Genomic DNA, 56,270 nt, shown 5'->3' on the forward strand with positions numbered 1-56,270 from the left:
GCCTCGAATTAGGCTAAGTCCTCGAAACCATTGAATTCAGCGAGGTGGATCGGCGCGTGCTTTCGAAGGGGCCGTCGCCAGCGAGCGACGCAACAGCAGACCACAAAGAGAAACGACCATGACCAAGATCACCAGCAAGCGCACCACCATCCTCCGGACCCTCGCCACAAGCTTCGCCCTCGCCATGACCCTGCTCGCGGGTGCCTCGGCCTCGGCCTCGCTCCCCGAGGGCGCCGGCGCGCTCGAGGACGTCGTCGAGAACGTCATCGAGAACATCGACGAGGCTCAGCCCGAGGGCGTCGCCGTCACCCTCGACGGGACCATCAACATCAACGAGGCCAGCGCCGCGGAGCTCGAGCTGCTCCCGGGCGTGGGTCCGGCCATCGCCCAGCGCATCGTCGACTACCGCGCCGACCGCCCCTTCAAGCAGCTCAACCACCTGATGCGCGTCAAGGGTGTGGGCAAGAAGACCTACCTCAAGGTCAAGCCCTACATCGCCATCGAGGGCGACACGACCCTGCGCATCGCCGGCTGAGCACGAGCGGAGCAGACCCCAGCCCCAACAAAGGGCGCCCCCGAGGTGACGGTTTCGGGGGCGTCCGTCTATTTTGGATTAGTCGGTGTAGACCACGGTCACGGGCACGTCGTCGAGGGTCAGGATCATGGCCGGCGCCGGGCCAAAGCGCTCGCGCAGCTCGACGGTGTCGCGGACCATGTGGCGCTCGGGGAAGAGCAGAGCCGCCTTGGCCTGGCTGACGCCGCTGCGCTTCCACCCGGGCCACCGACCTTCGCGGCGGTACTGCTCGATCGCCAGGGCGTGGACGTCGTGGACGTAGACCGGCCCCGGCGGCAGGGTCTCGCCTTCGTCGAGCAAGGGGACGACGGCGTGGCCCCAGTAGCCGCGGTTGAGGCCGAGCTGGGCCGCCCCGCGGGCGCCTCCGGCGAGGGGGGCGTACTGCGAGAGGTTGAAGGGGTGGCCGTGGACGCTGGCCCACGCGCTGGGGCCGAGGACGAGCAGCAGCGAGAGCGCGGGGGCGAGGGCGCGCCAGCGCTTGGGCGGGTCGGCTTCGTCGGCCTCGTCCGGGCTCGGCATCACGGCGGACCACAGCCACGACCACGCGCTCGCGGTGAGCAGGGCGAAGAAGGGGTAGGCCGTGAGCCAGTGCTTGGTGCCGCCGAAGATGGGGATGTTCGGCAGGCTGATGAGCACGAGGGGGAAGGCGGCCAGGCCCACGAACAAAAGGCCGGCCTCGCTCGAGTCGAGGGCGCCGCCGGTCGGTAGGGGCCGCAGCCAGCTGGGGGTCGTCTCGGGCTCCCGCAGGTCTGGTTCGTGGGTGAAGGCGCGGCGCAGCACCACGCCAGCGCCGATCGCCGTCAGCACCAAGAGCACGCTCGGCACGGTCGCCCAGGTCATCACCCAGGGGTAGGCGACCGGCAGGGGCGGGCGGTTGTAGTTCCGCCCGAAGAACTCCATGTTGTAGTAGCTGTGCTCGCTGTGGAAGGCGAAGTACTCGGCGACGCGCGCGAAGGTGTCGTGCCACAGCCACGGCCACAGCGCGACGGCGACGAGCGGCCCGATCACGGCCATGGCCCACAGCGGCAGCGGGGCGATCTGAGCCAGGCGCGGGCGCTCCCCGGTCTTCCACCAGCGCAGGCCCAGGCACAGCCACAGGTGCGCGGCGAGCAGCGGGCCGAGGAACAGGGCGTTGTGCTTGACGGCGATCGCTACGCCCAGGAGCGGACCCAGGGCCAGGCCCCAGCGCCAGTCCCTCAGCGCGCGCAGCCAGGCCAGGGCGACGACGAGGGTCATGGTCGCGATGGGCACGTCGAAGGCGTGCAAGCTGGCGTGGAACAGCACCCGGGGCAAGAGCGCGAAGGCGCCAGCGGCGAGCAGGCCGGCGCTCGTGCCCCCGAGGCGATGACCGCCCAGATAGAGCAGGGCGACGGCCAGGGCCGCCATCAGCATGGCCGGCAGGCGCATGGCCGCGCCTTCGCGAAGTATGGGGATGCGCCCGCCCTCGACGGCCGCGAGCTCGCGCTTCCAGGCGACCTTGCGCCGAGCTTTCTTGCTCTTTCCGGCGGCCGCGAGCTCGCGCTCGAGGGCCTCGGCGATGGCTGGATCCGGCGGCTTGGCCAGCAGCCGCGCCGAGGCGCCGCCGGCCAGCTTCATGAGCGCCGGGTGCTCGTGGTTGATCGCAAAGTAGCGGTCGCGGACCTTGGCCTCGTTGGCCTTCCCAGGCTCGCGCGCCGCCCGGGCCAGCCACGCGCCGTAGTGCCGCGAGGCCTCGAAGTAGATGCCCTCGTCGCGGACGTAGCCCACGTTCGCCTCGCTGCCGAGCAGGGTCATCAAGGTCAGCACGGCCAGCAGCGCCGCGACCAGGGCGGGGCTGCGCAACACGGCTCGGGCCGGTGCGCGGGCGCGGGACTCCTCGGCGGCCTCGCTCATTGGGTCGCCTCCATGAGCCCGCGGACCTCGACGCAGATCGCATTGGTCGGGCTGTTGCGGTGCCCGTCGCGCTGCCAGGTCCCGGCGGCGCTCAAGCGCACGCGCAGCTCGAGCGCGTGGGTCCCGGGCTCGGTCGCGAGGGCGAGGGCGGCCCAGCCCTGGTCGTCGGTGAACAGCCAGCGGGCCGCGAGGGCGCCGTCGATCCACAGCTCGAGCTCGGCCGCGCCGTCGTTGCGCAGGCGGGCGTTGAAGTCGCCAAAGCCAAGGTGCCCGCGGAGGCGATCGCCGAGCTCGACGGCGCCCAGAGACACCTTCGCCTGCACCCCGCTGTCGAGCTCCACGGCCAGGCAGCGCCGCGGCCGGTAGTCGACCTCGACCTCGCGGACCCGCAGCCCGCCCTCCTTGCAGCGCCAGCTCAGCCCGGACTGGCTGCGGCACTTCCCCGAGGGGCTGGCCACGGCCGCGTCGGGCAGGGCGTCGAGCAGGTCGAAGGTCTCCGCGCCCGCGCTGGGGTTGGCGAAGGCGTGCAGGCGAAGGGCGCCGAAGCGGTGGACGGCCTCGGCCTCGGGCGCGGCCATGCCCTCGAGCTCGGGGTGGGTGCGCGCGGTCCAGGGGCTGCGGCGGCCGGGGGCGAGGATCCAAAAGCGCTGCTGGCCGCGCAGATCGGGGAGCCCCTCGAGCGCGCGGGCGGCCTCGGCCGGGAGCTCCATGGCCGCGCGCGCGGCCAGCCAGTCCTCGGACACGAGCACGGCCTCTCCGGGGTGCTCGGCCACGAACGCCGCGGCGGCCTCCCAGTCCTCGTCGGACACGCGCTCGCGGTAGACCAAGGCGCTCGCGACCAGCTCGACGAGGCCCAGGGTCAGGACCGCGAGGAGCAAGACGAGGGGCAGGCGCTTCGCGTTCACGGCGAGGCCTCCGCTGCGGCCGCGGGATCGAGCTCGAGGTTGAGGCCCAGCCGGGGGCGTCGCTTGCCGTCGAGGGTGTCGGTGATGCGCAGCACCGCGGCCTGCCCGGCGAGGGCGCCGGTGTCGAGGGTCAGCGGGACCTGCTGGGGCCGAACGGGCACGTTGATCGTGGCGAGGGTGGTCCAGGCCTCGGGCGCGTCGGCGGGCCGAGCCTCGATGACCAGGGTGTGGCGCGCGTAGCCGCGGCGCTGCTTGGCCTGGTCGTCGTCGAGGCCGTACCAGCCGCGCAAGCTCGCCGGCATGGTCTCGAGCTCGAGCTCGAGCTGCGCGGGGGCGTCGACGCGGGGGCGCATGAGCACGGCCGGGCGGATCAGCATGGCGGTCTTGACCGGCCCCGCCTCGACGCGGGTCGCCTCGCGGATCGTCCCCGCCTCGAGCCGACCCAGGGCCGTGCTGGCCTCGCGCCCGCGGGCCTCGAACCAGCGCTGCCCGGCGAGGCCGAGGACCGTGGCGAGGGCGAGGGCGACCACGGCCGGGTGGGCGAGGGCCTCGACCAGCTGCTCGGGGGGTTCTCGGAGGGAGGTGGCGCGCTCGGGCCAGGCGAGGGCCCCGAGGGCGATCAGCAAGGTCAGCGCGGACAGCAGCTCGGCGATGGCCTCGACGCGGTCGCGGCCCTGGTAGCGCAGCTCGAGGGTCGCGCCGTCGGGGGTGTTGGCGGGCACGCGCGCGGCGATCAGGGTGGGCTCGCTGCCGTCGTCGCCCCCGGCCTTGCCGCCGCGCAGGGCCCCGGCGCGGCGCTCTCGTGGTGTCGCCGAGGGCCCGTCGCCGCGCACCGGGAGCTCGAACCACTCGAGGGGCTCGCCGTCGAGGCTCAGCTGCCAGCGCGGGTAGCCGGCGATGGCGAACACGAGCAGGCGATCGTCGAGGTCTTCGCCGCGCAGCTGCGCCCGGACCAAGCCCGCGCGCAGATCGGCCTCGAGCAGCTCGACGCTGTCTGCGTTCACACCCTCGCCGCGCAGTTGCACGAGGGGCCAGGGCGCGGCCCGAGCTCGCTCGCGCACGCTGATGGCCCCGAAGCGGGCGAGCTCCCCCCGGCGGGGGCGCGCCTCCTGCCCAGGCTGCGGCCGCGCCTTGCGACGCACCAGGTAGCGGACCCCGAGGGCGTCGAGGAGCTCGCGCTGGCTGCTCTCGGGCTTGTGCACGAAGTTGTCCCCGGGCGTGAAGCCAAACTTGTACTGCGGCGTGCCCGTCCACACCGGCGCGTCCATGGCCCAGTGGCTGTTGCGCGGGGCGTCGACGGCGATGCGGTAGTCGGCCTCGCGCTCGGCCCAACGCTCGGCGGCCCAGGCCGTGAAGGCCTCGTAGTCCGCGTCGAGCTCGGGGTCTCGGGGGTCGCGCTGGACCTGGACCTGCCCGACCTCGAACTCGGCGAGGGCGGCCCGGCTGTGGCTCAGCGCGTAGCCGCCCGCGACCAGCCCACTGATTCCGGCGGCCAGACCGGCGAGGGCCAGGCCGGCGCGCTTCCACGTGGGCAAGGCGTCGTCGCGGGCCCGGTCGATCCAGGCCCAGGCCCAGGCCACCGCCGCGCTGATCGCCAGGCCCGCGCACAGGTAGAGGCCCGGCTTGGCGCCGATCAAAAAGCGCTGGTACTGGATGTGGGTGAAGCCCTCGCTCAGGCGATCGAGGCGCAGCTCCCAGAACACGTCGCTGCTGGCGAGCAGCCACTGGCCCACGGAGAACAGGGCGACGAAGCGGCCGACCTTGCCGACGCCGAGGCAGGCCAGGGCGATGCCGGCGATGGCCGCGTAGCCGACGGCGGCGGGCATGCGCTGGGCGAACTGGCCGTCGCGGAGCCAGCCGGTCATGGCCTCGAAGGAGGCGAACAACCACCCGTAGCTGGCCATCCACGCCCGATTTTGGAGCATCGGCACCCACCACCAGGCGGCGATCAGCGCGGCCGCGAGGCCCACGAGGGCGCAGCGGCCCAGGCCCTCGCGCCAGTGCGCCGGCGCTCGGGGCAGGGCGGTCACGAGCAGCGCGCCCACGCCGAGCAGCAAGGTGGGCAGGGCGATGGGGTGGGCGAGCAAGGCCGCGCCCACGGTCAGGGCCGCGAGCGCCGTGCTGCGGGTGATCACGGCGCTCGGCGGGCTGATCTCGTCGCCGTCTGGGTTGGCGGCAGACTCCCCAAAGCCGAGGGCGCGGAGCAGCTCGCCCAGGCCCAGCCACGCCAGGCTCGTCGCCAGCGCCTGGGGCCACACGCCAAAGTAGACCGTGTACATCCACCCGCCCTCGCGGGTGAAGCCGGGGTCGGCGAGGATCAGCGCCGCCGCGATCAGCCCGGGCCACGGGCCCAGGCCAAACAGCCGACCCACGCGCAAGAGCACGAGGCCCTGGGCGGCGAACACCACCGTGAAGCCGAGGGCGTAGGCGGCGGGCCAGTCGAGCAGGCCGAGGCTCAGGTGGTGGACGGCGATGATCAGCAGGTCGCCCAGCTGCGGGTAGAGGTCGCCCAGGGGGAAGCCAAAGAACCACGTCGGCTCCCAGCCCGAGAGCGAGGCCGAGCTGCCCAGGCGCTGGGCGGTGAGCACGATCCGGGTCAGGTGCACGGTGTGGTCGGCCGACAGCGGCATGGAGCCCGCGGGCACGGGCCACAGCAGCCACATGGCGAAGCCGAGCACGGCGAGCACGGGCGCGGCTCGAGCCAGCCGGGCCAGCCAGCGCGCGCGCGCGGAGTCCTCGGCGCCCGGGCCGTCGGCCTGTGGGCGCGCGGGCGGGGCGTCGCGATCAGCGGCGGGGCTCACCCAGGATCACCGTCCAGGGCAAGGGCTTGCGCATGGCCGCGATGCGCAGGTGCCGGCTGGCCAGGGCCTCGAGGTCGCGGCGCGAGAAGTGCTGGATGTGGCCCGGGGTGTTGCCGAGGTCGCGCAGGTACTTGCCCCGGGCGACGTTCATGGCCCGCCACACGGGCTCCCAGGGCGTCGACAGCAGCACCTTGCCCCGGGCCACGCGTGCGACCTCGGCGAGCGCCGCCGAGGGGTCGTCGACGTGCTCGAGGACCTCGCAGCAGACCACGACGTCGAAGCTGTCGGTGGCGTAGGGCAGGTCGAAGATCGAGGCCTGGGCGGTCTCGATGCGCGGGTCGAGGCCCGGGCTGATGGTGTCGAGGGACAGGTCCGTGGCCACGTAGCGCGCGGGCGCGGGGGCGTTGGTCACGAGGTGGTTGGCGAGCTTGCCCTCGCCGCAGCCGACCTCGAGGACCTGCTTGCCGCCGGGGTGGGCGAGGACGAAGAGCTCGTTGACGGCGTCGAGGAAGCCCGACACCAGCGCGCGCGCGATGGGGTTGTTCGACGCGTACTTGTCCTCGAAATTGCCGACGACGTTCTCGGTGGTCACGCGGGCGCCTCCTTCGCTTTTGCTTCGTTGGAGGAGTCCGCAGCCGTCCAGCTCGCCGCCCCCGTCGAGCGCACGCCCTCGACGGGCTCGCCCCGGTCGTGGGCGGCCCGGGCCAGGTCCGCGTCGAGCCGGCGGACCCGCGAGAGCAGCTCCTCGTTGAGCCGGCGGTTGGTCGCCAGCAGGTCCCCGAGCAGCGCCATCAACCCGACGATGAACGCGAGCACGACCGCGCCCACGCCGACTTGCAGGCTCTGGATGTGCCCGGACACGTCGGGGTCTTGGAAGTAGAAGAACAAGAAGCGGCCGCCCAGGCTCAGGCCAAAGAGCATCAGGACGATCGCCATGAAGCCGAAGGTCTGCACCGGCCAGTACATCCCGTAGGCGCGGAAGATCACCGGGCCGTTGCGGCGCAGGTACTCGGGGATCGACGAGAACAGCCGCGACTCCCGGGTCTTGGGGTTGGTGAGGATCTTGACGTTCTCGACGACCAGCCCGGCGTTGCCTGCCTGGATCATGGTCTCGAGGGTGTAGGTGAAGTTGTTGTGGACAAAGAGGGTCGACAGGGCCTTGCGGTTCATCGCCCGAAAGCCCGAGGTCGAGTCGGTCACGGCCGTGCCCGAGGCGCGCCGGACCAGGGCCGAGCCCCAGCGCTGGAGCACGCGCTTGACCCACGAAAAGTGGGCGATGGTGTCGGTCTGGCGATCGCCGACGGTGATGTCGGCCCGCCCGGCGAGCACGGGCTCGACCAGGCCGGCGATGTCGCTGCCCTTGTACTGGTTGTCGGCGTCGGTGTTGACGACGACGTCGGCGCCCAGGCGCAGGCAGGCGTCGAGGCCGGCCATGTGCGCCGCGGCCAGGCCCCGGTTGCGAGGGAAGCGGACGATGTGGTGCACGCCGATCTCGGCCGCGACCTCGGAGGTCCCGTCGCGGCTGCCGTCGTCGATGATCAGCACCTCGATGCTGCCCACCCCGGGGATCGAGCGCGGCAGATCGTCAAAGGTCCCGGGCAGGTGCTCGCGCTCGTTGAGGCACGGGATCTGGATGATCAGCTTGGGCCCGCGGGGCTCGGCGGGCCGCTCTCGGGTCGGCGGGGTCATGCGCGGGTGCGTGCAGATCACTAACACTTTTGCGCCCAGGACGCTCGCGCTCCCCCGCGCCCCGCGGCGTACTACCATGCACGGCCCATGGCGGACGCCGAGCGAGCGCGGGAGGACCGGAGTCGGCGACGGTGGACGTCGCGGCGGCCCCCGTGGACCGCGCTGGCGCTGCTGGGTGTCCTCGCCCTCGCTTACCTGCTGCACCTGCGCGAGTGGCTGTTTTTGTGCGACGACGCCTTCATCAGCTTCCGCTACGCCCGCAACCTCGGCGAGCAGGGGGCGCTGGTCTACAACCTCGAGCCCCTCGAGCGGGTCGAGGGCTATACGAATTTGCTGTGGGTGCTGATCCTGGCCGCGGGCGTGGTCGTGGGCCTGAGCCCCGAGCAGCTCGCGCCCGCGCTCACGGGCCTGGCCGGGGTCGTCAGCCTGGTACTCGTCGCCTGCATCGGGGCGCAGCTGCGTCGGCGAGAGACTGGGGGCTCGGAGGAGCAGCCGCTGTTCGAGGTCGTCGATCTGCTCGCGCCGGCGCTGCTGGTGACGCTGCCCGAGTTCGTGGTCTGGGGCAGCAGCGGGCTCGAGACCGGCTTCGCGGTCGCCCTGGGGCTGGCGGCGGTGTGGGCCTGGCTCGACGGGCGGATCGTCGGCGCGGCCGCCTTCGCTGCCCTCGCGGGGCTGACCCGGCCCGACGCGCTGGTGTGGATCGGCGCCTTTGGTTTGGGCTGGTTGGTGGTCGAGCTCGCGGGCTGGATCCTCGATCGCCCCGAGCCCTTCGCCGAGCGCCTGCGCGGCCTCCCGTGGGCGCGCGTGGGCGTGGGCGCGCTGGTCTTCGTCGCGCTGCTCGGGGCGCAGCTTTGGTTTCGGCGCAGCTACTACGGCGAGTGGCTGCCCAACACCTGGGCCGTCAAGCACCACGGCGCGCTGCTGCGCGATCACTTTGGCCGGGGCTACGTGGCGTTTTGGACGGCGCGCACGGGCGTGAAGGCGGCGGTGTTGCTGGTCCCGCTGGTGCTCTTGCAGCCCAAGCTCGAGCTGCGCGCGGTGGCCCGGGCCCTCGGGACGCTGGTGCTCGTCGCTGTACCGGTGGTTGCGATGGTGGGCTACGTGTGGTCGGTGGGCGGCGACTTCATGGCGCACGGGCGCTTTTTGCTCCCGGCCACGGTCCTGAGCGCGCTGGTGCCCGGGCTGCTGCTCGCGCGGGTGTGGAGCTTCGCGCTCGAGCGCAGCGCGGGCCCGGGGCTGGCCGCGGGGGCGTGGGCCGTGGCCGCCGCGCTGCTCGTGGGCCTGAGCGCCAGCCGGATCCCTGGGCGGATCGCCGAAGACCGGGACCACGCCCACCTGCACATCGCCTACGACGCGGACGGTCGGCCCTTGCCAGACACGCCGGGCTTCGAGGGCGTGCAGGCCATGGATCGCTTCGCGGCCGTGCGCCTGGCGGCTGGGGCTGAGCTGGCCGAGCGCGTGCCGGCGGACACCTGGATCAGCGTGGGCGCTGCCGGGGCGCTGCCCTACGCCTCGCGCTTGCCAGCGTTCGACGCCTACGGCCTCGTCGATCCGGGCGTGCTCGAGGTCGCCGAGCCGGCCACGGGCAAGCGCGCGCGGCCGGGCCACCAGCTCCACGCGCCGCTCTCGTACATGCGCAGCCGCGAGCCCGAGCTGATGTGCCACATCGGCTGGGAGGCTCCCCGGCCGCCGACGCTGCGCGACGCTCGACGCCGGGCGCGGGGGCCCTTCGCGTGGGCCTGCGTCGAGACTGGGCCGATCGCCGATCGCCGGGCCGAGGGCGGGACCCTCGAGTCGCGCTACTACTGCTGCCTGCGCGAGCGCGGCGGCGATCCGGCCCTCGAGGCCCTCGATCCGGCCAAGCGAGGGCGGCCGTGAGCGAGGCGAGCCCGGCCCTGGTCTGGGCCCGGCGGATCACCGCGGCCATCGCTGGCCTGTGGCTGGTGCTCTCCCTCGTCGCCTTCGCGCTGCGCCTGACCTTCCCCCTCGAGCTCGAGTGGATGGAGGGCGGCACGCTCCACCAGGCCCACCGTGTGCGGGCGGGCCTGCCGGTCTACGGCCCGCCCTCGGCGGACTTCGTGCCCTTCCTCTACACGCCGCTCTACCCGTGGCTGCTGGCCAAGCTCGGGTCGGTCCTGCCCCTGAACTACGCCCTGGCCCGGGCCGTGTCCGTGGCCGCCGTGATCGCGATCTGGGCCGGGCTGTGGCGCCTGGTCCGGGACGAGGGCAAGGCCCCGAGCCACGCGGCCGCGGCCGTGGGCCTGTTCGCGGCGGGCTACGTGTTTGGCTTTCGCTGGCTCGACGTGGGCCGGGGCGACGCGCTGTTCCTCGCGCTGTGCCTGTGGGGTCTCGTGCTCTTGCGCCACAGCGACGAGGACCGCGACGCCGAGCGCCCCGGCGTACGCAAGGCCTTGCGTGGCTGGCTGTGCGCCGTGGGGGGAGGGGTCCTGGTCGCCCTCGCCTTTTGGACCAAGCAGACCGCCGCGATCTTCGTGCTCGCCAGCGGTGTGGCCGGCCTGCTCGTCAGTCCCCGCCGGGTCTGGGCCTACGCCGGGACCATCGCGCTCATTGATGGCGGCGGCGTGCTGCTCGGCCAGGCCCTGACCGAGGGCTGGCTGTGGACGTGGATCTACGAGACCCACCAGACCCACGCCTTCAACGCCGAGCGCTTCGAGAAGAAGACCTGGGGGATGTTCGCCCACTCGGCGCCGGCGCTCGTGGTCTACGCGTTGGTCCTCGCCAGCGCGGGCGTGGGCGGGGCGTGGGCGCGCGGGCGCGAGCTGTGGCGAGAGCGCTCGGAGGGTCCGCTGCGTCGGGCTTGGCTGCTGCTGCGCGAGGCTCGGGCCACGCTCTATTGGGGTCTGTTCGCGGCGGCTGGTTTGCTCGTGAGCGCCCTGGGCTACTCGACGCAGTTCGCCGAGCCCAACGCCTTCATCCCGGGGGTCTGCTTCGTCGCCGCCTTGCTCGGCGTGACCTTGCCGGAGGGCGGAGGCGCGTGGCGCAGCCGCCTCGAGCTCCTCGGCCTGGGTACCTTCGGCGTGCAGATGCTGTTCGCCCTCGCCGTCGAGCCGATGTACCAGCCGATCCAGAGCCACGGCCTGCGCGAGGGCCTGGCCGACAGCTACGCCTGGCAAGACCCGCAGCGCACCGTGCCCACGCGGGCGCAGCGGGATCGGGCCCGGGCCCTGCGCGAGCGCGTCGAGAGCCTGGACGAGGGCGAGCTGCTCGCGCTGAGCCGGCCGTGGTGGTCGACGCTCGCCGGCGGCCCGGGGCACGTCGGCACCATGGGTATCAACGACGTGGACCCCGAGGCCCGCAAGGCGCTGCAGGGACAGCTGCGCCAGGACCTTCGCGAGGGTCGCTTCTCGGCGGTGTGGATCGAAGGTCGCGTGCCGGGGTGGCTGGCCAACGCGCTGCGCGGCTGGAGCGTGGCCGAGCGCCGGCACGGCGACGCCCGGGTCCGGCCGATGACCGGCTACATGTCCGAGGCCGGCATGGTCTCGCCGTGGCGCGGCGAGCAGCTGCTCTTGGTCCGTGAGCCCGTCGAGCCAGACCCGCCTCCGGAGGGCGCGGTCGTCCTCGCCGACTTCGAGTCCGGTCGCCTCGAGGGCGTGCGCGTCGAGTCGGGCCTCGCCTTTGGGCGTCGAGCTGCGCGCGGCTACACGCCGGGGCTGCCGCCGGTCGGGCCCCACGGCGGCCGCTACCTGCTGTCGAGCGGCCACTCGCGCGGGCGCCTCGAGGCCGAGGGCGTCGTCGTGACCGAGCCCTTCACGCTGAGCGCGGGCTCCGTCGTCGAGCTGGCCGTGGGGACCAGCGGCGCTCGAAAGGGCCTGGCGGTCGAGCTTCACCGGGTCGACGCCGCAAAGGGCGAGGCGCCCGTGCACCGCTTCGAGCTGCCCCGGACCCACTACGATCTCCAGCCCGTGCGCTGGACCGTGCCCGAGGCGCTCGACGGCGAGGGCGCGCAACTGCGCCTGGTCGACGGGTCCGGCGAGGCCGCGCTGTTCGTCGACGACATCCGCCTGTTGGTCCCCTGAGCTCTCGGAGACCCCTTCAGGCGGGTTTCCGAAGCGATCGCAAAGTTTTTTGCCGTCGCTGTAAGGCTGATTTTTGAGCTCGCGTTCCCGGCCCCGAATCACGGAGCCCACTGATGCGACGCTACTCGATGCCCCTCACCTGCCTGTTCGCCCTCCTCCCCGTGCTCGGTCTCGGGTGCAGCAAGATGGAAGCGGCCGCGCCGGACTACGCCGGTGGTGATTACTACTCCGACTCCGAGTACGCCGAGGCGCCCGCCTACGAGGAGGCGGCGAAGTCCGCGGACCCGAGCCCCGGCTACGCGATGGCCGACGAGGCGGCTCCGGCCCCGACCGCGACCGCGAGCGCGGCACCCGTCGACGTCGGCGAGGGCGTCGGTGGCATGGCCGACATGGACGCTGACGGCGCGATGATGATGGAGGCCGAGGCGGAGCCGGCCCCGGCTCCCGCCCCCGCTGGCGGCCGCAAGGGCGGCCGGGCCAAGGCCAAGATGGCCAAGAAGGCCGAGAGCAAGGCGTCGAGCCGGCGCGAGGCCAAGGAGGCGGCCAAGATCGCCCGGGAGCGCGACCGCGTCGCCGCCAACATCCAGTCGGGCACGCTGACCGCCGGCAGCTTCGACGACAACCTCAACCCCTGGGTCTTCGACCGCTTCGTCGACCAGGCCATGGCCCAGCCCGGGCTCAGCAGCCTCGCCGCCGCCTTCGCCGGCCCCCGCACGGTGCTCCGCGTCCAGGACGAGCGCGGCCGCCCCCTCGGCAACGCGAAGGTCACCATCGACGGCAAGCACATGACCACCCGCAGCGACGGCCGCGTGGTCTGGGTCGGCGGCTGGGACAGCGGCAGCCAGGGCCAGGGCAAGGCCACCATCTCCCACGGCAACAGCCGCAAGACCGTGCAGATCGCCGACCAGGTCGAGCAGATGGTCACCCTCGACGGCGCCCAGGCCAGCCTGCCCAGCCGCCTCGACGTCGCCCTGGTCATCGACGCCACCGGCTCCATGGGCGACGAGCTCGAGTACCTCAAGGTCGAGATCCGCGACATCGCCGAGGCCATCAACCACCACTTCCCGGGTGTCGAGCAGCGCTTCGCCCTCGTCGTCTACCGCGACAAAGGCGACTCCTACGTGACCCGCAGCTTCGACTTCACCACCAACCTCGACAGCTTCCAGCGCGACCTGAGCGAGCAGTCGGCGGGCGGCGGCGGGGACTACCCCGAGGCCATGGACGCCGCGATGGCCAAGGCCGCGAAGCTCAGCTGGTCCAAGCAGGACGCCGCCCGCGTGACCTTCCTGGTCGCCGACGCGCCGCCCCACCAGGACAAGGCCGACGACACCCTCGCGGCCGTCGACAAGCTCCGCGCCAAGGGCGTGGCCGTGTATCCGGTGGCCAGCTCGGGGGTGGCCGGCGAGGCCGAGTTCGTGATGCGCTCCGCCGCCTTGCTGACCGGCGCCCAGTACCTCTTCCTCACCGACGACTCGGGCGTCGGCAACCCCCACGCCGAGCCGCACATCCCCTGCTACACCGTCGAGCAGCTGGCCCCGCTGATGGTCCGCGCCGTCCGCTCGGAGCTGTCCGGGCGCCGCGTCGAGACCGAGCCGGAGTTCGCCGTCCGGACCGTCGGCCAGGGCCAGGGCGGCGTGTGTGCCAAGCCGCGCAAGAGCAAGAAGATGGCGCGCTGAGCCTCGCCTCGCGCCCAAATGAAAGCGGGATCGCGTCTTCGGACGCGGTCCCGTTTTTCGTGCGCGCGGAGCCCTGGCCAGGCGCGGGCTCAGGCCTTCAGCAAGACCTTGCCGAAGTTCTTGCGGTCCTGAATGTACTGGTGGGCGTCCGCGGCCTGCTCGAGGGGGAACACGCGATCGACCACGGGCGCGAAGGTGCCCGCGCCGACCTCGGCCATGATCGCCCCGAACATCGCCTGCATGCGCTCGTTCTCGTGCCACAGGTGGCCGAGGTTGACCCCGAACACCCCGCGGTTGAGGTCGAGGAGCTGCAGCGAGGAGAAGCGCGGCATCTGGGCCAGGGCCTTGAGCGCGGGCAGCAGCCGGCGGCGCTTGCCGGGGACCACGCTCGAGGCTCCGAACATGAACAGCCGGCCGTTGTGGCGGAGGCAGCGGTAGCTCTTTTTGAACGAGGCCCCGCCCACGGCGTCGAGGACGATGTCGACCCCGCGGCCCTCGGTGATTCGCATGACCTCGGCCTCGAAGTCCTGGTTGCGGTAGTCGATGCAGTGGCTGACCCCGCGCTCGCGCAGGCGCTCGTGCTTGCCCGCGCTCGCGGTCCCGAACACGGTCGCGCCCTTCCACGCGCAGATCTGCAGGGCGGCCTGGCCGACCCCGCCGCCCGCGGCGTGCACGAGCACGTCGTGGCCCGCGTGCACGTTGCCGAGCTCGACGAGCATGAGCCAGGCGGTGAGGTAGTTGACCGGCACGGCCGCGGCCGCCTCGAGGGTGGTCGACGCGGGCACGGGCACGACCTGCAGGCGCGGCACGCAGATCGTGTCGGTGTAGCCGCCGAAGCGGCACAGGCACACGACCTCGTCGCCCACGGCGACGTCCTCGACCCCTTCGCCGAGGGCGTCGATGACCCCCGAGACCTCGTAGCCGACCACGCAGGGGATCGGCGGGGCGTCGGGGTAGGCACCCATGCGCGCCATGATGTCCGCGAAGTTGATGCCGGCGTAGGCGACCCGGATCCGGACCTCGCCGGCGGCGGGCGTCGGGTCCGCCGCCTCGCGGAGCTCGAGCACGTTGGGGGGGCCGGCGCGGCTGATCCAGACTTGCCTCATCGCGCCAGGGACCGTGAATGAATTCACGGCCCCTGTCTAGTTCGCCGTCGCGGACGACGCCACGCCCTCCCTGCCCCCCGATCAGTTCAAGAGCGGCTCGTCGTCTTCCTCGTCTTCGTCGTCCTCGAGCTCCTCGACCTCGTGGCCCGGGACCAGAAATTCGAGGTGCCCGGAGCTGTAGTAGGTCCCGAAGGTGTGGACCAGGGAGGCGACCTGGCTCAGCGCCGAGTGGGCCAGGTCGAGGTCCAGGGACGACAGCGGGTGGACGAAGGCCGCGAACAACAGGCCGTTGGAGCTGCCGTAGCGCGCGTCGAGGGCCGAGTGGAAGTTGGCCTCGAGCACGGCGTCCTTGGTCGCCTCGTCGAGGTTCTCGAGCTCGGTGATCGGCGCGACGAAGCGCATGCGGTCGTGTTCGCGGTCGAACAGGCAGGCCATGGGGATGCCGCCGTGGACGAACTGCCAGTGCGTCTCGCTGCGCTGGAAGTCGTCACAGGTCCGCGCGATGAGCTCGGCGAGCGCCTCGAGGAGCATGGCGCGACAGTACCAAGGACCTCGGCTCGGCTTAGCGATTGCGTACGACCACGGTCTGGGCGAGCAGATCGTGCAGGGTCTGGCGCTTGGGGGTGAAGGCCGCGAGGGCGTAGCCCAGACCGAGGGCGAGGCTGGACAGGCCGCGACCGAGCCAGCGCAAGCTCGCCTGGCCGAAGCTCAGCTGGCGCCCGCGGAGGTCCTGCACGCTCAGGCCGACGGCCCGCTTGCCGAGGGTCGCCATCCACCCGCTCGACTCTTGCCCGGCGAAGTACACCCACGACAAGGCCGCGGCGATCCACCCGTGGCTGTCGATGCCGAGCACGCGCGCGAGCGCGGTCGTGAGCGCGCCGAGGATCAGCAGATCGATGAACAGGGCGATCGCCCGGGCTCCGAGCCCGGCGAGGGAGTCGGCGTTGTCGGCGTCCATGCTCACTGGGGGTCGGGGGCCTGGTGGGGCGGGCCGCTCGGCGGCGCGGCGCTGTCGGGCTGGGGATCGCGGACGACCTTGCGCGTCGGCAGGAGTCCGCCGGGCCGGATCTCGTGGGCCGGCTTTGGCTTGATGGAGGTCTCGCTCTTGGTCCGCTGTGCCGCCTCGCAGCGGCGCAGGTAGGTCTTGCCGTGGCGGTTGGTCGCCATGCCGCGCTCTTTGTCGCTGGCGATCCACGCCTGAATCTCGACGCTCTGACCCGCGCCGCCGGCCCGAGGTTGCACGCGCAGGAAGTAGACGCCGCGGTTGGCCTTGAACTCGATCATCTCCTCGTTGCCCCGGCGGATGCGGCGCTTGCCGACCTTGGCGCCGCCGATGGGCTGAAGACGGGTCAGATCGATGCTGCAGGTCGGGCAGTCGCGGTAGTCGATGTCGAGGGTCACCCGCCCGCGCGTGGGCACGGACACGGCCAGGCGCGGGCTGTCGGGGGCGTCGGTCCCGGCGGCGTAGGTGCGCGGCTCGCCGGGCTCGATGAACTCCACGGGGATGTCCCAGCAGCGCCCGCGCTCGGCCTTGGCGATCCTGGGTCGGCCTTTGACGCAGTGGCCCTTGACGCAGCGCGCGGGGCCGAGGGGCTTGCGCTTGCGGGCCTTGCAGTCCGTCGCCTCGGGACACTGCTCGACCAGGGCCTGCTCCCACGAGAAGATCCGCGTGGTCTGGCCAAAGCGGCCGATGTAGGTCGGCTCGAGCGGGCAGACCAGCGACTCGAGCTCGGAGCAGTCGTCGTCCTTGCTGCAGCGGTTGAGGCCGTCGCGGAACTGGGCGTAGCTGGCCATCGACGCCTCGCAGTCCTCGATCGGCGGGATCTCGGGGAGGGGCGGCGGCTCCAGGCGCAGGGGCTCGCGGGGCTCGGGCTCGGCCTCGACCTCCGGCTTGGCCTCGTCCTCCTCTTCGCCCCCCTCGGTGCCCGTGTCTTCCTCTTCCCGCTCGCTGCGGTTGTTGTGCGCGCGCAGCTGCGTGGCCGTGGGCGCGGGGACGCAGGCGCCGAGCCCCACGGCGAGGGACACCCCCACCAAGAGCGAGCCGCGCAGGCGCCGAACAAACATCGCCGGATGCTAGTTCACGGCGCGGCGCGAACCAAGACGAGAGCCCCCGCCGTCAGACAGGGGCTCGATGGTGCGGCTCGCATCCGGAGACCGGACAAAGCGAGCGGCGCTTGGATGGGCCGAGGTCTCAGTAGGCCAGCTGGACCACGGAGCGCTCGATGAGCACCTTGTCGTGCCCCGAGCAGGGGTAGGCGACCTCGAGCTCGACGTAGGTGCCGGCCGAGCCGCGGATGTGCCGGGTCCAGTCGGCGATGTTCTCGGGGGACTCGCCGTCGACGCTCAGCAGCACCGCGCCGGGGTAGAGCATGCCGTCCGCCGGGGTGCCCGGGAACACGCGGCTGACCACGAAATCGTTGCCATCTTGGGTGAGCTCCACGCCAATGCCCGAGTAGGTGTAGTAGTTGATGGTCTGGGCGGCAGTGGCCTGGCAGGGGTGTTGCGCCATCCGCTGGCTGACGGCCGCGGCCGTGCTCATGGTGCCGGCGACCACGATCGCGGCGAGGGTGACGCGACGAGCGATTCGCCAGGTAGTGATGACGGAAGCGTCGATCTTGGACATTGGGTGAGTCTCCTCCGTGACTTCAGCTAGTGTTTCACAAGCTCGCTCGGCGATCCAGTGGCGCAAGACGCGGATGTGAACTCGATTCTTGCCTCTAGAGCATCACTGAGGGGTGTTCTGCGCCATTTTGTCGCAATCGGAACGTCGACTTGGGGAGGCTCGGAATGATCCGGGGGGTTGGCGGCGTCGGTGCAAAGTCGCCCGAAGGCGGGTCCATCTGCGCCATTTTTTGCAGGTCATTTCACCGTGCGATCGAAGCGAGCTAGCGTCCAGCCCATGATCACGAGTCCGATCGCGCGCCGTCTTGCGCTCGTCACGCTGTTGAGCCCACTGCTCGCTTGTTCCGAAGCGTCGACGGGGAGCTCGAGCGAAGTGGACGCGCCCGCGTCGGCCGAAGTTGACGCCAAGCCTTCGGACTCGGAGCCCGCCCCCGAGGCGGGTCAGGACGCCGAGGTCGAGGCGGACGGCGGCGCGGTGTTGGCCAACGGCGCCGCGAACCCGACGGAGGGCAAGGCCGAGGCGGCCGAGCCGGAGGAGCCCAAGGTCGTCCTGCCCGAGGAGCCCTACCGCGTGCTCTTGCTCGGCGACTCGATGATCGCCACAGGCTTCGGCGCCCTGCTCGAGGACAAGCTCGACGCCCACCCCCACGTGGTCTGCTACCGCAAGGCCAAGAGCGCCACGGGCCTGGCCCGCCCCGACTTCTACGACTGGTTCGACCAGGCCCCGCGCCAGATCGAGTTTCGCAAGCCCGACCTCGTGGTCGTCATCATGGGCGGCAACGACGGTCAGGACATCCCGCCGTGGAAGGGCAGCAAGCGCGTGCACTGGGAGACCGAGGCGTGGGACGGCGCCTACCGGGCGCGCATGGACGACTTCCTCGGGCGGCTGCGAGAGCCCGTCGAGGGGGAGGACGGCGCCCGCGTGCTGTGGCTGGGCCTGCCGGCCATGGGCATGCGCAGCCTCGAGAAAAAATTGGTGCTGATCCGCGGGATCCAAAAGGAGGCCGTCGACGCCATCGGCGAGGGCGGCATCTACCTCGACACCGCGCCCTTCCTCGCTGGCGAGGACGGCAAGCCGCTGAAGCAGGCCGAGGTCGAGGGCAAGGTCCGAGAGCTCCGCGCCGAAGACGGCATCCACTTCACCATGTCCGGCGCCGAGTACTTCGCCGACAAGGTCTACCCCGAGGTCCTCGGCGTCCTCGAGCTCCCCGACGTCGACGTCATCGAGGCCATGAAGAAGGCCGAAGAGGAAGCCGAGGCCGAGGCCGCCGAGGCGGAGCCAACGCCCTCCGAGTGACTCGATCGTCCACCCCCCGCGTCTGACTCATCCATGTCCCATCGCCGCGCCCCCAGCTCCCTCCACCTGCGCTCGCCCTCGCTCCGTCGGCGTCGCACGGGGACATGGCGCGCGCGCTTGGTCGTCGCGCTGGGTCTGGGCCTGGGCGCGACCGCGAGCCCGGGGATGGCGGGCGCTGGACCTCTGCCCAGCCCCGAGGGGCAGGGCATCGCGCCGCAGGGGGATGCGAGCGAGGGAGAGGGCCGGCGCGGCGCGCTGGCTGGGCTGCCCTCGCCCGACGAGCTCGAGCGCGTCGCCAAGGTCGTCGAGGCTGCCCCGCCCGAGGCCGCGAGCGTGCCCGAGACCGGGGGCGAGGAGACCACGACCGACACCGCAGGCGACGAGCCCGACACCGGCGAGAGCGACGCGGTGGTTGAGAAGGACGGCGAGCCCGAGGCCGCGCCCGCGGCCAAGCCCGACCCGGCCTACGCCGTCCAGACCCTCAAAAAGCCCAAGTGGATCAAGCACGTGATCATCCCCGGCGAGCGCCTGGACGAGATCGCGGAGCGCTACCAGGTCCGCAAGGCCTCGCTGATCCGCTGGAACAAGCTCGACCCCAAGAAGCCGCGGATCTACGCCGGGCGCAAGCTCGCCATCTACACCAAGCACATCCCGCCGCCGCAGCAGAAGATCCAGTACACGGTCAAGCGCGGCGACACCTGGGCCAAGATCGCGGCCGCGCACCACGTCGACGCCGACCACCTGCGCCTGCGCTGGAACGCCAAGGTCCCGCGCCGGTTCAAGGCCGGGCAGGAGCTGGTGATCTGGCTCGATCCGATGAACGACCCGGCCATGGTCCAGTCGGCCCTCGGCCCGACCAGCGTGGCCGCCAGCGCCGGGACCTCGGCGGCCGTCGCTGCCCGCCCGGCCCTGCCCCTGGTCAACATTCGTCGCGGCGCCATCTCCTCGGGCAAGCCCAACCGCGGCAAGATCGTCAACGGCCTGCAGCTGCCCGAGAACCCCAAGCTCTACACCATCCGCAAGCCCGAAGAGTCCTACGGCAGCACCCACACCCTGCACAACCTGCAGCTGGCCATCGCCAACTTCCGCCAGGACACGGGCTACACCGGCGCGATCGTGATCGGGGCGATCAGCAAAAAGGGCGGCGGACGCCTGCGCCCGCACAGCTCGCACCAAAGCGGCCGCGACGTGGACATTCGTCTGCCGGTCAAGGCCGGGATCAAGGGCACCCTCGCCCAGGACAGCAGCGAGGTCGACTGGGACGCGACCTGGGGCCTGATCCGGGCGCTCGTCGCCACGGGCGAGATCCAGTACATCTTCCTGAGCACCAGCCGGCAAAAGCACCTGCTCAAGGCGGCCAAGCGCGCAGGGGCGAGCAAGGACATGCTCGAGCGGGTGATTCAGCATCCGCGCAAGGCGGGGACGAACCACGGGATCGTGCGCCACGCGAAGGGGCACACCTCCCACTTCCACATCCGCTTCACCTGCGCCAGCAACGAGTCGCACTGCGAGAGCTATTAGGTCCCGGTCCCCAGGCCCAGGAGGCCGAACAGGCACCAGCAGACCACGCCAGCGACGGCGAAGATCTGCCCGCGCAGCTGGGTGTGGTGGCGCAGGCCCCAGACGATCGTCACGGCCGAGGCGGCCAGCCCTCCGATCAAGGTCAGCTTGGTGAGCAGCGGGAAGGGGTAGAGCAGCCCCATCGGGACGCCGATGGTGGCGCCGAGCAGGGGCACCAACGCCAGCCACAGGGTCCCCTGGGTCACCAGGGACACCGCGGCGAGGGCCGCGAGCAGGGCGACGAGGGCCAGGGCGATCCGCTTCATCGCAGCACAGCTTAGCCGAGCGGTCCGGGTGTGCACCTCGAGTTCACGCGACACCCGGGGCCGCGGGCGTTCAGAGGATCGGCCAGAACAAGTCCTGTCCGCCCCTCTGTCTACTTTAGCCGTCGTGGACGACGCCACGCCCTCACGCCCTCCCTGCCCCACGTCCACGACTCAGAGACTGTCAACGAATCCACGCCCCCGCTTAGGGGGGCGACCACCAGCCCCCTCAAGGGCACGAACCCCATTGCCCATCAAGCCAAAGCGGAGGAGCGGAGCGACGAAGCGCCCCCGCTCCCAGGCGGCTGTGGGGGCAAAGTAGAGTTCAGGGAGTCAGCGCGCGCAGGGGGCCGAGCAGGCGCTCGTCGTCGACGCCGTGAAGCGTCCGAAGATCGAGCCACAGCCGCTCGTCGTGGACGCGCGCGATGATGGGCGGATTGCCCCGTCGTAGGGTCGCGGCGGCGCGGTGAGCCTTGGCGACCGGCGGCACGAGGGCGAAGCTGTCGAGGTCCTCGCCGGGGAGCGAGCCCCCACCAATGGTCGCGCGGCTGGGCTGGAGGGCGGACTCGGGCCAACCGAGGGCGGCGCACAGCTCGAGGCCGCGGGCCCGCAAGGCCTCGGCGGGAACCATGGCCTGGGTGTGCAGCGGAAGGTCCGGCACGTCGGGCTTCCCCGCCTCGGGAGCCCGGGCGTGGGCGAGCGCGGTCGCGTGAATCGCCGCGAGCGCGGTCTTCCCCGGCCGCAGCGCTCGCGCCAGCGGATGGCGACGGCAGCGAGCGATCGCCGCGGCATCCCCCGCGAGGATCCCCGCCTGCGGCCCCCCGAGGAGCTTGTCCCCCGAGAAGGTCACCAGCGTGGCCCCAGCCTGAATGTGGCTGGCAACCGTGGGCTCGCCAGGGGGCAGCCCGTGCCCGAGCGAGCCGCTGCCGAGGTCGGCGATCAACGGCAAGCCGCGCTCGCGGGCGAGCTTGGCGAGGGCGGGGAGCTCGACCTCGCGGACGAAGCCCGACTGCACGAAGTTGCTGGGGTGGACCCAGAGCAGGGCGGAGACCTCGGCCTGGGCGTAGTCGCGGAGGTGGGTGCGGTTGGTGCTGCCGATCGCGACCAGCGGCACGCCCCCGGCGGCGGCCATGTCGGCGACGCGGAAGCTGTCGCCGATCTCGACGTGCTGGCCCCGGGACAGGGCGACGCCGGTCGGGTGCTGCTTGGTCGGCGAGACGCCCAGGGCGGAGCAGGCGAGCAGCAAGGCGGCGGCGCCGTTGTTGACGACGTGCACGTCCTCGGCCTCGAACAGGGCGGCGAGCAGGGGGCGCAGGTAGGCGAAGCGGCTGCCGCGGGCGCCGGTGCGCAGATCGATCTCGAGGTCGCAGGTCCCGGCGGCGGCGGCCATGGCCGCGATCGCGGCGGCGCCGAGGGGGGCCCGGCCGATGTTGGTGTGCAGCAGCACGCCGGTCGCGTTGATCACTGGGCGCGGGTGGGGCTGGGCGAGGGCCTCGAGGCGCTCGCGGACCCGGGCGGCGAGGGCGTCGGCGTCGGCGACCTCGACGGCCTTGGCAGGCTTGGCCTCGAGCACGCGCGCGCGCTCGCTGGCGATGGCGTCGACGACGAAGCGGTGGACGAGGCGGCGTCGCCAGGGCAGCGCGGCGAGCTCGGGGTGGTCGAGGACGCGATCGACCTTGGGCAGGTGGCGCAGCGCGGCGAGGGCAGAGGCGGGTCGGGTCATGGCAAGAGCAGCGAGGCGACGACGAGGAGGGCGAAGGCGGCCGCGAAGGTGAGGGGCAGGGCCAGCGAGGGCTGGCGAGGCGCCGGGCCGGCGGCGGTCGAGGGGTCCGCGGCCTCGGCCGGCTGGGCGCGCGGGCGTCGGAGGGTGACCTCGCCCTCGCGCTCGAGCAGCGCGGCGACGCGTTCGCCGGGGTGGTGCAGGGTCAGCGAGAGCTCGCCCAGCTCGACGCGCGAGCCGTCGCGCAAGCGGGCGCGGGTGCAGGCTCGGCCGTCGACGCGCAGCCCGTTCTTGCTGTCGAGGTCGACCAGCTCCGCGCCGTCTTCGAACACCTCGAGCCGGGCGTGGCGGCGGGACACGTCGGGGTGTTCGATGCGCAGGTCGGCGTCCGGATCGCGGCCCAGGACGTAGCGACCGACGCCGAGGGCGTGGGCCCGCGACGGGTCCTCGCCTTCGAGCAGTCGCGCCAGGGGCTTCGCCATGGGCGGCAGCTTAGCCTCGCGGCGGCGCCCCACAAAAGAAGGCGCCGGGTCAGTCGATGGCGATCCAGCGCCCCTCGAGCCGACACCAGCGCTCGGTGCCGCGGGCGAGCACCCACGCTCGGCCGTGTCCGCCCTGTCGCCACCGACACGCGCGCAGGGCCGCGCGGACCTCGGCCCGGGCGGGGGCGGGGCATCGTTGCGGGTCCGTCGTTGGATATGCGGAGACCCCGAACTCGGCCTCGCGCAGCGCAACGACCAGGGCTCGGCTGCGCGGGTCCAGGGTTGGAACGGTCGCGGGTTCGGCAGCGGTCGGCGGCAGCCGGGGCGAGACGTGCACGAGTCGGTCGACGCCGTGACGCTCGAGCAGCTCGACCCAAGCCCGGCCCGACGCGATCGGCCGAAACAGGCAGGCCGCGCCAGGCTCGTCGGGCGCGGCGACGAGCAGCGCGCGCGAGGACACGGAGCCCACGGCGACCCAGTCGAAGGTCCGCGCGAGGGGGTCGGGTTCGGCCTCGTCTGAGCCACCGCGCGGGACCAGCACGAGGGCGAGGGCGGCGACGCAGGCGAGCTTGGGCGGGAGCCAGCGCGACGGGGACGGGACGGGCTCGGGGCTTCGAGCGCGGCGCAGCCGGTGCCCGAGCAGGGCGAGGGCGGCGAGCCCCGCGAGGGCGCCGGGTCCGGCCGAGGGGACCTCCGCGAGGACTTCGGCGAAGCTGAGGATCGGCGCTGCGAGGGCGCGGGCGGGCTCGACGGTCTGCCAGCCGAGCACCGGCGCGGCGAGGACCCCCGCGAGGGCGGCGGGCATCAGCAGGGCGAACACCGGGAGCGCGAGGGCGTTGGCGACGAGGCCGTGGAGCGGCGCGTGGCCAAAGTGCGCCACGCTGACCGGCGCGGTCGCCCAGCTGATCCGCCAGCTCAGCGCCAGCACGTCTGCGGGGGAGCGCTCCGCGGGCGCGGTGACGATCGCGGCCATCGCGGTGAGCGAGAGCTGAAAGCCCGGATCGAACAGCCAGCGCGGGCACAGCAGGAGCATCCCCGCGGCGACGCAGGCCAGCAATGTGGGCGGGTGCGTCGGCCGACCCACGATCACCCCGAGGTCGAGGGCGACGAGCATGGCCGCCGCGCGCAGGGCCGAAGGCGGCGCGCCGGTCAGCCCCAGGTAGGCCGCGAGCGGGATCCAGGTCAGCGCCACCGTGGCCCGCGGGGACCAGGCGAGCAGACCTCCGAGGCGCCGGGCGAGCTGCTGCAGCCACAGGGCCGCGAGGGTCACGTGCAGCCCGGACACGGCGATCAGGTGACCCAGGCCCGCGCGCCGCAGCTGATCGCGTCGCTCGGGGCGGAGCGCGGCGGCCATGCCCAGGGCCGTGGCGACGACCAGCCCGCCCCGGTCGTCACCCCGGGTCTGCGCCCAAGCGCGCTGCCGCCCCTGGGCGACCCAGCGCCAGTAGGGGCTGGAGGCTGGCTCGCCGCGCTCCCAGATGCCGAGCTCTGGCCCGAGATCCACGGCGCCGTCGAAGGGCGAGGCGAGCTCGTCCATGCCCGTTGGGCGGAAAGCGCGCGCCTCGATCGCCACGCGTTGACCGTGCCAGCGCGGGCAGACCTCGGCCGGCGCGGACACGAGGACCGTCGGTGCAGCCAGCTCGGCCAGCTCGCTCAGGGGGGAGGGGAGGCTGGGTCGCTCGGGGTCGCGGAGCCGGATTCGGCAGCGGGGCCCCGGACGGCTCGCGCCGACGACTGTATACTCGCGCAGTTGTGTCGGACCGTGGCGCTGGGCCGATCGCAGCGTCGCGTCGGGCGGATGGCTCAACCCGCGGACCGCGGCCAGGCAACTCAGGGCCGCAGCGAGGGCGATCGCTCGGTCGAGCTGCGGCGCGGCGTGGGGCGGTCGGGCATCCGTGAGCCAGGTGGCGAGGGCGAAGGCGGCAGCGGCAGCGAGGGCAGCCAGGATGGCCGCGAGCAGGCCTTGGCCCGGGTCGAGGGCGGTCCAGCGGGCGATCGCAGCACCCAGGGCGACGCCGAGGATGGAGGTCAGGGCGAGCAGCGTGGTCCTCACGACTCGTCGTCGGCCCGCGGCCCCCGGCCTTGCACCAAGGATTTGTTCCACTTCGCCCGCCGAACGACCTACACTCGCAGGCGGCCGTGCTCTTCACGAAGATATGGACCGCCGTTCTTGCCGTCTTGGCCACCGCTTGCCTGGCCGGCATGTACCTGCTCTCGACCGGCTCGTCCGGCGGCTTTGACGAGGCTGACGAAGCCGCCGTCCGGGCGATCACCGAGGCCGGCATGGCCGCCCTCGCGTCGGACATCAACGCCTCCCCGGTGTCCCTCGGCCCCTCGGTGCTCGGTGACACCCGGCTCAAGGAAGCCCTCGAGCGTCCGGCCGTCGGCGACGAAGAGGAGGGATCCCTCGTCGAGATCTTCGACACCGTCGCCTACGAGTCCCTGCTCAATCAGAACCCGCTGATGAGCATGGCGGTGGTCGACAAGAGCGGGAACATCCTCGCCCGCGCCGGCTTCGACAAGGAGCTCTTCGACCAGGCCGTGAAGGCCCCGGGCGTGTCCGACAGCCTGACCTTCGACGAGGACGGGCTGATCTCGGCGAGCCTCGGCGGCAAGCTCCACGCGGTCAAGGTCTCGCGCCCCCTCGCCCAAAATCGCAGGCTGGTCACCATCCAGGCCGTCGAGCTGGGCGGCGGCTCCTTCTTCCGGCGCGTGGTCGGCACGGAGAACCCGGCGGGCCTCGTGCAAGACGGCGCCATCTTCGGCGAGGCGATCGGCTCGGCCAAGACCGAGGAGCTCACCGGCTGGCTCGGCGAACACCTCAACGACGTGCCCCCCGAGGGCGCCAGCCAGGCCTTTCAGCTCGGCAAGGGTCCCAACGCGCGCCTCGGCGCGGCCGCGCGCGTGCCAGGTCCTGCGGGCAAGGGCAAGGCCGGCCTGGTCTTCGTGGTGCTGTCGGGCAAGACCCTGAGCTCGACCAAGACCGACATGCAGACGGCGCTCAAGGTGGCGCTGGCCAAGGGAGGCCTCGGCCCGACGGGCTGGGGCCTGGTCGCGGGCCTGCTCATCATCAGCTTGGTGCTGACCTTCTACCTGCCCTTCCTCGAGTACAACACGCCCCTGCGCCGGCTCATGAGCGAGTTCAACGGCATCACCGAGGGCAAGCAGCACGAGATCAACCACGACCGCTACGGCGGCGAGGTCGGCCGCGTGGGCAAGGCGGCGCAGCTGGCCATGGAAGCCCTGCGCGTGTCCTGGGAAGAGGAGATGTCCGACATCGACCCGAGCAGCTCGGGCGTCCGCTCGCGGACCCACAGCACCCGGAGCTTGCGCGGCGTGGGCCGTCGGCGCGGCAGCACGCGGAGCAACAAGCGGGTCACCGGCTCGCAGGACGCCGTGCGCGAGGAGCCCCAGAGCTCGTCGATGCACGAGGACGAGGACGACGTCGCGGCGATCGATCTGCCCGGCGCCTCGCCCTCCCCCGTCGAGCGTCACGCCTCGGCCGAGGGACCGGCGCGCAAGAAGAAGGCGGCTGCCCGGCCGGCCCCGAGCCTGTCCGACCCCGAGCCGGCGGCCGCGCCTGCGTTCAACGACGAGGTCTCCGCCGGGCCGATCGGCTTCGACGACGACGACTCGATCAGCCTCGCCGACGCGGGCCAGGACCGGGAGTCCTACTACAAGTCGATCTACAAGGAATTCGTCGAGACCAAGCAGGCCTGCGGCGAGAACGTCGACAGCTTCCCCTACGAGAAATTCGCCAAGAAGCTGCGCAAGCAGAGCGACTCGTTGCTGGCCAAGCCGGAGGTCAAGGACGTGGAGTTCAGCGTCTACGTCAAGGACGGCAAGGCAGCGCTCAAGGCCAAGATCATCAAGGTCTAGGCTGACGCGGCGGTGGCTCTTGGGACGAGTTGTCTCGAGCCCAACGCTTCGATAAATCCAAAGTGCGCCGTGGTCGCGGGCTGCTACAATCGCAGCTCATGGCCACCATACGTGCCATCGCCCGTGTCGGCGCCCCGGTGCTGCGTCAGGTCGCTCGGGAGGTGTCTCCCGAGGAGCTGGCGACGCCTGAAATTCAGGGCTTCATCGACGATTTGGTCGCCACCATGCGCCACGCCAACGGCGCTGGCCTGGCGGCCAATCAGGTCTTCGAGCCCATCCAGATCTGCGCCCTCGAGGTGCAGTCGAACCCGCGCTACCCCTACAAGCCCAACATCCCGCTGACGGTGCTGGTCAACCCCAAGCTGACGCCGCTGGGTGACGACAGCTTCGCCAACTACGAGGGTTGTCTGTCCGTGCCCGACCTGCGCGGGGTGGTCCGCCGCCACGCCCGGCTGCGCGTCCAGGCCCTCGACCGCGAGGGCAACAGCCTCGACTTCGAGACCGCCGGCGTGACCGCCGGGACCTACCAGCACGAGGTCGATCACCTGCGCGGCAAGCTGTTCCTCGATCGGGTCGAGGACCCGGCCACGCTGTGCACCTGGGACAACTTCAAGCGCCACCACGAGGATGACTTCCGTCGCCACGTGGAGGCCCTCGTCGAACGTTGGGGGAGCTGAGCGCGTGCGCCTCGACCTGCTCCAGCGCTTCTCGGATCTGGTCGGGCCCCCGAACGCCGCCGTGCCGCTGTTCGACGCGGCCATGCTCTACTCGGCGGCGCTCCAAGACGGCGACATCTGGGCCGAGGCGCTGCAGGTCCGGGTCGAGCTCGAGCAGGCCTGCGCCGAGGCTTGCCAGGGCTTCGAGGGCAGCGCGGCGATCGTCGAGGGCGTGCTCGCCTTCCTCCGCCGCCACCACTTCACCGGCAACGTGTCCCACTACGAGGACCCCCGCAACAGCCTCATGGACCGGGTGCTCGAGCGCCGCCTGGGCCTGCCGATCACCCTCAGCGTGCTGACCATGCACCTGTGCGAGCGCTGCGGCGCCGAGCTCCACGGGCTGAGCTTCCCGGGCCACTTCCTCGTCGGCAGCGACCTCGAGGGCGAGGACCCGCTGATCTGGGATCCCTTCCGCGGGGGCCGGCGCCTGCTCCTCGACGAGCTCGCCGCGCTCTATACCGGCGTCGTCGGCCACCACGTCGAGCCGCACTCGGCCCAGCTGCGCGCCCACCTCGACCCCAGCCCCTCGCGGATGATCCTCAGCCGGATGATCGAGAACCTGCGCCGGCACTTCACCTTGGCGGGCCAGCGCGCGCGGGTCACCGACACCCTCGAGCTGCTCGCGGTGCTGCACCCGGACGTGCCGCGGATCCGCGAGCTGCTCGCCGAGGCGCCCAAGCGGCACCACTTGTTAAATTAGGGAGCTTCAGTCGCCCGTGTAGGGCGGGTCGCCGGGGGAGCGGTAGGCGTGCATGGGGCTGCGGACCGCGTCGCTGCCGTAGTACCAGCCGTTGCCTTCGAGCGCGCCGAACAGCAGGTGCAAGCTCGCCGTCGCGCCCTCGTGGGGGGTCTTCATGCCCATCTGTGCGGGCGTCTTGCCTTGCGCGGCGCCGGGCGGAACGGTCAGATCCGTGGCGATGTAGCCGGGGGTGCAGGCGTTGATCGCCAGCTTCGGGCGCTGGCGCGCGAGCATCAGCACGTAGGTGTTCACGCAGGCCTTGGACAGGCCGTAGGCGCTGGTCGAGCCCATGCCCAGCTCGGCGAAGGCGGCCTCGCTCGGGTCGGCGAGGCAGCGCTGCATGAAGGCGTCGAGGGTTTGCCAGTCGTGGGCGCCGCTGAGGAAGAAGGCCTGGCGGGCCGCGTCGCAGCCGCTCACGAACATGGGGCCGGAGGCGGAGCTGACCACGACGACGCGGCCGGCCTCGGGATCGAGCAGCGGCAGGAAGGCCTCGACCACCCGGCGCACGCCGTAGGTATTGACCGCGAGGACCTGGGCCATGCTCGTGCTGCCCAGGCCGATGCCGGCGTTGTTGACCACGGCGTAGAGGGGCGCGGGCTCGCCGGCGAAGCGCTCGGCCAGGGAGGCCGCCGCGGCGGACACGGAGGCGTCGTCGCTGACGTCGAGCTCGACGAGCTCGACGCGCTCGGCCCAGTCGGGGTGCTCGGCCAGCAGACCCTCGCGCGCTGCCTCGCCGCGTCCGCGGTCCCGCGCGCCCAGGAACACCATCGTGCCCTCGTGCTCGGCGAGGATGCGCTCGACCGTGGCGAGGCCGATACCCTTGTTTGCGCCCGTGACCAGAATCCGCTGCATGTCGCGGGATGCTAGCAGCGCAGCATGGCTGGCCTGTCCCGCTCCCCCCTGCATCGGCGGCTGCCCCTTTTTGGGGTTGCTTCCGCTCGCCGGGGTTTTTACGGACCGGCAGCATCGACGTCGAGGCCGAGGGGGACTCCCTGCACGGAGAGTTCGTCGCCCGGCTGTGCGGGTCGATGGTCGCGCTGTGTCCTTGAGCTCAGCTCAGCGCGCTTCGGCGATCATCGCGGCCATGCGCTCGAGGCCCGTGCGCAGCTGCTCGATGTCGGGCCCGAAGCTCAGCCGCACGAAGCCCGACAGGCGCGAGGCGATGTGCTCGCGGCGGTTGCCGGGGTCGATGTCGAAGAACACCCCGGGCACGCAGATGACCTGGCGCTCGAGGGCGGCGCGGAAGAAGGCCATGCCGTCGTTGAGCGGGGCCGGGAGCTCGCGCAGGTCGGCGAAGCAGTAAAAGGCGCCCTCGGGCCCGCCGTCTTCGTCGCCGGCGACGCGGATGCCCATGGCGCTCAGCTGCTCGAGCATCATGGCGCGCTTGGCCGAGAAGGTGGCCTGGATCGCGGCGGCCTCGCGGTCGGCGAGCTCGGGCTCGAGCAGGGGGATGGCGGCTTGCTGGAGGCAGTGGGGGGCGCCGCCGTCGAGGAAGGAGCCGGCCGAGCTGACCCGATCGATGACCGCCTTGGGGCCCACGGTCCAGCTGATGCGCAGGCCGGGGTAGCGCCAGTTCTTGGTCAGCCCGTCGACCACGACCACGGGATCTTCGTTGACGTCCTCGACCCACTTGCAGGCGCTGACGCTGCGCGGCAGCTCGCCCTGGTGGCGCAGGCTCGGCGGGCCGTAGATGTAGTGGCTGTAGAACTCGTCGAGGATCAGCGCGCAGCCGTGCTTGCGCGCGATGGACACGTAGCGGCGCAGGTCCTCGCCGGCGATCAGGCGGCCGGTCGGGTTGCAGGGGTTCGAGGCCAGCACCGCCCCGAGGCCGCTGCCGACGATCACCTCGCGCAGGGTCTCGGGCGCGAGCCGAAAGCCCTCGCGCTCGCGCAGCACGATCGGGATGGGCACGAAGGCCCGGAACACGTCGAGGAGCTCTTCGTAGGCGGTGTAGTCCGGGAGCAGGTGGCCGAGGTTGACCCGGCCCAGGGCGGTCGCCAGGCGGGTCAGCGCGACCCGTCCGCCCGCCGCGATGGCGACGTTCTCGGGTCCGTACTGGCTGGCCTTGCCGCGGCGGTAGCGGTGGTTGTAGAGGCGCGCGACGGCCTCGCGCAGCTCCCACAGGCCGGGGACGGGGGCGTACTCCGAGCTCTGGGCGTCGAGGCCGATGGTCGCCAGGCGCTCCTCGCTGCCCGGCAGCGGGCCGGTCTGCGGCGCGCCCTGGCCGAGGTTGCACCACTCGGGGTGGCCGTAGTGAAAGCCGCGCTGGCTCGCCTCGGTCATCACGTAGATGACCCCGGTGCGCGGGACGGGACGGAACATCGAAGCGGCGCCGCTCATCGGGCCCCCCTACCGCTCCTGCGACGCGCGCGCAAGACCCCGGCTGGGATCTGGTCGCGCTCGATTTGTGATCGCCCTGGGCTGAACTCGCGCCTGGCTGGATCAGCCGGGCGTGCCGAAGTTCGACTGCAGGAAGAGCACGAGGCCGATGAGCGAGACGAACAGGAACAACGCGAAGTAAGCCATGGCGGTGAGGCCAGGCGCCTGGGGCTGATCGTCTTTGTTCTGCTCGGCCATGGTCATTCCCGACGCGGAATTACACCACATCCGGGGCCTTCGCTAGACCATTGCGCCGCGAAAAAATTCGCGCTCGCAGTCGGCGCAGGACCCTGCGCGAGCCAGCTCACGCTTGCGCCTTCAGGCCGCGTCTTCGTCTTCATCCGTCGTCGGCCCCGCCGCTCCCGCGGGGACGAGCGCAGACGAGCCCACGGGGGTCTCGGGCAGCATGCGCCGGAACATGCCGCCGCCCTCTTGGCCCTCGACCAGGGCCATGCGCCGGGACTTGGCCTCGCTCGCCAGGCGCGTGCCGGGGAAGGCCTTGGTCGCGCGCTCGTACTGCTCGGCGGCGAGCTGGCGCTGTCCGGACAGCTCGTAGGCCTGGCCGAGGTGGAACAGGTAGACGACCCGGGCGGGGTTGTAGGCCAACGAGCGTAGCCCCTGCTCGAGGAGTGGGACGGCCTCGCGGGCGCGGCCCATGCGGACCAGGCACAGGCCCTCGAGGGCCTGCCAGGCGTCGGCGACGAGCTGGCGGTGGCGGGCGGGCACGTGGCGCAGGCAGTCGTCGCGGTCGGCGTGGATCGCCTCGAGCCGGGCCTGGTCCGGGGTGCTCGTGAGCAGCGCGAGCTCGTGGCGGCCGAAGGAGGCCAGGGCCTGGAGGTGCGAGGACAGCCCGGTGTCCTCGGCCTCGTAGATCTCGCGGGCTTCGTCCAGGCGCCACTCGGCGACGAGCAGGCCGCCCAGCTGCGCGCGCGCGAGCCACTGGCGCTCGACGCTGACCGCCTCGCCCGCGGCCGCGAGCGCCAGCTGCTTGCGCAGGCTCATCTCGATCTCCCGCTGCTGCCCGGTGGCGATGGCGTGGCGCAGGTTCTCGGCGGCGTAGAGCGCCCGGTTTTGGCGGTCGCGCCCGACCATCCACGCGCCCATGGCCGTGCCGAAGGCGAGGGAGAACAGCGCCGCGAGCTCGCCCTCGCAGCCGGGCAAGACCGCGAGGGAGGCGATGGCCAACAGGCCGGGCCAGTCGGCCCAAAGGCGCGAGCGTGGGCGAGCGGACACCGGGGACAGTGTAACCCTTGGCCAGGCCGCGAAAACCCGCCGGTGCCGGCAGGGCGTGCGCCAGATCGTGGCGGATCCGGTGTCTCCCTGGAGCCGGGCGGTCCGTATCATTCGCCCCATGACGCACCCCGACCTCGCGATCACCTACTTCGACGTCGACGGCGGCCGCGGAGAGGCGGCGCGCCTGGCTCTGTTCATCGGCGGGATTCCCTTCAAAGACGACCGCCTCGCCTTCCCGGAGTTCGGCGCGCGCAAGTCCAGCTTCCCCTACGGCAAGATCCCCACGCTGACCGTCGACGGCGTCGAGATCGCAGAGTCCGTCGGCATCAACCGCTACGTCGCAACCCTCGCCGGCCTCTACCCCGCCGACCCCATCGAGGGCCTGCGCTGCGACGAGATCCTCAGCGTCGCCGAGGACATGTCCAACCTCATCGGCCCGAGCATGCGCATGCCCGACGGCGAGGCCAAGCAGGCCGCGCGCGAGGCCCTCGTGGCCAACGACTACCCCCGGGTCTTCGCCCAGCTGGCCCGGCGCCTCGGCGACAACCAGTGGTTCGTCGGCGAGACGATGACCATCGCCGACATCCGCGTGTTCGTGTTCCTGCGCGCCTTCGCCTTCGGGGCCTTCGACCACATCCCCACGGACCTCGTCCCGCGCCTGGCCCCGACCCTCGCGGCCCACAGCGAGCGCGTGCTGGCGCACCCGAAGATCCGCGAGTACTACGCCGCCCGGGCGGCCGCGCGTCACAGCTGAGCCTGCCGAGTGGCTCGGGCTAGGCGCTGGGCCGGCGGCCGAGGATGGTCTTGCCCAGCGCCGACTCGATCAGCCACACCGCGAGCTTGCCGGTCTGGTTGCGCAGGTCGAGGGTGGGGTTGAGCTCGACCATCTCCATGCCCACGACCCTGCCCGTGGCCGCGAGGGCCTCGCACAGAAAGTGAGACTCGCGCAGGGTCAGGCCGCCGGGCACGGGGGTGCCGACGCCGGGGGCCTCGCGGGGGTCGACGCCGTCGAGGTCGAAGGACAGGTGGACCCCGGCGGTGTGCCGAGACACGCGCTCGACGAGCTCGGCCACGCACACCGGGAAGCTGCGGGCGTCGAGCTCGGACATGGGGTAGACGCCGACGCCGGTCTGGCGGACCAGGGGGATCTCCGAAGGGTCGACGTCGCGGACCCCGATGATCGCCACGTCCTCGGGGCGCAGGGCGGGCTCGTCTCCGGCGATCGCGACGAGCTCCGCGGGCCCGTGGCCGAGCAGGACCGCCAGGGGCATGCCGTGGATGTTGCCCGAGGGGCTCGTCTGTGGCGTGTTCATGTCGGTGTGGGCGTCGACCCAGACCACGCCGAGCCGCTCGCCGCGGCGCTTGTAGTAGCGGGACATGCCGGCGATGGTGCCGATCGCCTGGGCGTGGTCGCCCCCGAGCACCAGGGGGAAGCGCCCGGCCTCGCAGCTCGCCTCGACCTCGTCGGCGAGGGCCCGGCACAGGCGCGCGATGGCCGGGAGGTAGCGTGCCGTGGGCTCGCCGAGGTCGGGCTCTTGCTCGCCCACGGCGCTGAGGCTCGAGACCCGGTTGACGCGGCAGCCGAGGCCCTCGAGCTTGGCCGACAGCCCCGCGACGTGCATCGCCCCCGGGCCCATGTCCGTGCCTCGTCGGCCCGCGCCGAGGTCGAGGTGGACGTTGGTGATGTCGACGTCCATCAGCTCAGCACTTCGACGAGGGCGTCGCGGAGCTGGGTGCGGTGGTAGGGCTTGGACAGGAAGGCCGCGAGGCCCTCGCGCTCGAGGATGCGCAGGTCGTCGCCGGGGGCGTAGCCCGAGCACACGATGATCGGCACCCCGGGGTTGATCTCCTTCATCTTCATGAAGGCCTGGGCGCCGCTCATGCGCGGCATGACCATGTCGAGGAGCACGGCGGCGATGGTCTCGTGGTGCTCTTGGAAGCGCTCGACCCCTTCGAGGCCGTCCTCGGCGACCACGCAGGAGTAGCCGAGGGTCTCGAGGATGAGCTTGACCGTGCGCCGGACGGAGCGCTCGTCGTCGATGAGCAAGATCAAGGGGCGCTCGTCCGCGGAGGCGTCCGTGCTCGCTTTCCCGCTCGCGGCGGGGCTGGCCTTGGGTGAGCTCATGGAGGCGTGGGTTCGGTCCACGGGCGCTCGTGGCAGGACCCTGGGTCCGCTAGAGTACCGCGGACTCGGGCGTCGCCCAGCCCCTGTTTTGCGTCAGGGTGATCATTCGCTTCGAAGGGCTCTGAGCGCAAAATGGGGGCACTTCTCTGAGGATGCGGCGAATCGACGCGCCCTCGCCGAGGGTTGAGCGCGGCGTGCACGTCGAGATCCCCTCCGACCGCGCGTTGTCGCCCGATGGCGCGGCCGTGTCGACGGGGGAAGGGCGCAGGTGCGAGATGCGCGATCTCGCCTCCACAGCCAATCCGCCGGCTTCGGCCAGGACCGGGCTCTCGGTCACCGTTTTCGTCGGCGGCTGGCGGCGCGACTGCGGCTCTTCCGCCCCGTCCGAGGGACCGGGCCGTCGTCGGCCTCGGGTTCGGGCTCTGGAGCGCCGGGGCGAGGGGGGAGCTCGAGGCCCTCCGGGGGTTCGCGCATGCGTTCGGCTCGGCGCGCTTGCAAGGTCGCGATCACGGCCTGCAAGCCCGGGTCGGACCACGGCCGCGGATCTTGGCGCACGCCCTTGCCCTGGTTGCAGCGGGCGCAGGCGATGGCGAGGTTCTCGACGGCGTCCGTGCCCCCGTGGGTCCGCGGCACGATGTGCTCGACGGTCTCGTGGCTCAGCGCGTTGCCCTCGAGGTCGACGGCGAGCTTGCGCTTGCAGTGGATGCACTTGCCGGCGAGCACCGTGCGGTCGCGCTGGCGGGCGAGCGCGAAGGTCGAGTCCGTGGCCGCGCACCACAGCAGCAGGCGTCGGGTCCGGTTGCGCATGTCGCCATTCTAACCGCCGGCCTGATAGGGTGCGTGGTCATGGCCGGGCTGACCCTGTCCTTCGACTGTTACGGCACGCTGATCGACTGGGAGTCGGGGATCTTGGTCGCGATGCAGCCGGTGCTGCGCCGCCACGAGGTGGTGTGCAGCGCCGGGGAGCTGCTGCGGGCCTACGCCCGGGCCGAGTCGGCCGTGGAGGCCGGGGACTACCGGCCCTACCGCGAGGTCCTGCGCCGGAGCTTCGCGGCCATGGCCAAGGACCTGGGCTTCGCCCCGCAGGCCGACGAGCTCGAGACCTTCGTCGAGAGCCTGCCGCGCTGGCAGCCCTTCCCCGACACCCGCGCGAGCCTGGCCGCGCTGCAGGCCGCCGGGCACCGCCTGGTGATCCTGTCCAACGTCGACGACGACCTGTTCGCGGCCACGGCCGCGCAGCTGGGCACCCGCTTTGACAAGGTGATCACCGCGGCGCAGGTGCAGCGCTACAAGCCCGACCCCGCGGTGTTCCGCGCGGCCCGGGCGTGGCTGGAGTCGGAGCACGGCGCGGCCTCGACCGCGGGCTGGGTCCACGTGGCCCAGAGCCGCTTCCACGACATCGGCGTGGCCCGCAGCTTGGGCCTGCGCACCGTGCATGTCGAGCGCGCCAGCGGCCGCGACGGCTCGGCCGTCCCCGAGCCCGAGCCCGACGCGCAGGCGAGCCCGGCCCCCGACTTCAGCGTCCCCGACCTCGCGAGCCTGGTCACCCTCGTCGCGGGCTGGGCGGGAGCGCCGAGCTGATGGGCGTGCGCAGCAAGTCCCTGGTCACCCTCGAGCGCAAGCTGATCCGCTGCCGGGCGTGCGAGCGCCTCGTCGATTGGCGGGAAGAGGTCGCTGAGGTCAAGCGCGCGGCCTACCGCGACGAGGACTACTGGGGCCGCCCGGTCCCGGTCCCGGGCTTTGGCGATCCGCGCGCGCGCGTGCTGATCGTGGGCCTCGCGCCCGCGGCCCACGGCGCCAACCGGACCGGGCGCATGTTCACCGGCGACCGCTCCGGGGACTGGCTGTACCGGGCGATGCACGAGACCGGCTTCGCCAACCAGGCCAGCTCCGTGGCCCGGGGCGACGGCCTGGCGTTGACCGGCGCCTTCGTGACCTCCGTGGTCAAGTGCGCGCCGCCTGCCAACAAGCCGACCACCGCCGAGCGCGACGCCTGCATGCCCTGGGCCCACGAGGAGCTGCGCCTGCTCGACGCGGTGCGCGTGCTCGTGGCCCTGGGCGGTTTTGGGTGGGACGGAGCGCTGCGCCTGCTCGCCGCCAAGGGTCACCGGGTCAAGCCCAAGCCCAAATTTGGCCACGGCGCCGAGGCCCAGGTCGGGCCCTACGTGCTCCTGGGCAGCTACCACCCGAGCCAGCAGAACACCTTCACCAAGCGGTTGACCCGGCCGATGATCCGCGGCGTGTTCGAGCGCGCGCGGGAGCTGACGAGGGCGTAGGCACTGTCAACCGTTCGTTGATGGTGTCTCAATCAAAACCAGCTGGTGCTCGAGCCGAGCGCCTGACACAGCAGCGACATGCCCGCGGCGCTCCGTCATCTCTCCATGTTCGCGCTGTTCGCCACGGCCTGCGCCGGCCCGGGGGCGACCGCTTCGACGCCACCTTCCGGGCCACCTTCCGGGCCTCCTTCCACGGGGGGAGAGCTGGTGGTGCTCCCGGTCGCGGACGTCGAGTGGGGGCCGCTCAACCCGGCTCGCGGTGACGCCAGCCCGCGCGCGGGGACGCTGTGGGGCGACCGGAACGCAGCGGGCGCGACGGGTTTCCTGGTCCGCTTCGTGGACGGCTTCGAGTCGCCGCCCCACATCCACAACGTCTCCTATCGCGGCGTGGTGATCCACGGTCGCGTGCACAACGACCACCCGGACGCCGAGGCGCTGTGGATGGGGACGGGCTCTTTCTGGACGCAGCCGCTCGGGGCGGTGCACATCACCGCGGCCGCGGGGGAGGAGACCGTCGCCTACATCGAGATCGACGCGGGCCCCTACCTCGTCCGCCCCGTCGAGGACGCGCACGCGAGCGAGGAAGAGGCGATCAACGTGCCGGCCGAGGCGCTCGCGTGGCGGGAGCTCGACGGGGTCGAGCTCACCTCGCTGTGGGGCGACCCCAGCGGTGAGGAGGCGCGAGGCCTGCTCTTGCGTCTGCCCGCGGCCTCGACCACCGAGCTGGAGAGCAACGCGTCGAGCTTCCGCGTCGTCGTCATCGAAGGGTCGGTCGAGCACCGCCGTGAAGGTGCCGCTGACGGAGCCTCGCTCGCGCCCGGGAGCTCGATCGGCGCGACCGAGAGCGCGGCGCAGCTGACCTGCCGCGCCGAGGTCGACTGCACGCTCTACGTGCGCGCCGAGGGGGACCTCGACCTTCGCTCGCCCGACTGACCGTCAGGGCCCGACCCAGGTCGCGCGCAGGCCGTGGGCCCAGGCGTCGAGGCTGTCGCTGTCGCCGTCCTCGCCCGCGGCCCGGCTCTTCTCGCTCAGCTTGGCCATCTTGTCACGCAGCGCGGCCCGGGCCCGGAACAGGCGGGTGCGCACCGTGGGCGCGGCGATCTCGAACACCTGGGCGAGGGCCTCGACGCTGACGTCCTCCCAGTAGTAGAGCTCGATGAGCAGCTGCTGCTCGAGGGGCAGGGTGCGCAGGGCGTCGAGCAGGAACAGCTTGCGCTCGTCGTTGACCAGGCGCGAGGGCGGCGAGGTGTTCATGTCGGCGAGGGACTTGTAGCTGAAGTCCACGTCCTTCTTGCCGATGTGCTTGCGCAGGTAGCGGTAGAGCTGGTTCCGCGCGATCGCAAACAGGTAGGTCCGGAAGCTCGCCTGCTTGCGGAACTTGTCCGCGTCGCGGGTGAGCTGCAGGAAGGTCGTCTGGACCAGGTCGTCGACGTCTTGGCCGAGCTTGTTCTCGAAGAAGCGGTTGACGCTCTCGAAGTGGCGCTGGAACAGTTGGTTGCCCGCGCTCCGATCGCCGTCTCGCCAGCGGTCGAGGAGATCAAAGTCGTCCACGCGGGGAAGCTAGCACTGTTCGAGGGGGCTCAGAATCTGTCTTGGGCGTGTCACGATCTGTGATGCGCTTGCGTTGTGGATTACACTCGCACGGCCGAAGGACCCCGGAGCGGGCGGGGCCGGCTGGTTCGGGGAACGATCGCCATGGCGGAGGACCCACACAATGGGGTGACCGGCGACATGGACGTCAGTCGAGAGATCGAGTCCGCCAGGGACGACGAGGAGGGGCGGGAGGCCGCGGCGCGACGCAAGCGCCTGGCCGCGGCGATGTTTGGCGTGGTCGAGGACGAGCCCGAGCGCCTGGGCCGCTTCGAGCTCGTTCGCCACCTCGGGTCCGGGGGCGTCGGCAGCGTGCACATCGCCCGGGACCCGCAGCTCGATCGCCAGGTCGCCATCAAGCTGCTGCGCGGGCAGCAGAACCTCTCGACCCAGGCCCGCGAGCGCCTGCTGCGGGAGGCCCAGATGCTCGCCCGGCTGTCCCACCCCAACGTGGTCCCCGTCTACGAGGCGGGGATCCTCGAGGGCGAGGTCTACATCGCCATGGAGTTCATCCCGGGTCGAGACCTGTCCCGGTGGCTGCGCGCGAGCGAGCCGACCTGGCGCGAGCTCGTCGAGGTCTACCTCCAGGCCGGGCAGGGGCTCGCGGCGGCCCACGCCCTGGGCATCGTGCACCGCGACTTCAAGCCGGCCAACGCGATCCTCGGCGAGGACGGGCGCGTGCGGGTGCTGGACTTTGGCCTGGCCCGGCCCGCGCTCTACGAGGACGGCGAGGGCCCAGAGCCCACCGCCGCCGATGCCAATGCCGACGCCAATGTCGAGGTGGGGGGTGAGCTCGGCAATCCCAACTGGCGCGAGAGCTTCGAGCTCGACGCGACCCAGTCCGAGGTCGAGCTCGCCGGGCCCGACTCGCCGACCCAGTCTCGCCAGGGCTCCTCTCGCCGATCGGCGTCCGCGTCGGTCCGGCCGCGCGCCGAGTCTCGCTCGGGGGCCCAGTCGAATTCGGGTGCGTCACCCAGCGGCAGCTTGCCCCGACTCACGCGCACCGGGGCGATCATGGGCACGCCGGCCTACATGGCGCCGGAGCAGTTCCTGGGCGCCGACGTCGGCCCCGCGGCGGATCAGTTCGCCTTTTGCCTGGCGCTCTACGAGGGGCTCTACGGTCGCCGGGCCTTCCCCGGGGACGACTTCGACGCGATCCGCAAGGCCACGCTCATGGGCGAGCGGCGCGAGCCCCCGCGCAACACCGAGGTGCCGCGGTGGCTGTGGCCGATCTTGCGTCGCGGGCTCGAGCGCCGCCCGGAGGATCGCTTCCCGTCCATGGACGCCCTGCTCGTCGAGCTCGGCCGCGACCGTCAGCGCATGCGTCGGCGCGTGTTCGCGGGGACCCTCGCCGTCGCCATGAGCCTGGGCAGCGCGGCGGCGGCCTGGCAGCTGCGCGGCGACTCGACCGTCGAGCAGTGCTCGGGCGCGCCGGAGCAGCTCGCAAAGGTGTGGTCGGCGTCGCGGCGCGAAGCGGTCTCCGACGCGCTGCTGGGGACCGGGCGCGACTACGCGGGCGAGGCCGCGGCGCGCTCGCTCGGGGCCCTCGACGGCTACGCCGCGGACTGGGTGGCGATGCGCACCGCGGCTTGCGAGACCCACCTGCGCGGCGAGCAGTCCGACGCGCTCTTCGACCGCCGCACGGCCTGCCTCGACCGCGCCAAGCTGGCCCTCGACGCGACCGCCGACGCCCTCGCGGGCCTGGACGCGGCCCGCTTGCCCCGCGCGGTGGAGCTCGTCGAGGCCCTCCCCGAGCTCGACGCCTGCGCCGACGTCGAGGCCCTCGAGCTCGCCGCCCTCGCGCCGCCGGCCGACCCCGAGCAGGCCGCCGAGGCCGACGAGCTGCGCGCCGAGCTGCTGCGCCTGTCCACCTTGTTGACCGCCGGCCGCGACGGCGAGGCCCTCGACGGCTTCGGCCCCCTCGAGCTGCGCGCCCGCAGCCTGGCCTACGCCCCGGTGCAGGTCGAGGTCCTGCTCGCCCACGGCCGCGCCCTGCTCCACGCCAACCGCTTCCCCGAGGCGGGCGAGCGCCTGCGCGAGGCCTCGCTGCTCGGCTTCGAGATCGGCATGGACGCCCCGGCCCTCGAGGCCCTCGCGCGCCTGGTGTTCGTCGAGAGCCGGCTGACCCCCGAGCGCATCGAGGCCAGCTTGGCCTACCTGCCCTTCGCCGAGGCCCTGACCCGCCGGGTGCCGCGGACGGACTTCGAGCGGGCCTTGCTGCTCAACAACCGCGGCACCGCCCAGCTCGCCGCGGGCGATCGGGCCGGCGCGCGGGCGTCCTTCGTCGAGGCCCTGGAGCTGGTCGACGCCGCCGAGCTCGACCAGCCCGAGCTCGCCTTCGTCGCCCAGAACCTGTCCACCGTCGAGGACGATCCGCTGCGCCGCGAGGCCCTCTCGGCCCAGGCCGTCGCCAAGCTCGAGGCTAGCTTGGGCCCCAACCACCCCCACGCCCTGCGCGCGCGCTACGTCCGGACCCACGGCCTCAGCGACGCCCGCGAGGCCGCGACCTTGCGCGCGGAGGTGTGCGAGCGCCTCGCCACCCAGCACCCCGAAGAGCGCATGCTGACCGTGGAGTGCAACTACACCCTCGGCAACCTGTGGATGCTGCTCGGCGAAGACGCGGCGGCGATCGCCGCCCACCGAGAGGTCGTGGCTCAGGCCGGAGACCAGGTCGAGCTCAGCGCGGTCCGGGCGGTGGCCGAGGGCTACGTCGCGCTCTCGTCCGGCAACGACGCCGCGGCCCAGGCCGCCTTCGGCCTGGTCGTCGTCGAAGAAGACTCGCCCGAGGCCGCCGAGCTGCCGTGGTGGAAGTCCCGCGAGCACGCCTGGGCGTGGTTCGGCCTCGCCCGCACCTTCGACGGGCCCGACCACCGCCGCGCGCTCGAGCGCGCGCTCGAGCACTTCGACCGGGTGCTCGAGCACAGCGCCAACGGGGATCTTTCGCGGGCCCGAGCCCGAGCCGCCGAAGCCCTCGAGGCAGCACCCCAACCCGAGTGAGAGCCCGGTGAACCGCCCACGAAAAAACCACTCAGCAGGGGCCGAGCGGTCTTCATGTCCGCCAAATGACGCCCCCTTTGGGGGCGACCACAGGCCTTCTCGAAGGGACGAACACCATTGCCCACCGGCTCGAGCGGAGGAGCGGGCAGCGACGAAGCGTCCCCGGTACGAAGCGCCCGTGGGGGTAGGTCAGAGCACTCGGTAGGACGCCATGTGGTAGTCGGCCGCGTCGAAGTCGTCGCAGGTCGGGAGCGTCCCGCAGTCCGCCTCGACGGCCGCGCGGTCGACGAGCCGCGGCGTGTTCAGGCAGGCCACGCCGTCGGGGGTCCACAGCGCCTCGAGCTCGACCTCGGTGTCGTCGAAGTTGTTCCAGCCCCACTCGTTTTGCCAGTACAGCGGCGTGCCCGGGTCGGTGTGGTTCTCGCCCTCGCAGTAGCGCGCGGTCAGCATGCGCATCATGACCTCGTTTTGCTGGAGGTCGGGCTTGCCCTCCTCGCCGGGGGTGCCGGGGTGGTGGGGGTCGTAGCCCATCAGCACCTTCTTGGCGTAGGCGCCGCCCATGCAGCCCAGGGTCGCCCAGTCGAAGGGGTCCTCGACGTTCTCGATGGCCCGGCCGTACCAGTCGTAGCTCTCGCTTTGGACCAAGAGGCCCGCGGTCGAGTCGAGGTTGTCGAGGCCGAAGGAGTCGGGCCAGGGGTACTCGGCGCACAGCGGCTTGCGGTCTTCCTCGGGCTCGTCGGAGTCGCGGAAGGTGAAGGTGTAGGTCGAGTACTGGGCCTTGGGCGAGCTCCAGGTCTCGACGGCGTCGAGCTGGAAGCCGTCGACGTGGATGATGGTGCGCTCGCCCGTGGCCACGCCGTCTTCGACGTGGTCGAAGACCAGCTGGGAGCCGACGATCTCGTCGTTTTGCAGGGGCGGGTTGTCGCCGACCTGGAGCTCGAGGCGGTCGCGGAGCACCCGGATCACGGCCTCGTCGCCCTCGGGGGTGATGGCGGTGACGAAGATCATGTTGGCGTTGGCGTCGACGCTGCGCGAGTCGAAGGAGAAGGCGCCCCCGATGTCGCTGTTGCTGCCGCACAGCTCGGGCGGGCAGTAGCCCACGCCGATGACGCGCTCGCGGAAGGTGTCGTCGCCGCCCGTGTCGCCGTCGTCGTCTTCGACGCAGCCGGCGAGGCTCAGGCCGAGGCCCAGGCACGCGGCGCCCACGACCCACAGGCGTCGGCGGAGAGAGGACGGAGTTTCGGGGTTGAGCACACTGTCGAGCATGGTCACGCTCAGATAGGTAAGCCAAGGCAGCCCGCGTTCCAGGACGTCACGCGGAGCGAGCTCACGGCCTCGAAGGGGGGACTCGACCCGGGGTCGGGAGGTGCTCGCGCGTTCGAGTTCAATTGCGGTGGGATGGCACTGGTTCGTCGCGGAGTGCGTTTGGAGTCGCGGCGTCGAAGCAGAGCCATTTTGGGCAAAAACGGGCTCTTCTCGGCGCCAGATCCGTGTTTGGAGCTTGGTCACGCCTCGCGTTCGAGGACCTCGAAGTTTTTCGGGAACGCCAACGGGGGTGGCCGCCCTACCGAGTCGTTCGAGGACGCCACGACATGAACGCCGCCAAGCCCAACTCCTCCTCCTCCGCCCGCTCTGAGGCCCGGAATTTCGCCAACCCCCGACTCGTCGTCGGGGCCAGCGTGCTCGCCCTCGGGCTCGGCGTATACGGCATGTCCGTCCTCGGGAGCTCGGACTCGAGCTCCGAAGACGGCGCTGGCTCCGAGCGCGCGACCCTCGAGGCCCCGCGCGTGAAGGGGACCTTCGCAGGGAGCGCAGGCGGCTCGGCGCTGCCTTGCAGCTTCGAGGTCGGGACCCAGATGGGCTACGACATCCACACCCAGACGCGGGTCGAGATCGACTTTGGGGAGACCGTCGCCGAGGTCCAAAGCTCGCTCTCGAACCAGCAGCAGCAGGGCACGCGGGCCGACATCGACGCGGACGCCGCTCAGATCCACGAGGTCGAGCAGGACTGGCACATGGACCTGGTCGCCGTCGCGGCCGAGGACGACGGCGGCACCGTGTTCGCCGCGCGCATCCGCGACCGGGGCATGGTCGCAAAGACCGAGGAGGGCGGCTCCAAGCCCGAGCCCTCGGCGAACCTGGACGACACCTTCCTGATCCGCGTCGACGGTCGCTGCGGCGTCAAAGAGTACGGCTGGCGCACCGAGGGCGACCTCGAGGCCACGCGCCAGCAGCAGATCCTCGTCGGCGGCCTGGGCTTTTGGGCCCCGCGCTCGTTGGCCAAGTCCAACAGCTACAGCGGGAACAATTTCGACAACACGGGGCGCTACGACGCCGTCTACGAGTACGACGGCGAGGGCAAGCTAAAGGGCACGGTCCGCAGCTTTGGCCAAAACCCGATGCGCGGCTCCTCGGCCAGGGCCGTCCAGTTCGCGCCCGTCGAGATGACCGTGGTCGACTCGAGCATCGAGGCCGAGCTCGCGCCGGGGGTGTGGTTCGAGAGCCTGAGCAACTTCCGCGACCTCGAGCTGAGCTTCGGCGACAGCCCCTTCGGCGCCCACCTGCGCGCCACGACGGCCAAGACCGGGCGCTTCGAGAGCTTCTCGCCCGCCGTCGAGCTCGACGACGGCGGCTGGAGCTGGGGCATCGCCCCGCCGGCGCGCGTGGATCAGAGCGAGAACTTCGACCCCGAGCTCGTCGGCGTGCCCATGGCCGACGTCGTCGACCGCTACCGCGAGCTCATCGAGGCCGGCAAGGGCGTCGGGGACTACGGCGCCATGTTGACCGAGTGGCTGCGTGCCAACCCCGGGGAGACCGGGGCCCTCGTCGCCATGCTCGAGGCCGGGGAGTTCGACGGCGAAGATCTGGCGCGCATGGGTGTGTTCTACGCCCTGGGCAACGCCAACACCGACGCGGCCAAGGACGGGCTGACCACGCTGCTGCGCGGGGAGAGCGTGCGCAACCAGATCGCGGCGGCCCACGCCATGAGCATGGTCGACTCGCCGCGGGTCGAGATGCTCGACATCGTGGTCGAGGGCGCGCTCGACGAGGCGATGCACCCCATCGAGCGAGGCACCATGGCGCTGGCCCTGGGCGCGGTCGCCCAGCACACGGCGACCAGCGACCCCGCCATCGCCGCCCAGGCTCGGGAGACCATCCACGGCTGGCTCGACGCCCCCGCCGACGACGAGCAGCTCGGCCACGCCCTGGCCGCGGCTGGCAACGCGGGCCACGACGAGTTCGGCGACGCCGTCGGCCGCTACCTCGACCACGAGAGCCCCAAGATCCGCTCGACGGCGACCAAGGCCATGCGCCAGATGTCCCCCGAGGAGGCCTTCCCGCGGCTCGAGACGCCCATGGTCGACGAAGACCGGGTCGTGCGCACGCAGGCCTTCGAGACCGCCGCGACCGTGGCCCGGGCGGGCGATGCGGCGCCGAGCGAGGCCCTCGTCGATCTGGCCTCGAGCTCCCTGGGCGCCGAGTCCCAGGCCGAGCGCCGCGCCGCCATGGCGCTGATCGGTGAGGCGGCCAAGCGCGGGAGCGAGGACGCCGGGGTGATCCTCGACGACCACCTGCGCGCCCAGCTCGACCGCGAGAACGTCGACCCCAAGGCCCTGGCCGCCATCGGCCGCAACATGGGGGGCCGCTGGGTCGCCAAGCGCTGAACCTCCCTTTCGTTTCCGTACCTGCCTCGAGCGCCCGGCGATTGTGCCGGGCGCTCTTTTTTGTGTTCGGCACTGGCTTCATCCGGGGCTGTGAGCCGACGCGTTCCCCAAAAAATGCAGGTTTCCCGCCGACACCGACGAGAGCTTCGTCGCGCAAAAACAATCGCTTTTTCGAGGAACGAAGTCCGAGGTCCCGGGCCTACCGGTTGCGAAGAGAGGGCAGCGCCCTCGGGACCTGGACCATGAACACCAAGAAGATCCTTTCCATCGCCCTTCCCCTGACCCTCCCCGTCCTGGCCACCGCGTGTGGCGACGCGGAGTCGGCCAGCCAGGACGACCTACGCAGCGATCGCATCGACGTGACCAGCCTCGAGCTCAGCTCCGAGGGGGCCATCTACCTCAACCATCCCGTCCGCGTGACCGTGGCCGGCACCACCTCCGGCACGGCCTACGAGACGGACCTGCTCGTCGGCATGCGGACCCTCGACGGGGCCGCCGGCTGCGTGCTCGGCTCGATGCCGGCGCAGCACGACGCCGAGGGCGAGACCGTCGCCTTCGAGCAAAAGGCCGAGTTCGTGCTCCACAACGAGTGCTTCCAGCTCGCCGGCCGCGACGACGTCGAGATGTTCACCTCCTTCGACCCGTGGAACAAGCTCGGCGACCGCGACGCGATCGTGCCCGGCGTGTCCGAGGACAGCCCGCTGGCCTCCGGCGAGGGCATGGAGCTGTTCCACATCGTCGCCGCCTCGGCCCTGAGCGCGGAGGGCTGCGAGTCCTGCGAGACCGTCTACAGCGTCAACGACAACCCCGGCTACGACGCCCAGCTCGAGTCCCTCGGCCTCGACACCGTCGTCGCGGTGGTCGGCGTGACCAACGAGGAGGGCGAGACCCCCGAGCTCGGCGAGGCGCCGCACTTCTCGATCTCGGCCGACTCCCGCGTGACCGGCCTCGACCAGGGCCAGGGCCTCGCCGACGGCCTGCTCCGGCTGAACCACCGCATCCGCCCGCTCGGCTCGAGCGAGGACGGCCTGCCCCTGACCCGCCTCGAGGATCGGCTCGACGGGGTGCCCACGGCCCGCGAGGTGTCCGTCGAGAGCTACGGCCTCGTGTCCAACACCGACTCGCTCTACATCGAGGGCCAGGCCCTCGAGGCCATCGCCGAGGGCAGCTGGGCCGACGTCGAGGAGTTCGAGGTCGTCAGCTGCCTCGAGGCCGACTTCGACCAGGCCATCTACGGCGCCGACGGTGAGCTCGAGCCCCGGGCCAACGACTGCGGCGCCATCCCGGTCGTCGTCGTCCGCCAGACCGTCGAGGCCGCCGAGGCCCTCGCCGCGGAGCAGCTCGCCGGCGCGGCCAAGTCCAACGGCGCCGACGTGTGGGAGCAGAGCTGGACCTCCGCCAGCAAGTGGGGCGGCTTCGCCAACTCGGGCATGACCTTCAAGACCTGGCTCGAGAACTCGAGCACGGACTTCCCGACGACCACCGAGGGCGGCATCGAGGTCTACAGCGCGGGCTCTTGGTTCGAGGCGGGCGTCGACTCTTACGCCACCGTGTTCGGCCAGAACGTCAACCTCGTCGACATCTACGGCACCTTCATCGCCTACGACTGGGGCGGCGGCGGCGTGGCCATGGGCGCGCAGATCTTCGTGACCGAGATCATCCCGGAGTTCGAGCTGCAGATCGCCGACGGCCAGCTCGTCAGCCTCAACGACATGCTGTCCCTCGCGGGCGTCGAGACGGACCTGGGCCTGAGCAAGAAGTGGATGCTCGCGGGCATCGGCTTCGACGACGGCTGCGGCTCGGTCACGGCCGGCGTGTGGGTCGAGAGCACCCTGGGCATCAACGGCGACGAGACCGGCATCACCCCCTACGTCACGCCCCGCGGCGTCAAGGTCGAGGGCACCTTCCAGCCCTACTTCAACATCGCGGCCAAGGGCGGCGTCGAGGTCAACTACGGCGGCTGGCTGTGGGGCAGCCTGATCGCCACCCTCAACCTCCTCGACCTCCAGGTGCCCTTCAACGCCGGCGTCGAGTTCCAGAACTTCGACGTCCTCAACGCCCAGCGCATCGTGTTCAACCAGGACGCGGGCGCCCAGATCACGACCCTGTCCGGGGACATCTCGTTCAGCATCGGCTACAAGTTCGGTTGGCCGCTGTGCTGGAAGCCCAAGGGCTGCACCGGCGAGCACAACCACACCATCGCCGAGTGGGCCGGGCTGAGCAGCTACGCGCCCTTCTTCACGGCCACCCAGGCGCTGAACTTCGGCGACCACATGCCCTCGAGCTCGACGTGGTGCAACAACAACGAGACCCTCCACGAGGGCGACTTCAACGGCGACGGGCACCAGGACTGGATGTGCCACGGGACCAACAACGGCGGCCGCTGGCTCGACTACAACAACGGCTCGAACGGCTTCGGCGGGACCGAGTACACCGCGAGCAGCTGGTGCTCGAACGGCTCGCTCTTCCTCACCGGTGACTTCAACGGCGACGGCCGCGACGACACCTTGTGCGACAACGGCAGCGCCAAGGTCATCGACTACGCCGACGCCAACGGCCAGTTCCAGGGGACCGACTGGTCGATCAGCAGCGGCTGGTGCCACCACGACGGCGCGAGCATCATCGTCGACGACTTCAACGCCGACGGGAAGGACGACCTGCTGTGCCGCGACCGCGACGGCAAGCGCTGGCTCGACTACGCCGACCAAAACGGCCAGTTCGGCGGGACCGACTGGCACGGGGCCAACGGCGTCCAGCTGCCCTTCCGCCGCACCAAGCTGCGCACCCCCGGCAACGTCTACGTCCTCAACACCGTGGGCGGCCTCGGTCAGACCTCGGACAAGCAGGCCAACATCCTGACCAACCCCGACCAGGCCGAGTGGGTGTTCGAGGAGTACGCCGGCTACTACCGCATCCGCAACGCGGGCGACGGCACCTACCTGCACACCGAGACCGGCGCGCTCCAGGCCAACAACAGCATCTGGAACTCGGCCCACAGCAACCACTGGAGCCTGGTCAAGGTCGGCAACGCCAGCGCCACGACCTACCGCGTCCGCAACCGCCACACCGGCAAGTACCTGCGCCGCGACGGCTACGGCGGCACCGAGGTGTCCTCGAACGCCGACGGCGGGACCCTCTGGGACCTCGACGGCAGCTTCTTCCGCTAGTCGTCAGCCCCAATGCGCGCGAGCCCGCGGCGGTCTTCGGACCCCGCGGGTTCGCCCTTTTGGTGGCTCTGGGGGACGCGGCAGGAAAGTTCATCCCAGATCGGGCCCGCGGCGCCACGGGGCAGTGATGGTCCCGACGCGTTCGCCCTCGTCTCGTCCTTCGCTCGCGCGCCTGGGCCTCGCCCTGGCCGCGCTCGCTTGCGCCCCCCTGGGTTGTCGGGGCGGGCAGCCCCTCGACGAGCCGAGCTCGAGCGCCGAGGGCGAGAGTCGCCCGCCGGTGGGCTTCATCCGGGCCGAGGGCGCGACCTTGGTCGACGACGAGGGCCCGATCTTCCTGCGCGGGGCGGCGTTCGGGAACAACGTCTGGCAGGGCTCGCCGAGCCCGCCCGCCTTCCACCACGACGCCCGCGACTTCGAGCGGCTGCGGGCCATGGGCATGAACGCGACCCGCTTTTACCTGAACTACCAGCTGTTCGAGAGCGACGCCCAGCCCTACAGCTACCGCCAGGAGGGCTTCGACTGGCTCGACCAGAACATCGCCTGGGCCAAGGAGCAGGGGGTCGTGCTGATCTTGAACATGCACCTGCCCCAGGGCGGCTTTCAGTCCAACGGCGAGGGCGCGGCGCTGTGGGAGGACGCCGAGAGCCGCGAGCGGCTGATCGCGCTGTGGGTCGCGATCGCCGAGCACGTCGCCGACGAGCCGACCGTCGCCGGCTTCGACCTCATCAACGAGCCCCGGCCCACGGCCAGCCGCGAGCAGTGGGTCGAGCTGGCCACGGCCGCGACCGCGGCGATCCGCGAGGTCGACGATCGCCACCTCATCGTCGTCGAGCGGACCCTGTCCGTGGGCGACGACTTCGGCGTCGACGCCAACCAGAATTTTTTCCTGCTCCCCGACGACAACGTCCTCTACGAGTTCCACTTTTACTCGCCCTTCGCCTACACCCACCAGTACGCGGACTGGCTGGGCATGGGCGAGGGCGGGGTCTACCCCGACGAGAGCCGGGTGTCCTCGGCCAACGCGACCTGGGCCGACTGGAGCCACAGCCCCGCGCCGCCGCCCTACCTGCCCCCGGGCGACAGCGAGTGGGCCGAGTTCGAGAGCGAGCCCTACGCGATCCCCGAGGGCATGGCGCTCGTGGGTCCGGCGCTGATCAGCGAGCTCAACGCGGGCAAGGCCTACTTCGACGAGCTGGTGATCCGCGAGTACGACGAGGCCGGCGAGTTCGTGCGCGTGGTCGTCGAAGATCCCCTCGACAGCGACGATGGCTGGTACTTTTGGTCGGCCGACGGCGGGGGCGCGAGCGCGGTGGCGACCACGGGCTGCCGCGCGGGCAGCTGCCTGGTCATCGAGGGCACCACCGACGACGCCAGCCTCGGGCACGGCGGCATGCGCTTCGCCCCCAAGCCCGGTCATCGCTACAGCGTGGGCGGCTGGATGAAGGGCGAGGACGTGTCCGACGAGTCCAAGCCCTCGCCCCACGGCGACTGGACGCAGGAGAGCCGGGCGCTGTTTCGCCTCGACTACTTCGAGGTCGACGGCGAGGTCCTGGTCCGCGACCGGAACGCGCTCGCGGCCGAGCTCGACGGCGTCGTCGCGTGGGGGGCAGCCAACGAGGTGCCGCTCTACCTCGGCGAGTTCGGCCTCATCCACCACTGCTTCGCCGACGGCCGCGGCGGCCTGGCGTGGGTCGCCGACATGCTCGCGCTGAGCCTCGAGCGGGAGCTCAGCTTCACCTACCACTCCTATCACGAGTGGAATTTCCCGATCTTCCAGGGCGACCCCACGCAGAAGCTGCCCACCGACGCGGACGCCGTCCCGGGCTTGCGCGAGGTGTTCGCCGAGGCGCTGCTCCCCTGAGCCTCACTTGCCGATGCAGAAGCTCGAGAAGATCGCGTGCAGGACCTCTTCGCCCACGGGCCCGAGGCCGGTGTGGCCGGTGATCGCCCCCAGGCGGGTCTGGGCCACGGCGAGGGAGAAGGCCACGAGCTCGAGGCCGAGGCCCTCGCGGAGCTGAGCCTCGACTTCGCCCAAGGCTTCGACGGCCTCGGCCGCGCACTGGCGGTGGCGGGCCAGGCCGATCCACTGCTCGCCGGGTCGGACGGCGTCGGCGAGGGCTCGGCGCAGGTCGTCGAGGCCCGCCCCGGTGTGGGCGCTCAGGGATAGCCAGCCTGCTACGACGCGCGGGCTGTCGAGGTCCGCCTTGGCGAGCGCGGGGATCACCGTCGCCGTGTCGGCGCCCTCGAGCCAGCGCTGGCGCTCGCTCTCCGCCAAGGCCGGCTGGTCGGCGCCCTCGAGCCAGATCACCACGTCGGCGCCGGCGAGCTGGTCCTGGCCCAGGGCCACGCCGGCGAGTTCGATGGCGTCCTCGCTGGCCTCGCGCAGCCCGGCGGTGTCGACCAGGGCGACGCTGCGCTCGAGCTCGAGCTCGGCCTCGACGAAGTCGCGGGTGGTCCCGGCGGTGGGCGAGACCAGGGCCCGGGAGCGGCCCAAGAGCGCGTTGAACAGCGAGCTCTTGCCCGCGTTGGGCGGCCCGGCGAGGACTACGCGAGCGCGCTCGCGGGCCCGTCGACCCCCCTCGAAGCGGGCCAGCCAGCCCTCGAGCTCGACGCGCAAGCTCGCGGCCGTCTCGGCGAAGCGGGCCTCGTCGGCCGCGGACACGTCCTCGGGGAAGTCGAGGTTGGCCTCGACCTCGACCCGGAGCAGGCGCAGGCGCCCGTGGACCGCCTCGACCGCCCGACCGAGCTCCCCGGCGACGAGGCGTCGGGCCTGGTCCAGCGCGCCCTGGGTCTGGGCGCCGATGATCGCCGCGATGCCCTCGGCCTGGTCCAGGCTCAGGCGGCCGTGCTCGAAGGCCCGGCGGGTGAAGTCCCCGGGCCCTGCCGGGCTGGCCCCGGCTGCGAGGGCCGCCTCGACGACCTGCCCGACGTTGCGCTCGCCCCCGTGGACGTGGAGCTCGACGACGTCCTCGCCCGTGAACGAGCGCGGCCCGGGCATGTCGAGGACCAGCGCCCGTTCGCCGAGGACCAGCCGGCGCAGGGCCGCGACGCGGGGCTCGGGCAGCTCGCCGGTGAGCATGGCCGCTGCGATGGTCCGCGCCGCAGGCCCGCTGAGGCGGACGATCGCCACCCCGCCGTCGGGGCGTCCGGTCGCGACGCCGACGATGGTCGCGGGGGGCGTGGGCTCGAGGTCTGGCTCCATCATGGGGGCTTGGCTGCTCAGCGAGGCGCGACCGGCTCCGAGGCGTCGCTCTTGGGGTCGATGAGGATCTTCGCGTGCCGCTCCGGTGACCCGAGGCCGATGACGAAGCGCAGCCTCGCCTGCTTGCAGATGACAGCCTTCATCGTCCCGACCTCGTCGATCACGAGTATAGGTGGCGAGCGCGCACGACCTCGCCACTCCGACTCGTTCGAGGTGCAGGAGATGGCTGGCGACAGTTCGCCAACGGCGAACCAACGCGCTGTCGAGCGCGGGCTGGGGAAGGGGCGTGCAACGCCCCTCCTTCAAATGAAGGCCTAATCCCGGAACACGACGACGTGGCGCCGACGGCCTTCGCCCTCGGACTCCGTGCGCAGCCCGTCGATCTCGCTCATCGCCATGTGCACGACCCGGCGCTCCATCGCGCTCATCGGCTCGAAGTGGTAGGGCCGCCCGTTGTCGAGGACCTTCTTGGCCACGTTCTCGGCCATCTCGCGGAGCACCCGCTCGCGCCGGGTCCGGTAGCCGCCGACGTCCAGGGTGATGCGCATGCGGCCGAGGCCTTCGGCCTGCAGCACGCGGAGGGTCAGGTACTGGAGCGCGTCCAGGGTCGCGCCGTGGCGACCGATGAGCAGGCCGCCCTCCTCGTCGCTGGTGTTGAGGTCGCAGTGCAGTCCGTCGTCTTCGACGTCGATGTCGACCTCGACCTCGACGCCGAGTAGGCCGAGGACGGTCTCGAGGAAGGAGCGGACGACGGGCACGGCATCGGTGATGCGCTGCTGGAGGTCGTCGTCCTTGCGGCTGTTTTGATCGGACATGGGCGCGTTGGGCTCCGTAGGGGGCATGACTCTAAGGCCCTGCGGCGCCCTTGAAAAGCGCGCCGGGCAAATTCCGGGGGGAGCCTCGCGGATCGCCGCAGAGGCTCGGCTGCGCGTCAGCTCAGGCCGTGGCCCCCGCGGGCTTGTCGCCGCTCTCGCCGTCCCCGTCCTTGTCCTTGGAGGGGATCTTGAGCTGGATGAAGCTCTGAATCAGCGAGAGGGTGATGTTGGCGAAGATGTAGACGCCCAAGCCCGAGGGCAGGAAGAGCATCATCACCACGAAGACGCCCGGCATCATCCACTTCATCATCTTGGCCTGCATCTCGTCGCCGCCCGGATTGGGGTTCATGCTGGTCTGCAGGAACATCAGGGCGCCCATGCCGATGGGCAGGATGTAGTAGGGGTCGGGCTGGGTGAGGTCCGGGAGCCACAGGAAGCTCTCGTGGTAGAGGTCGACCACGGCGCCGAGCATGGCGTACAGGGCGATCCAGATCGGGAACTGCAGCAGCATGGGCGTGCAGCCCGAGAGCGGGCTGGTCCCGTGCCGGGAGAACAGCGCCTGCATCTCCTGGTTCATCTTGACCTGGTCGTCCTTGTACTTCTCCCGCAGGGCCTGCATCTCGGGGTTGATCTCCTTCATCTTGCGCATCGAGCGGTACTGCTTGATGGTCAGCGGAAGGAGGGTCAGCTTGATGACCACCGTCAGCATGATGATGGCCACGCCCCAGACCCCGGTGAGGCCGTAGAAGTAGCGGAGCAGGGCGAGCATCATGCCGCCGAGGTACTCGGACAGGGCGCCGAACCAGCCCCAGTCGATGGCGTCGGTCAAGGCGATGCCCTCGGCGGCCTCGAGGCCCTCGCTCTCGGGGAAGGCCCCGAGCATCGAGTCGATCTTGGCCCCGAGGTAGAGGCCGAACTCGTAGGACTTTTGCTGCCCGGGCTCGAGGGTGATCTGCCGGCCGATGGCGGTGTTGACCATGCCCGAGCCGGCGCCGTCGCTGTCGACCACGCAGCCCGAGAAGGTCTCGCTGGGGATCACCGCTTGCAGGAAGTACTTGCTGTCGACGCCGAACCAGTGCAGGCCGCCCTTGACCTTCTCGACGTCCTCTTCGTCCTCGACGTCGTCGAAGGTGAACTCCTCGAGGCTGTCCGTGGCCCGGCACAGGGCGCGGTGGACGTCGTAGCGGCTGCTCGAGCTGCCCAGGCCCATGCGGGTGGTCAGCTCGACGCGGTGCGCGACGCTCTCCTTGCCGAAGTTGCGGACCAGGACCTCGTACTTGGCCTCGTAGCCGTCGAGCAGGGTCAGGGTCTCGACGACCTCGACGTCGCCCTTGCGGCGGACGTAGCGGACGCGGTCGTCCCCGGCCTCGACCAGCTGCGCCCGGGCGCCGCGGCCCCAGCCGAAGTCGGTCTCGTCAGCGAGGAAGCCGAACTCGAGGGTCTTGTCGCTGCCCGCGGCCTCGTCGAAGAGCAGGAAGTCTTCGCCCTCGTTGGTCTCGCGGTTGCGGAACTGGTCGTCGAGGAGCTCGATGTGGTTGATCAGACCGCCGGGCTCGCTGTCGACGGTGACCGCCAGGAGCTCGTTGGCGATGCGGTGCTCGCTCTTTTCGATCTGCGTGTCCGGGACGGCCGGGGAGGCCTCCACGGGCTGACCGGGCTGGGCGGGCTCGCCGGCTTCGGGCGCCCCTGCTCCGTCGTCGGATCCACCGGTCTCGTCCCCCGTCTCGCCGCCCGTCTCGCTCCCGCCTTCTTGTTCAGCGAGGGCGTCGTCCGTCGGCTCCGGCGAGGGTACGAGGTAGGTGTACCCAAACAGGATCAGGATCGAGAGCGCCATGGCGAGCGCGATGCGATGCTTCATCTCCATCAGGTGCGAGCCTCCTCAGCGCCCAGGTCGGTGAGTCCGTTGCTCGCCTCGACCGTCGTCGGCGCGTCTTGCCGCTCGGGCGCTTGCTCCGAGCAGTTGGCCCCCGATAGCACAGGTGGGGGCGGATCGTAGCCGCCGGGGTGCCAAGGATGGCAGCGGGACAGGCGGCGGAGTGTGAGCCAGCTGCCGCGAACGAAGCCGTGGTCGGCCAGGCACGCGCAGGCATAGCGGGAACAGCTCGGATAAAAGCGACAGCGCGGTCCGAGCATGGGCGAGATCAAGAGCTGGTAGACGCGGATCAGCGCGATGGCGCCGCGCCTGGGAAGACTCCACAGCACTTCGCCAAGGTCTAGCCGACTCGGGCCGCTCACTGACCGCGCTCCTTGGGGGCGGGCTCACGTCGCTTGGTGGCGCGGCCATCACCTTGCTTGGCGCCGCCGCGCTTGCGATCCTTGTCGTTGCGCCCCTTGCCGCGCCCCTTGCCCTGGCGCGAGCGGTCGCGCCGGTCTCGATCGCGCCGCGAAGGGGCGCGCTCGAGCTCGACGAGGAGACGCTCGAAATCGGCCTGGACCGCAGAGAAGTTGGCCTCAGCGGCCTGTTGCTTGGCGACCCACACGATGTCGAGGCCCGGCGGCAGCCGGGTGCGGTTTTGCCGGAAGACCTCGCGGACGAGGCGCTTGATCCGGTTGCGGACCACCGCGTTTCCGACCTTGCGGGTCACTGTGATGCCACAGCGGGTCGGCGGCAAGCTGGACGAATCGGGGACTGGGCGTCCCTCGCCGTCCGCGTCGCCGCCCCCGCCGCGCTTGGGCGCGGGCTGGGTCTTGACCGTCCGCCGCGGCGAGCTGAACACCATGAAGTGGCGGACGTGGATTTTGCGGCCCCCACGCTGAACCCGCAAAAACTCCCGGCGCTGCTTGAGACGCAGCTTGGCCGGGAATCCTTGCGGGCGCATGAAGACGGTTTGGGGCTCGATGAGCCGGGAGGGCGAGCCCTCCTACGGTGTCAGGCTCACTTGCCGCCGGTCGTGACGGCGAGGCGCTTGCGGCCGCGACGACGACGGCGCGCGAGGATCTTGCGGCCGTTCTTGGTCGCGGAGCGGGCACGGAAGCCGTGGGTGCGGGCGCGGCTCAGGTTGTGGGGCTGGTAGGTGCGCTTGGCCATGACGAAAAATCTCCCCGCTCGCCATCTCGCACATTCGAGTTTCGAGCGATCCCGGGGGACGAAGGAGGGTCCAGATGGGGGCTCGGCGGCGAAGGGAGCGGATCGATAGCAGCGCGCTCGGACCCTGTCAAACCACTTGCCGCCGAGATCCCAGGGGCCTTGGACGACTTGTCGCACGTCGCCGAGGAGATCTCGAGATCGGCTCTCCCATGGGCGCGAATTTCGAGGTCGAGGGGTCGCTGGGGTGCTCTCGGGGGCTCTGGAGCCCCTTGCCAAGAACGGACCATCGCGCGCGCATGGACCCGGCCAGCCTCCGAGGATACGGTCACCCGCGCCTCGTGGCGCCTACACAGATACTGATCTTTGGATCGAGAGTTGCCAAGATCCCGAGCAGACACCCCGTGCGCTTTCCATGCGGCGTTGGCACGTCTTTGCGATCCTTGAGAACTTACTTTCGCTCGGCCTCGCAAACCCGCATGGCAAGCGGACTTGCGGGCCTCGGACCGCGCAAAGTCGCTGCTGTTGCCATCGGCCTGCCCCGGCCCTGCACAGCCCCTGAAAAAATGGAGTGATTCCAGATAGTTGAGAAATACCTCGGAGCTGTTGCAGGTGTGTGGCGGCGCGGTCTCAGCCCCTTGTGAGATCATAAAATCGAGTGATTTCATGGAGTTATCAGCCGCGCGGATGACGGCGCTTGCACATCAGGGGGTGGGGTGAGTACAAACCCGGGCCCCCGCTGCGGCACGGGTCTCACCGGCCCCCACCGAGCCCCGCTCGGCCAGGATATCGCGGCGAAGACGCACCCCACGTGCGCGCCATGCGGCGCGTTACGAGATCCACAGATCCTGCGAAATCCCGATTTCCACAGGCTGTGGAAGGGGGACTTCTATGCCCAGAAATCCCCCATCTTTTCAACCACTTGAAAGTTATCCACAGGCAGGACGGAGCTGTGGACAGGAGGCTCATGGCGGACATTTGGAGCGAGGCACTGCAGGGGCTCGAACCCCGGCTCGACAAGCAGACCTTCGACATGTGGCTTCGGCCCATCCGGCTCGCTTCGATCGAGGACGACCGCCTCCGCCTCCACGCGCCGAACCGCTTCCTCAAGGAGTGGTTCGAGACGCACTACCTCGCGCTCGTCCTCGATGAGATCGAGGGCCGCCAGGGCCGGCGCTTTGGCGTGGAGCTGGAGATCGTCGAGCCCGCCGAGCCCGCGAAGGCTCCGGCCGCGTCGTCCACCGAGACCTCGATTGCTCAGAGTCCGGCCGCGCAACCGACCGTCACGCTGCGCCGAGGCCCCGAGGCGCCCACGGGCCTGCACCCCCGCTACCGCTTCGACTCCTTCATCAAGGGCGCGTCCAACGAGCTCGCCGCGTCCGCGGCCATGGCCGCCTCGGACGCCCCGGGCACGCGCTTCAACCCGCTGTTCATCTACGGCGGCGTCGGCCTGGGCAAGACCCACCTGCTGCACGGCATCGGCCACGAGCTGCACCGCAAGGACCCGAGCCTGCGCATCGTCTACCTCAGCGCCGAGCACTTCATGAACGAGTTCGTGACGGCGGTGCGCAACAACCAGTTCGACGAGTTCCGGGCGCGCTACCGCAAGGACTGCGACTGCCTGCTGATCGACGACATCCAGTTCATCGCCGGCCGCGACCGGACCATGGACGAGTTCTTCCACGTGTTCAACGCGCTCTACGAGGCCGGCAAGCAGATCGTCGTGACCTCGGACCGCGTGCCCGCGGACATGCCCGGCATGGAGGCGCGGCTGACCTCCCGGCTCAACTGGGGCCTGGTCGCCGACGTCCAGCCGCCGGACCTCGAGACCCGCATCGCGATCGTCCAGGCCAAGGCC

General features: G+C 71.4%; 48 protein-coding genes (1 of these 48 running past the window's edge). 18 read left to right on the forward strand and 30 right to left on the reverse strand.

The annotated features are described in order from the left end of the window. Positions 1-118 precede the first annotated feature (118 nt). Positions 119-535 (forward strand): ComEA family DNA-binding protein, encoded by a 417-nt coding sequence (locus tag PPSIR1_RS42475; protein WP_006971329.1) that lies wholly within the window; start codon positions 119-121, stop codon positions 533-535. Between the two features lie 78 nt (positions 536-613). On the opposite strand, the gene PPSIR1_RS12015 is transcribed toward PPSIR1_RS42475, so the two are convergent. From PPSIR1_RS12015 to PPSIR1_RS12035, 5 genes are read right to left on the reverse strand one after another with little or no spacing between them, the layout of a single operon-like run. Next, positions 614-2,446: a glycosyltransferase family 39 protein gene (locus PPSIR1_RS12015; protein WP_006971330.1), complete on the reverse strand. Its 1,833-nt coding sequence runs from the start codon at positions 2,444-2,446 to the stop codon at positions 614-616. After that, on the reverse strand, positions 2,443-3,351 hold the full coding sequence (locus PPSIR1_RS12020) for a hypothetical protein (RefSeq protein ID WP_006971331.1): 909 nt from the start codon (positions 3,349-3,351) through the stop codon (positions 2,443-2,445). The genes PPSIR1_RS12015 and PPSIR1_RS12020 overlap by 4 nt, the downstream gene beginning before the upstream one ends. Continuing rightward, positions 3,348-6,152, reverse strand: a complete 2,805-nt coding sequence (locus tag PPSIR1_RS12025; RefSeq protein ID WP_006971332.1) for a hypothetical protein — start codon at positions 6,150-6,152, stop codon at positions 3,348-3,350. Before PPSIR1_RS12025 ends, PPSIR1_RS12020 begins: the two co-directional genes overlap by 4 nt. Then, positions 6,136-6,744: a class I SAM-dependent methyltransferase gene (locus PPSIR1_RS12030; protein WP_006971333.1), complete on the reverse strand. Its 609-nt coding sequence runs from the start codon at positions 6,742-6,744 to the stop codon at positions 6,136-6,138. The genes PPSIR1_RS12025 and PPSIR1_RS12030 overlap by 17 nt, the downstream gene beginning before the upstream one ends. Next, the gene (locus PPSIR1_RS12035; RefSeq protein ID WP_006971334.1) at positions 6,741-7,841 is read right to left on the reverse strand and encodes a glycosyltransferase family 2 protein; all 1,101 of its coding nucleotides are present in this window, start codon (positions 7,839-7,841) and stop codon (positions 6,741-6,743) included. The genes PPSIR1_RS12030 and PPSIR1_RS12035 overlap by 4 nt, the downstream gene beginning before the upstream one ends. 87 nt (positions 7,842-7,928) lie before the next feature. Between PPSIR1_RS12035 and PPSIR1_RS12040 the strand changes: the two genes are divergently transcribed. The 3 genes from PPSIR1_RS12040 (at position 7,929) to PPSIR1_RS42480 (ending at position 13,554) form a co-directional block, all read left to right on the forward strand. After that, entirely contained in the window at positions 7,929-9,719 is a 1,791-nt protein-coding gene (locus PPSIR1_RS12040) for a hypothetical protein (RefSeq protein WP_006971335.1), read from the forward strand. Beyond that, positions 9,716-11,878 carry a glycosyltransferase 87 family protein gene (locus PPSIR1_RS12045; protein WP_006971336.1) on the forward strand — a complete coding sequence of 721 codons (2,163 nt, stop codon included), beginning with the start codon at positions 9,716-9,718 and terminating at the stop codon, positions 11,876-11,878. The genes PPSIR1_RS12040 and PPSIR1_RS12045 overlap by 4 nt, the downstream gene beginning before the upstream one ends. A gap of 128 nt (positions 11,879-12,006) precedes the next feature. Next, a complete protein-coding gene (locus PPSIR1_RS42480; RefSeq protein WP_157595472.1) occupies positions 12,007-13,554 on the forward strand; it encodes a vWA domain-containing protein in 1,548 nt (515 codons plus the stop codon). Between the two features lie 89 nt (positions 13,555-13,643). Here the strand turns inward: PPSIR1_RS42480 and PPSIR1_RS12055 are convergent, their stop codons facing one another. The 5 genes from PPSIR1_RS12055 to PPSIR1_RS12075 all read right to left on the reverse strand — a co-directional run bounded on the left by PPSIR1_RS12055 (position 13,644) and on the right by PPSIR1_RS12075 (position 17,283). Beyond that, a complete protein-coding gene (locus PPSIR1_RS12055; protein ID WP_045115859.1) occupies positions 13,644-14,660 on the reverse strand; it encodes a synaptic vesicle VAT-1 family membrane protein in 1,017 nt (338 codons plus the stop codon). Between the two features lie 81 nt (positions 14,661-14,741). Then, positions 14,742-15,191 (reverse strand): hypothetical protein, encoded by a 450-nt coding sequence (locus PPSIR1_RS42485; protein WP_006971339.1) that lies wholly within the window; start codon positions 15,189-15,191, stop codon positions 14,742-14,744. A 31-nt stretch (positions 15,192-15,222) separates the two neighbouring features. Further along, positions 15,223-15,618, reverse strand: coding sequence for an RDD family protein (locus tag PPSIR1_RS12065; RefSeq protein ID WP_045115860.1), 396 nt, complete (start codon positions 15,616-15,618; stop codon positions 15,223-15,225). Between the two features lie 2 nt (positions 15,619-15,620). Then, the gene (locus tag PPSIR1_RS12070) at positions 15,621-16,724 is read right to left on the reverse strand and encodes a hypothetical protein (RefSeq protein ID WP_006971341.1); all 1,104 of its coding nucleotides are present in this window, start codon (positions 16,722-16,724) and stop codon (positions 15,621-15,623) included. Positions 16,725-16,851: 127 nt separating this feature from the next. Then, positions 16,852-17,283 carry a PDZ domain-containing protein gene (locus PPSIR1_RS12075; protein ID WP_006971342.1) on the reverse strand — a complete coding sequence of 144 codons (432 nt, stop codon included), beginning with the start codon at positions 17,281-17,283 and terminating at the stop codon, positions 16,852-16,854. Positions 17,284-17,655: 372 nt separating this feature from the next. Here PPSIR1_RS12075 and PPSIR1_RS12080 point away from each other — a divergent pair, with 372 nt between their 5' ends. Together PPSIR1_RS12080 and PPSIR1_RS12085 are read left to right on the forward strand one after the other, a co-directional pair. Continuing rightward, on the forward strand, positions 17,656-18,579 hold the full coding sequence (locus PPSIR1_RS12080) for an SGNH/GDSL hydrolase family protein (RefSeq protein WP_006971343.1): 924 nt from the start codon (positions 17,656-17,658) through the stop codon (positions 18,577-18,579). A gap of 33 nt (positions 18,580-18,612) precedes the next feature. Beyond that, entirely contained in the window at positions 18,613-20,100 is a 1,488-nt protein-coding gene (locus tag PPSIR1_RS12085; RefSeq protein ID WP_086001256.1) for a penicillin-insensitive murein endopeptidase, read from the forward strand. Here the strand turns inward: PPSIR1_RS12085 and PPSIR1_RS12090 are convergent. From PPSIR1_RS12090 to PPSIR1_RS12105, 4 genes are all read right to left on the reverse strand, one after another. Next, entirely contained in the window at positions 20,097-20,405 is a 309-nt protein-coding gene (locus tag PPSIR1_RS12090; RefSeq protein ID WP_006971345.1) for a hypothetical protein, read from the reverse strand. The two genes, PPSIR1_RS12085 and PPSIR1_RS12090, sit on opposite strands and share 4 nt — an antisense overlap. A 322-nt stretch (positions 20,406-20,727) precedes the next feature. Beyond that, positions 20,728-22,125, reverse strand: a complete 1,398-nt coding sequence (selA, locus tag PPSIR1_RS12095; protein ID WP_006971346.1) for an L-seryl-tRNA(Sec) selenium transferase — start codon at positions 22,123-22,125, stop codon at positions 20,728-20,730. Next, positions 22,122-22,604 carry an FHA domain-containing protein gene (locus PPSIR1_RS42490; protein WP_053335351.1) on the reverse strand — a complete coding sequence of 161 codons (483 nt, stop codon included), beginning with the start codon at positions 22,602-22,604 and terminating at the stop codon, positions 22,122-22,124. The genes selA and PPSIR1_RS42490 overlap by 4 nt, the downstream gene beginning before the upstream one ends. A gap of 49 nt (positions 22,605-22,653) precedes the next feature. After that, positions 22,654-24,657 (reverse strand): ComEC/Rec2 family competence protein, encoded by a 2,004-nt coding sequence (locus tag PPSIR1_RS12105; RefSeq protein WP_006971348.1) that lies wholly within the window; start codon positions 24,655-24,657, stop codon positions 22,654-22,656. An 86-nt stretch (positions 24,658-24,743) separates the two neighbouring features. Here PPSIR1_RS12105 and PPSIR1_RS12110 point away from each other — a divergent pair, with 86 nt between their 5' ends. The 3 genes from PPSIR1_RS12110 to PPSIR1_RS12120 all read left to right on the forward strand — a co-directional run bounded on the left by PPSIR1_RS12110 (position 24,744) and on the right by PPSIR1_RS12120 (position 27,899). Then, entirely contained in the window at positions 24,744-26,483 is a 1,740-nt protein-coding gene (locus tag PPSIR1_RS12110; RefSeq protein ID WP_338047287.1) for an MXAN_5187 family protein, read from the forward strand. Between the two features lie 98 nt (positions 26,484-26,581). Beyond that, positions 26,582-27,160, forward strand: coding sequence for a peptide deformylase (gene def / locus PPSIR1_RS12115; RefSeq protein WP_006971350.1), 579 nt, complete (start codon positions 26,582-26,584; stop codon positions 27,158-27,160). Between the two features lie 4 nt (positions 27,161-27,164). Next, positions 27,165-27,899 carry a transglutaminase family protein gene (locus tag PPSIR1_RS12120; RefSeq protein ID WP_006971351.1) on the forward strand — a complete coding sequence of 245 codons (735 nt, stop codon included), beginning with the start codon at positions 27,165-27,167 and terminating at the stop codon, positions 27,897-27,899. Between the two features lie 6 nt (positions 27,900-27,905). Here the strand turns inward: PPSIR1_RS12120 and PPSIR1_RS12125 are convergent, their stop codons facing one another. The 4 genes from PPSIR1_RS12125 to PPSIR1_RS12135 form a co-directional block, all read right to left on the reverse strand. After that, positions 27,906-28,790: an SDR family NAD(P)-dependent oxidoreductase gene (locus PPSIR1_RS12125; RefSeq protein WP_006971352.1), complete on the reverse strand. Its 885-nt coding sequence runs from the start codon at positions 28,788-28,790 to the stop codon at positions 27,906-27,908. Between the two features lie 204 nt (positions 28,791-28,994). After that, positions 28,995-30,278: a pyridoxal phosphate-dependent aminotransferase gene (locus PPSIR1_RS12130; RefSeq protein WP_006971353.1), complete on the reverse strand. Its 1,284-nt coding sequence runs from the start codon at positions 30,276-30,278 to the stop codon at positions 28,995-28,997. A 102-nt stretch (positions 30,279-30,380) separates the two neighbouring features. Next, on the reverse strand, positions 30,381-30,515 hold the full coding sequence (locus PPSIR1_RS50745) for a hypothetical protein (protein WP_269744703.1): 135 nt from the start codon (positions 30,513-30,515) through the stop codon (positions 30,381-30,383). 120 nt (positions 30,516-30,635) lie between these two features. Further along, positions 30,636-31,550, reverse strand: a complete 915-nt coding sequence (locus PPSIR1_RS12135; protein WP_198154497.1) for a tetratricopeptide repeat protein — start codon at positions 31,548-31,550, stop codon at positions 30,636-30,638. A gap of 118 nt (positions 31,551-31,668) precedes the next feature. On the opposite strand from PPSIR1_RS12135, the gene PPSIR1_RS12140 reads away from it, so the two are divergent. Then, positions 31,669-32,304, forward strand: coding sequence for a glutathione S-transferase family protein (locus tag PPSIR1_RS12140; protein WP_006971356.1), 636 nt, complete (start codon positions 31,669-31,671; stop codon positions 32,302-32,304). A 19-nt stretch (positions 32,305-32,323) separates the two neighbouring features. On the opposite strand, the gene rocF is transcribed toward PPSIR1_RS12140, so the two are convergent. The 3 genes from rocF to PPSIR1_RS12155 all read right to left on the reverse strand — a co-directional run bounded on the left by rocF (position 32,324) and on the right by PPSIR1_RS12155 (position 34,482). Continuing rightward, on the reverse strand, positions 32,324-33,247 hold the full coding sequence (gene rocF, locus PPSIR1_RS12145; RefSeq protein WP_006971357.1) for an arginase: 924 nt from the start codon (positions 33,245-33,247) through the stop codon (positions 32,324-32,326). Then, complete coding sequence (locus PPSIR1_RS12150) at positions 33,247-33,675, reverse strand: response regulator (RefSeq protein ID WP_006971358.1); 429 nt, start codon at positions 33,673-33,675, stop codon at positions 33,247-33,249. The genes rocF and PPSIR1_RS12150 overlap by 1 nt, the downstream gene beginning before the upstream one ends. A 333-nt stretch (positions 33,676-34,008) precedes the next feature. Further along, positions 34,009-34,482 (reverse strand): HNH endonuclease, encoded by a 474-nt coding sequence (locus tag PPSIR1_RS12155; protein ID WP_006971359.1) that lies wholly within the window; start codon positions 34,480-34,482, stop codon positions 34,009-34,011. A 39-nt stretch (positions 34,483-34,521) separates the two neighbouring features. Between PPSIR1_RS12155 and PPSIR1_RS12160 the strand changes: the two genes are divergently transcribed. The 3 genes from PPSIR1_RS12160 to PPSIR1_RS12170 all read left to right on the forward strand — a co-directional run bounded on the left by PPSIR1_RS12160 (position 34,522) and on the right by PPSIR1_RS12170 (position 36,884). After that, entirely contained in the window at positions 34,522-35,256 is a 735-nt protein-coding gene (locus PPSIR1_RS12160) for a haloacid dehalogenase type II (RefSeq protein WP_006971360.1), read from the forward strand. Beyond that, complete coding sequence (locus PPSIR1_RS12165; protein ID WP_006971361.1) at positions 35,256-35,951, forward strand: uracil-DNA glycosylase; 696 nt, start codon at positions 35,256-35,258, stop codon at positions 35,949-35,951. Before PPSIR1_RS12160 ends, PPSIR1_RS12165 begins: the two co-directional genes overlap by 1 nt. Before the next feature lie 210 nt (positions 35,952-36,161). After that, positions 36,162-36,884: a DUF4437 domain-containing protein gene (locus PPSIR1_RS12170; protein ID WP_198154498.1), complete on the forward strand. Its 723-nt coding sequence runs from the start codon at positions 36,162-36,164 to the stop codon at positions 36,882-36,884. A 3-nt stretch (positions 36,885-36,887) separates the two neighbouring features. Here the strand turns inward: PPSIR1_RS12170 and PPSIR1_RS12175 are convergent, their stop codons facing one another. Continuing rightward, a complete protein-coding gene (locus PPSIR1_RS12175; RefSeq protein ID WP_006971363.1) occupies positions 36,888-37,502 on the reverse strand; it encodes an RNA polymerase sigma factor in 615 nt (204 codons plus the stop codon). Between the two features lie 144 nt (positions 37,503-37,646). On the opposite strand from PPSIR1_RS12175, the gene PPSIR1_RS12180 reads away from it, so the two are divergent. Next, on the forward strand, positions 37,647-40,538 hold the full coding sequence (locus tag PPSIR1_RS12180; RefSeq protein WP_086001260.1) for a serine/threonine-protein kinase: 2,892 nt from the start codon (positions 37,647-37,649) through the stop codon (positions 40,536-40,538). A gap of 189 nt (positions 40,539-40,727) precedes the next feature. On the opposite strand, the gene PPSIR1_RS12185 is transcribed toward PPSIR1_RS12180, so the two are convergent. Further along, positions 40,728-41,804, reverse strand: a complete 1,077-nt coding sequence (locus tag PPSIR1_RS12185) for an ADYC domain-containing protein (protein WP_232296472.1) — start codon at positions 41,802-41,804, stop codon at positions 40,728-40,730. A 326-nt stretch (positions 41,805-42,130) separates the two neighbouring features. On the opposite strand from PPSIR1_RS12185, the gene PPSIR1_RS12190 reads away from it, so the two are divergent. From PPSIR1_RS12190 to PPSIR1_RS42495, 3 genes are all read left to right on the forward strand, one after another. Next, on the forward strand, positions 42,131-44,203 hold the full coding sequence (locus PPSIR1_RS12190) for a HEAT repeat domain-containing protein (RefSeq protein WP_006971366.1): 2,073 nt from the start codon (positions 42,131-42,133) through the stop codon (positions 44,201-44,203). Positions 44,204-44,445: 242 nt separating this feature from the next. Further along, positions 44,446-47,370, forward strand: coding sequence for an FG-GAP-like repeat-containing protein (locus PPSIR1_RS12195; protein ID WP_006971367.1), 2,925 nt, complete (start codon positions 44,446-44,448; stop codon positions 47,368-47,370). Between the two features lie 127 nt (positions 47,371-47,497). Continuing rightward, the gene (locus tag PPSIR1_RS42495) at positions 47,498-49,231 is read left to right on the forward strand and encodes a glycoside hydrolase family 5 protein (RefSeq protein ID WP_006971368.1); all 1,734 of its coding nucleotides are present in this window, start codon (positions 47,498-47,500) and stop codon (positions 49,229-49,231) included. A 3-nt stretch (positions 49,232-49,234) separates the two neighbouring features. On the opposite strand, the gene PPSIR1_RS12205 is transcribed toward PPSIR1_RS42495, so the two are convergent. The 7 genes from PPSIR1_RS12205 to rpmH form a co-directional block, all read right to left on the reverse strand. After that, entirely contained in the window at positions 49,235-50,575 is a 1,341-nt protein-coding gene (locus tag PPSIR1_RS12205; protein WP_045115863.1) for a tRNA modification GTPase, read from the reverse strand. Positions 50,576-50,589: 14 nt separating this feature from the next. After that, positions 50,590-50,736, reverse strand: a complete 147-nt coding sequence (locus PPSIR1_RS47730; RefSeq protein WP_006971370.1) for a hypothetical protein — start codon at positions 50,734-50,736, stop codon at positions 50,590-50,592. Between the two features lie 150 nt (positions 50,737-50,886). Next, positions 50,887-51,387 (reverse strand): Jag family protein, encoded by a 501-nt coding sequence (locus PPSIR1_RS12210; RefSeq protein WP_045115864.1) that lies wholly within the window; start codon positions 51,385-51,387, stop codon positions 50,887-50,889. A 121-nt stretch (positions 51,388-51,508) separates the two neighbouring features. Continuing rightward, positions 51,509-53,251, reverse strand: a complete 1,743-nt coding sequence (gene yidC / locus PPSIR1_RS12215) for a membrane protein insertase YidC (RefSeq protein WP_006971372.1) — start codon at positions 53,249-53,251, stop codon at positions 51,509-51,511. Beyond that, positions 53,251-53,586: a membrane protein insertion efficiency factor YidD gene (gene yidD / locus PPSIR1_RS50125; protein ID WP_198154500.1), complete on the reverse strand. Its 336-nt coding sequence runs from the start codon at positions 53,584-53,586 to the stop codon at positions 53,251-53,253. The genes yidC and yidD overlap by 1 nt, the downstream gene beginning before the upstream one ends. A gap of 32 nt (positions 53,587-53,618) precedes the next feature. Further along, entirely contained in the window at positions 53,619-54,206 is a 588-nt protein-coding gene (gene rnpA, locus PPSIR1_RS42500; RefSeq protein ID WP_006971374.1) for a ribonuclease P protein component, read from the reverse strand. A gap of 56 nt (positions 54,207-54,262) precedes the next feature. After that, entirely contained in the window at positions 54,263-54,415 is a 153-nt protein-coding gene (gene rpmH / locus PPSIR1_RS12225) for a 50S ribosomal protein L34 (protein ID WP_006971375.1), read from the reverse strand. Between the two features lie 964 nt (positions 54,416-55,379). Here rpmH and dnaA point away from each other — a divergent pair. After that, positions 55,380-56,270, forward strand: the 5' portion of a protein-coding gene (gene dnaA, locus PPSIR1_RS12230; protein ID WP_006971376.1) for a chromosomal replication initiator protein DnaA. The gene runs 471 nt beyond the window's last position; the window shows 891 of its 1,362 coding nt (coding positions 1-891); the start codon lies at positions 55,380-55,382; its stop codon lies off the right edge, out of view.

This window comes from Plesiocystis pacifica SIR-1, from assembly GCF_000170895.1.
Classification (GTDB): Bacteria; Myxococcota_A; Polyangia; order Nannocystales; family Nannocystaceae; genus Plesiocystis; species Plesiocystis pacifica.

What these genes read in the sequence shown, in the direction of transcription:
- PPSIR1_RS12165 (WP_006971361.1), top strand. Translation starts at nt 35,256, where the DNA reads ATGGGCGTGCGCAGCAAGTCCCTGGTCACCCTCGAGCGCAAGCTGATC.
- PPSIR1_RS12125 (WP_006971352.1), bottom strand. Translation starts at nt 28,790, where the DNA reads ATGCAGCGGATTCTGGTCACGGGCGCAAACAAGGGTATCGGCCTCGCC.
- PPSIR1_RS42485 (WP_006971339.1), bottom strand. Translation starts at nt 15,191, where the DNA reads ATGCTCCTCGAGGCGCTCGCCGAGCTCATCGCGCGGACCTGTGACGAC.
- PPSIR1_RS50745 (WP_269744703.1), bottom strand. Translation starts at nt 30,515, where the DNA reads ATGGCCGAGCAGAACAAAGACGATCAGCCCCAGGCGCCTGGCCTCACC.
- PPSIR1_RS12140 (WP_006971356.1), top strand. Translation starts at nt 31,669, where the DNA reads ATGACGCACCCCGACCTCGCGATCACCTACTTCGACGTCGACGGCGGC.
- PPSIR1_RS12015 (WP_006971330.1), bottom strand. Translation starts at nt 2,446, where the DNA reads ATGAGCGAGGCCGCCGAGGAGTCCCGCGCCCGCGCACCGGCCCGAGCC.
- def (WP_006971350.1), top strand. Translation starts at nt 26,582, where the DNA reads ATGGCCACCATACGTGCCATCGCCCGTGTCGGCGCCCCGGTGCTGCGT.
- PPSIR1_RS12210 (WP_045115864.1), bottom strand. Translation starts at nt 51,387, where the DNA reads ATGTCCGATCAAAACAGCCGCAAGGACGACGACCTCCAGCAGCGCATC.
- PPSIR1_RS12040 (WP_006971335.1), top strand. Translation starts at nt 7,929, where the DNA reads ATGGCGGACGCCGAGCGAGCGCGGGAGGACCGGAGTCGGCGACGGTGG.
- PPSIR1_RS12205 (WP_045115863.1), bottom strand. Translation starts at nt 50,575, where the DNA reads ATGATGGAGCCAGACCTCGAGCCCACGCCCCCCGCGACCATCGTCGGC.
- rpmH (WP_006971375.1), bottom strand. Translation starts at nt 54,415, where the DNA reads ATGGCCAAGCGCACCTACCAGCCCCACAACCTGAGCCGCGCCCGCACC.
- selA (WP_006971346.1), bottom strand. Translation starts at nt 22,125, where the DNA reads ATGACCCGACCCGCCTCTGCCCTCGCCGCGCTGCGCCACCTGCCCAAG.
- PPSIR1_RS12150 (WP_006971358.1), bottom strand. Translation starts at nt 33,675, where the DNA reads ATGAGCTCACCCAAGGCCAGCCCCGCCGCGAGCGGGAAAGCGAGCACG.
- PPSIR1_RS12065 (WP_045115860.1), bottom strand. Translation starts at nt 15,618, where the DNA reads ATGGACGCCGACAACGCCGACTCCCTCGCCGGGCTCGGAGCCCGGGCG.
- PPSIR1_RS12180 (WP_086001260.1), top strand. Translation starts at nt 37,647, where the DNA reads ATGGCGGAGGACCCACACAATGGGGTGACCGGCGACATGGACGTCAGT.
- PPSIR1_RS12155 (WP_006971359.1), bottom strand. Translation starts at nt 34,482, where the DNA reads ATGCGCAACCGGACCCGACGCCTGCTGCTGTGGTGCGCGGCCACGGAC.
- PPSIR1_RS42480 (WP_157595472.1), top strand. Translation starts at nt 12,007, where the DNA reads ATGCCCCTCACCTGCCTGTTCGCCCTCCTCCCCGTGCTCGGTCTCGGG.
- PPSIR1_RS12075 (WP_006971342.1), bottom strand. Translation starts at nt 17,283, where the DNA reads ATGTCCAAGATCGACGCTTCCGTCATCACTACCTGGCGAATCGCTCGT.
- PPSIR1_RS42490 (WP_053335351.1), bottom strand. Translation starts at nt 22,604, where the DNA reads ATGGCGAAGCCCCTGGCGCGACTGCTCGAAGGCGAGGACCCGTCGCGG.
- PPSIR1_RS12070 (WP_006971341.1), bottom strand. Translation starts at nt 16,724, where the DNA reads ATGTTTGTTCGGCGCCTGCGCGGCTCGCTCTTGGTGGGGGTGTCCCTC.
- PPSIR1_RS12195 (WP_006971367.1), top strand. Translation starts at nt 44,446, where the DNA reads ATGAACACCAAGAAGATCCTTTCCATCGCCCTTCCCCTGACCCTCCCC.
- yidC (WP_006971372.1), bottom strand. Translation starts at nt 53,251, where the DNA reads ATGGAGATGAAGCATCGCATCGCGCTCGCCATGGCGCTCTCGATCCTG.
- PPSIR1_RS12090 (WP_006971345.1), bottom strand. Translation starts at nt 20,405, where the DNA reads ATGAAGCGGATCGCCCTGGCCCTCGTCGCCCTGCTCGCGGCCCTCGCC.
- PPSIR1_RS42495 (WP_006971368.1), top strand. Translation starts at nt 47,498, where the DNA reads ATGGTCCCGACGCGTTCGCCCTCGTCTCGTCCTTCGCTCGCGCGCCTG.
- PPSIR1_RS12055 (WP_045115859.1), bottom strand. Translation starts at nt 14,660, where the DNA reads ATGAGGCAAGTCTGGATCAGCCGCGCCGGCCCCCCCAACGTGCTCGAG.
- PPSIR1_RS42475 (WP_006971329.1), top strand. Translation starts at nt 119, where the DNA reads ATGACCAAGATCACCAGCAAGCGCACCACCATCCTCCGGACCCTCGCC.
- PPSIR1_RS12035 (WP_006971334.1), bottom strand. Translation starts at nt 7,841, where the DNA reads ATGACCCCGCCGACCCGAGAGCGGCCCGCCGAGCCCCGCGGGCCCAAG.
- PPSIR1_RS12185 (WP_232296472.1), bottom strand. Translation starts at nt 41,804, where the DNA reads ATGCTCGACAGTGTGCTCAACCCCGAAACTCCGTCCTCTCTCCGCCGA.
- PPSIR1_RS12130 (WP_006971353.1), bottom strand. Translation starts at nt 30,278, where the DNA reads ATGAGCGGCGCCGCTTCGATGTTCCGTCCCGTCCCGCGCACCGGGGTC.
- PPSIR1_RS12190 (WP_006971366.1), top strand. Translation starts at nt 42,131, where the DNA reads ATGAACGCCGCCAAGCCCAACTCCTCCTCCTCCGCCCGCTCTGAGGCC.
- PPSIR1_RS12160 (WP_006971360.1), top strand. Translation starts at nt 34,522, where the DNA reads ATGGCCGGGCTGACCCTGTCCTTCGACTGTTACGGCACGCTGATCGAC.
- rocF (WP_006971357.1), bottom strand. Translation starts at nt 33,247, where the DNA reads ATGGACGTCGACATCACCAACGTCCACCTCGACCTCGGCGCGGGCCGA.
- rnpA (WP_006971374.1), bottom strand. Translation starts at nt 54,206, where the DNA reads ATGCGCCCGCAAGGATTCCCGGCCAAGCTGCGTCTCAAGCAGCGCCGG.
- PPSIR1_RS12085 (WP_086001256.1), top strand. Translation starts at nt 18,613, where the DNA reads ATGTCCCATCGCCGCGCCCCCAGCTCCCTCCACCTGCGCTCGCCCTCG.